At 60.2% G+C, this 42411-nt stretch carries 50 protein-coding genes, 2 tRNA genes and 1 pseudogene; 40 read left to right on the top strand and 13 right to left on the bottom strand.

All coding sequences use genetic code 11. The annotated features are described in order from the left end of the window. Positions 1–249 (top strand): annotated as a pseudogene (tnpA, locus tag T370_RS24375) (IS200/IS605 family transposase); the annotation flags it as partial. Between the two features lie 106 nt (positions 250–355). Here tnpA and T370_RS0112010 read toward each other — a convergent pair. After that, positions 356–1438 (bottom strand): hemolysin family protein, encoded by a 1083-nt coding sequence (locus T370_RS0112010; protein ID WP_005027827.1) that lies wholly within the window; start codon positions 1436–1438, stop codon positions 356–358. A 791-nt stretch (positions 1439–2229) separates the two neighbouring features. On the opposite strand from T370_RS0112010, the gene rpsJ reads away from it, so the two are divergent. The 30 genes from rpsJ to T370_RS25020 all read left to right on the top strand — a co-directional run bounded on the left by rpsJ (position 2230) and on the right by T370_RS25020 (position 16838). Continuing rightward, positions 2230–2547: a 30S ribosomal protein S10 gene (gene rpsJ, locus T370_RS0112005; protein WP_005027826.1), complete on the top strand. Its 318-nt coding sequence runs from the start codon at positions 2230–2232 to the stop codon at positions 2545–2547. 11 nt (positions 2548–2558) lie between these two features. Continuing rightward, entirely contained in the window at positions 2559–3188 is a 630-nt protein-coding gene (gene rplC, locus T370_RS0112000; RefSeq protein ID WP_005027825.1) for a 50S ribosomal protein L3, read from the top strand. Positions 3189–3203: 15 nt separating this feature from the next. Continuing rightward, positions 3204–3824, top strand: coding sequence for a 50S ribosomal protein L4 (gene rplD / locus T370_RS0111995; protein ID WP_005027824.1), 621 nt, complete (start codon positions 3204–3206; stop codon positions 3822–3824). Positions 3825–3834: 10 nt separating this feature from the next. Next, positions 3835–4122 (top strand): 50S ribosomal protein L23, encoded by a 288-nt coding sequence (rplW, locus tag T370_RS0111990; RefSeq protein WP_005027822.1) that lies wholly within the window; start codon positions 3835–3837, stop codon positions 4120–4122. Between the two features lie 2 nt (positions 4123–4124). Continuing rightward, positions 4125–4955: a 50S ribosomal protein L2 gene (rplB, locus tag T370_RS0111985; protein WP_005027821.1), complete on the top strand. Its 831-nt coding sequence runs from the start codon at positions 4125–4127 to the stop codon at positions 4953–4955. Between the two features lie 8 nt (positions 4956–4963). Then, complete coding sequence (rpsS, locus tag T370_RS0111980; protein WP_005027819.1) at positions 4964–5245, top strand: 30S ribosomal protein S19; 282 nt, start codon at positions 4964–4966, stop codon at positions 5243–5245. Positions 5246–5257: 12 nt separating this feature from the next. Continuing rightward, complete coding sequence (rplV, locus tag T370_RS0111975; RefSeq protein ID WP_005027818.1) at positions 5258–5596, top strand: 50S ribosomal protein L22; 339 nt, start codon at positions 5258–5260, stop codon at positions 5594–5596. 3 nt (positions 5597–5599) lie between these two features. Continuing rightward, positions 5600–6241 (top strand): 30S ribosomal protein S3, encoded by a 642-nt coding sequence (gene rpsC, locus T370_RS0111970; protein WP_005027817.1) that lies wholly within the window; start codon positions 5600–5602, stop codon positions 6239–6241. Next, positions 6241–6654, top strand: a complete 414-nt coding sequence (rplP, locus tag T370_RS0111965) for a 50S ribosomal protein L16 (protein WP_005027816.1) — start codon at positions 6241–6243, stop codon at positions 6652–6654. The genes rpsC and rplP overlap by 1 nt, the downstream gene beginning before the upstream one ends. 1 nt (position 6655) lies before the next feature. Beyond that, positions 6656–6841 (top strand): 50S ribosomal protein L29, encoded by a 186-nt coding sequence (gene rpmC / locus T370_RS0111960; protein ID WP_005027815.1) that lies wholly within the window; start codon positions 6656–6658, stop codon positions 6839–6841. A 4-nt stretch (positions 6842–6845) separates the two neighbouring features. Beyond that, positions 6846–7112: a 30S ribosomal protein S17 gene (gene rpsQ / locus T370_RS0111955; RefSeq protein ID WP_005027813.1), complete on the top strand. Its 267-nt coding sequence runs from the start codon at positions 6846–6848 to the stop codon at positions 7110–7112. Positions 7113–7122: 10 nt separating this feature from the next. After that, positions 7123–7491 carry a 50S ribosomal protein L14 gene (gene rplN / locus T370_RS0111950; RefSeq protein ID WP_005027812.1) on the top strand — a complete coding sequence of 123 codons (369 nt, stop codon included), beginning with the start codon at positions 7123–7125 and terminating at the stop codon, positions 7489–7491. Between the two features lie 11 nt (positions 7492–7502). Next, positions 7503–7823 carry a 50S ribosomal protein L24 gene (gene rplX / locus T370_RS0111945; protein ID WP_005027811.1) on the top strand — a complete coding sequence of 107 codons (321 nt, stop codon included), beginning with the start codon at positions 7503–7505 and terminating at the stop codon, positions 7821–7823. A gap of 10 nt (positions 7824–7833) precedes the next feature. After that, on the top strand, positions 7834–8373 hold the full coding sequence (rplE, locus tag T370_RS0111940; RefSeq protein WP_005027810.1) for a 50S ribosomal protein L5: 540 nt from the start codon (positions 7834–7836) through the stop codon (positions 8371–8373). 12 nt (positions 8374–8385) lie between these two features. Then, on the top strand, positions 8386–8571 hold the full coding sequence (locus T370_RS0111935; protein WP_005027809.1) for a type Z 30S ribosomal protein S14: 186 nt from the start codon (positions 8386–8388) through the stop codon (positions 8569–8571). Positions 8572–8599: 28 nt separating this feature from the next. Further along, on the top strand, positions 8600–8980 hold the full coding sequence (gene rpsH / locus T370_RS0111930) for a 30S ribosomal protein S8 (RefSeq protein ID WP_005027808.1): 381 nt from the start codon (positions 8600–8602) through the stop codon (positions 8978–8980). Between the two features lie 11 nt (positions 8981–8991). Next, positions 8992–9534 carry a 50S ribosomal protein L6 gene (rplF, locus tag T370_RS0111925; protein ID WP_005027807.1) on the top strand — a complete coding sequence of 181 codons (543 nt, stop codon included), beginning with the start codon at positions 8992–8994 and terminating at the stop codon, positions 9532–9534. Between the two features lie 12 nt (positions 9535–9546). Then, on the top strand, positions 9547–9909 hold the full coding sequence (gene rplR, locus T370_RS0111920) for a 50S ribosomal protein L18 (protein WP_029435863.1): 363 nt from the start codon (positions 9547–9549) through the stop codon (positions 9907–9909). A gap of 21 nt (positions 9910–9930) precedes the next feature. After that, positions 9931–10422 carry a 30S ribosomal protein S5 gene (rpsE, locus tag T370_RS0111915; protein ID WP_005027805.1) on the top strand — a complete coding sequence of 164 codons (492 nt, stop codon included), beginning with the start codon at positions 9931–9933 and terminating at the stop codon, positions 10420–10422. Positions 10423–10427: 5 nt separating this feature from the next. Then, positions 10428–10610 carry a 50S ribosomal protein L30 gene (rpmD, locus tag T370_RS0111910; protein ID WP_005027804.1) on the top strand — a complete coding sequence of 61 codons (183 nt, stop codon included), beginning with the start codon at positions 10428–10430 and terminating at the stop codon, positions 10608–10610. Further along, positions 10607–11062 (top strand): 50S ribosomal protein L15, encoded by a 456-nt coding sequence (gene rplO / locus T370_RS0111905; RefSeq protein WP_029435862.1) that lies wholly within the window; start codon positions 10607–10609, stop codon positions 11060–11062. Before rpmD ends, rplO begins: the two co-directional genes overlap by 4 nt. A gap of 7 nt (positions 11063–11069) precedes the next feature. After that, positions 11070–12383 (top strand): preprotein translocase subunit SecY, encoded by a 1314-nt coding sequence (secY, locus tag T370_RS0111900; protein ID WP_005027802.1) that lies wholly within the window; start codon positions 11070–11072, stop codon positions 12381–12383. A gap of 2 nt (positions 12384–12385) precedes the next feature. Continuing rightward, positions 12386–13153, top strand: coding sequence for a type I methionyl aminopeptidase (gene map / locus T370_RS0111895; RefSeq protein ID WP_005027800.1), 768 nt, complete (start codon positions 12386–12388; stop codon positions 13151–13153). Between the two features lie 102 nt (positions 13154–13255). Then, complete coding sequence (gene rpmJ, locus T370_RS24370; protein WP_005027799.1) at positions 13256–13369, top strand: 50S ribosomal protein L36; 114 nt, start codon at positions 13256–13258, stop codon at positions 13367–13369. Between the two features lie 17 nt (positions 13370–13386). Beyond that, on the top strand, positions 13387–13755 hold the full coding sequence (rpsM, locus tag T370_RS0111890; RefSeq protein ID WP_005027796.1) for a 30S ribosomal protein S13: 369 nt from the start codon (positions 13387–13389) through the stop codon (positions 13753–13755). Between the two features lie 96 nt (positions 13756–13851). Then, on the top strand, positions 13852–14241 hold the full coding sequence (gene rpsK, locus T370_RS0111885) for a 30S ribosomal protein S11 (protein WP_005027795.1): 390 nt from the start codon (positions 13852–13854) through the stop codon (positions 14239–14241). A gap of 24 nt (positions 14242–14265) precedes the next feature. Further along, positions 14266–14892: a 30S ribosomal protein S4 gene (gene rpsD / locus T370_RS0111880; protein WP_005027794.1), complete on the top strand. Its 627-nt coding sequence runs from the start codon at positions 14266–14268 to the stop codon at positions 14890–14892. A 12-nt stretch (positions 14893–14904) separates the two neighbouring features. Further along, positions 14905–15948 carry a DNA-directed RNA polymerase subunit alpha gene (locus tag T370_RS0111875; RefSeq protein WP_005027793.1) on the top strand — a complete coding sequence of 348 codons (1044 nt, stop codon included), beginning with the start codon at positions 14905–14907 and terminating at the stop codon, positions 15946–15948. Beyond that, positions 15938–16321 carry a 50S ribosomal protein L17 gene (gene rplQ / locus T370_RS0111870; RefSeq protein ID WP_005027792.1) on the top strand — a complete coding sequence of 128 codons (384 nt, stop codon included), beginning with the start codon at positions 15938–15940 and terminating at the stop codon, positions 16319–16321. Before T370_RS0111875 ends, rplQ begins: the two co-directional genes overlap by 11 nt. Before the next feature lie 67 nt (positions 16322–16388). Next, the gene (locus T370_RS25020) at positions 16389–16838 is read left to right on the top strand and encodes a hypothetical protein (RefSeq protein ID WP_156034413.1); all 450 of its coding nucleotides are present in this window, start codon (positions 16389–16391) and stop codon (positions 16836–16838) included. Here T370_RS25020 and gap read toward each other — a convergent pair. The 5 genes from gap to T370_RS0111845 form a co-directional block, all read right to left on the bottom strand. After that, entirely contained in the window at positions 16810–17826 is a 1017-nt protein-coding gene (gap, locus tag T370_RS0111865) for a type I glyceraldehyde-3-phosphate dehydrogenase (RefSeq protein WP_029435861.1), read from the bottom strand. The genes T370_RS25020 and gap overlap by 29 nt on opposite strands. A 10-nt stretch (positions 17827–17836) precedes the next feature. Next, positions 17837–18394 carry a GAF domain-containing protein gene (locus tag T370_RS0111860; protein WP_005027790.1) on the bottom strand — a complete coding sequence of 186 codons (558 nt, stop codon included), beginning with the start codon at positions 18392–18394 and terminating at the stop codon, positions 17837–17839. A gap of 182 nt (positions 18395–18576) precedes the next feature. Further along, on the bottom strand, positions 18577–19377 hold the full coding sequence (gene proC, locus T370_RS0111855; protein WP_029435860.1) for a pyrroline-5-carboxylate reductase: 801 nt from the start codon (positions 19375–19377) through the stop codon (positions 18577–18579). A 140-nt stretch (positions 19378–19517) separates the two neighbouring features. After that, positions 19518–21068 carry a divergent polysaccharide deacetylase family protein gene (locus T370_RS0111850; RefSeq protein ID WP_029435859.1) on the bottom strand — a complete coding sequence of 517 codons (1551 nt, stop codon included), beginning with the start codon at positions 21066–21068 and terminating at the stop codon, positions 19518–19520. 95 nt (positions 21069–21163) lie between these two features. Continuing rightward, positions 21164–22495: a S41 family peptidase gene (locus T370_RS0111845; protein ID WP_005027787.1), complete on the bottom strand. Its 1332-nt coding sequence runs from the start codon at positions 22493–22495 to the stop codon at positions 21164–21166. Between the two features lie 330 nt (positions 22496–22825). On the opposite strand from T370_RS0111845, the gene T370_RS0111835 reads away from it, so the two are divergent. The 3 genes from T370_RS0111835 to T370_RS0111825 all read left to right on the top strand — a co-directional run bounded on the left by T370_RS0111835 (position 22826) and on the right by T370_RS0111825 (position 23877). Continuing rightward, positions 22826–22901 (top strand) — tRNA-Val (locus T370_RS0111835). 5 nt (positions 22902–22906) lie between these two features. Then, positions 22907–22983, top strand: a tRNA-Asp gene (locus T370_RS0111830). A gap of 330 nt (positions 22984–23313) precedes the next feature. After that, on the top strand, positions 23314–23877 hold the full coding sequence (locus T370_RS0111825) for an AAA family ATPase (protein WP_005027786.1): 564 nt from the start codon (positions 23314–23316) through the stop codon (positions 23875–23877). Positions 23878–23987: 110 nt separating this feature from the next. Here T370_RS0111825 and T370_RS0111820 read toward each other — a convergent pair whose 3' ends face one another. Beyond that, positions 23988–25298, bottom strand: coding sequence for a malic enzyme-like NAD(P)-binding protein (locus T370_RS0111820; RefSeq protein ID WP_029435858.1), 1311 nt, complete (start codon positions 25296–25298; stop codon positions 23988–23990). 193 nt (positions 25299–25491) lie between these two features. Here T370_RS0111820 and T370_RS0111810 point away from each other — a divergent pair, with 193 nt between their 5' ends. Genes T370_RS0111810 through T370_RS0111800 form a run of 3 tightly spaced genes read left to right on the top strand, consistent with a single transcriptional unit; the run spans position 25492 to position 27722 of the window. Beyond that, complete coding sequence (locus T370_RS0111810; RefSeq protein ID WP_005027783.1) at positions 25492–26220, top strand: amino acid ABC transporter ATP-binding protein; 729 nt, start codon at positions 25492–25494, stop codon at positions 26218–26220. 9 nt (positions 26221–26229) lie between these two features. Next, positions 26230–27081, top strand: coding sequence for a 50S ribosomal protein L11 methyltransferase (locus tag T370_RS0111805; RefSeq protein ID WP_029435857.1), 852 nt, complete (start codon positions 26230–26232; stop codon positions 27079–27081). A 29-nt stretch (positions 27082–27110) separates the two neighbouring features. Next, positions 27111–27722 carry an NAD(P)H-dependent oxidoreductase gene (locus T370_RS0111800; protein ID WP_009368079.1) on the top strand — a complete coding sequence of 204 codons (612 nt, stop codon included), beginning with the start codon at positions 27111–27113 and terminating at the stop codon, positions 27720–27722. 143 nt (positions 27723–27865) lie between these two features. Here the strand turns inward: T370_RS0111800 and T370_RS0111795 are convergent, their stop codons facing one another. The 4 genes from T370_RS0111795 to T370_RS0111780 form a co-directional block, all read right to left on the bottom strand. Next, a complete protein-coding gene (locus T370_RS0111795) occupies positions 27866–28756 on the bottom strand; it encodes a DUF2156 domain-containing protein (RefSeq protein ID WP_029435856.1) in 891 nt (296 codons plus the stop codon). A 12-nt stretch (positions 28757–28768) separates the two neighbouring features. Then, positions 28769–30142, bottom strand: coding sequence for an MATE family efflux transporter (locus T370_RS0111790; protein WP_029435855.1), 1374 nt, complete (start codon positions 30140–30142; stop codon positions 28769–28771). A gap of 556 nt (positions 30143–30698) precedes the next feature. Beyond that, positions 30699–31154 (bottom strand): tRNA (cytidine(34)-2'-O)-methyltransferase, encoded by a 456-nt coding sequence (locus T370_RS0111785; protein WP_029435854.1) that lies wholly within the window; start codon positions 31152–31154, stop codon positions 30699–30701. Between the two features lie 71 nt (positions 31155–31225). Beyond that, positions 31226–31420, bottom strand: a complete 195-nt coding sequence (locus tag T370_RS0111780) for a heavy-metal-associated domain-containing protein (protein ID WP_029435853.1) — start codon at positions 31418–31420, stop codon at positions 31226–31228. A gap of 107 nt (positions 31421–31527) precedes the next feature. On the opposite strand from T370_RS0111780, the gene T370_RS0111775 reads away from it, so the two are divergent. Further along, positions 31528–33867, top strand: a complete 2340-nt coding sequence (locus tag T370_RS0111775) for a heavy metal translocating P-type ATPase (RefSeq protein WP_029435852.1) — start codon at positions 31528–31530, stop codon at positions 33865–33867. A 357-nt stretch (positions 33868–34224) separates the two neighbouring features. Here the strand turns inward: T370_RS0111775 and lysA are convergent, their stop codons facing one another. Further along, complete coding sequence (gene lysA, locus T370_RS0111770) at positions 34225–35499, bottom strand: diaminopimelate decarboxylase (protein ID WP_029435851.1); 1275 nt, start codon at positions 35497–35499, stop codon at positions 34225–34227. Positions 35500–35723: 224 nt separating this feature from the next. Between lysA and T370_RS0111765 the strand changes: the two genes are divergently transcribed. Then, positions 35724–36146, top strand: coding sequence for an FKBP-type peptidyl-prolyl cis-trans isomerase (locus tag T370_RS0111765; RefSeq protein WP_005027775.1), 423 nt, complete (start codon positions 35724–35726; stop codon positions 36144–36146). 134 nt (positions 36147–36280) lie between these two features. After that, complete coding sequence (locus T370_RS0111760) at positions 36281–36862, top strand: hypothetical protein (RefSeq protein ID WP_005027774.1); 582 nt, start codon at positions 36281–36283, stop codon at positions 36860–36862. A gap of 467 nt (positions 36863–37329) precedes the next feature. On the opposite strand, the gene T370_RS0111755 is transcribed toward T370_RS0111760, so the two are convergent. Continuing rightward, entirely contained in the window at positions 37330–41715 is a 4386-nt protein-coding gene (locus T370_RS0111755; protein WP_248604256.1) for a molecular chaperone Hsp90, read from the bottom strand. Positions 41716–42411: the final 696 nt, after the last annotated feature.

The following is a 42411-nucleotide window of genomic DNA, read 5'->3' as shown; positions in this document are numbered from 1 at the left end:
GGATCATGTGCACATGTTACTGTCGATTCCACCTAAATATGGGGTGGCAGAAGTAGTGGGCTATTTAAAAGGAAAAAGGCTATTGAGATAGCGAAACATTTTGAAAAAGTTTGTAAAATAACAGGAGCGAGTTTCTGGGCGAGAGGATATTTTGTAAGCACGGTAGGAGTAGGAGAACGGGAAATTCGGCTCTACATAGGGAACCAGGAAAAAGAAGACAGGAAGGTGGAGCAGCTTAAGCTGCTGTAATTCGCCGTAGGCGAATAGCAAAAACCGCTTTGAGCGGTTACCGCGTTTCAAGCCCCCGGCTTTGCCGGGGGTTTTGACAAAAATTTCTGAAAAAAGTTCTTTTCCCCTATTCCTTCGCGGCGTCGGCGCGTGCGGCCTTGAGGGCTGCGTTCTGCTGGTTGCGGGCCTGCGTCAGGGCGCTGCGGCGCTGGCGGGCGGCTTCGCGCAGATCGGCAACGGCATCGGTCTCGTCGACGATTTCCCGGCCGAGCATCTCTTCAAGCACGTCTTCGAGGGATACGACGCCAGCCAGCCCGCCGTATTCGTCCAGCACGATGAAAAGATGGAGCCGCGATTCCAGAAATTCCAAAAGCAGCTTGTCCACCGTCTGGTTCTCAAGGACGAAACGGACGGGCTGCATGATATCGAACAGCGTCTTTTCCCCCTGCCCCTGAGAGACATAGCGCCCGATGTCCTTGCGGAGCACGATGCCGACGATGTCCTCGTTGTCGTCGCCGTAGACGGGGATGCGGCTGTAGTGCCAGATCTGGGGGTGGTTGTAGGCGTCCTTGACCGAAATGTCCTCCTGGAGGGAGAAAACCATCGTGCGCGGGGTCATGATCTCGCGCACATGCTTTACGTCCAGCGAGAGGATGTTCCTGATGGCGTTCTCTTCATACTGTTGGATGCGCCCGGTCTGGCGGGAGAGGCTGGTGATCGCCCGGATGTCGTCTTCGGTGGCGGAAGGGCCGCTCTGGGGCGAGGCCACGAGGCGCGTCAACATGCTTGAGAACCAGATGAACGGCTTGAAGATGAGGACCATAAGCCGGAGAGGGCGGGCCATGCCGCTGGCGACGCCGCAGGCGTGGGCCACGCCGAGCGTTTTGGGGAGGATTTCCCCGAGCGCGAGGATGAGGATGGTCAGCCCCGCCGCGAACAGCGCGGTATTGTCCGCACCGAGCACATTGGCGGCGACGGCGCCCGCTATGGCGGCCCCGGCGGTGTTCGCCACCGTATTGAGGGTGAGGACGGCGGCGATGGGCTGATCGATGCGGGAACGGAGCTGGTACAGCAGCTCGCCTGTGGCGGACCCTTGCTTGCGCAGGTTTTCGATATAGGTCCAGGGGACGGAATAGAGGGCCGCTTCGGTCATGGAGCAGATCGCGGAAATCAGCACCACAAGAAAGACGGTGAGCAGCAGAGTGATCATGATCGGGACCTTGCCGGGCCGTCGGCCCCGGCTGTTGAAAGGGATATGGAGTATGGGAGTGTAGCCTTGACGGTGGCGGAAGGCAATGCCCCTATTCGGCGGAAGGGCAGGGCTGCTGCCGGATACGGGGCGCGATGCCCTTTCTCCATTTTTTCCGGAAAGAGAAAAAACGGGGAAGTAGCCGAAAAGGACAAGAAAACCCTTGACGTCCTAGGCTTCTTTGTATAGATATGCGTTTCCCCACTTGATGTGGGTCATCCCTGTGCGGCAGGGAAGGGTGGATGCACTGTCCATCCTGCTATGTCGGCCATCAGGCCGACTTTGACATTTGCAGGCGTCACTGATTGCCGAAAGGATGTCAAGAGCCGTTAGAGCTGTGGGAATCCCTCACGAATCTCCAGCTGTAAAGGTCTTGTTAAGGGGCGAGAGCCCTTAGGTGACCCCTGCGGGACTACCTGTCTTATTGGATGTTCATCCAATACAGGCCAGGCTGGCGAAACATGGGTTGACTTCATTATGGAAATGGAGAGCAGTCGGAGTGACGCCGGAATGGCCATCCCTCCTCGTCCCAATCTCCCGCGTACATAATTGAAGTCTGCACGTAACCAAAAGGTTCGTGGCGACCCACGTAGCTGCCGTCTGGTCTTTGCCAGGGTTGGCCGAAGCGTTCACGTACATACGCTTTGGAACCGGCCTTTTCGAAGGTCGGCTGCTGTGTGGAGGTTCGGTTCGTTTCGTTGCTCTTTATGAACGATACCGGACAATTGTTGCCAGATAACGGAGTAGACGCAATGACGACAGTGAGCAGTGATCGTATCCGCATCAAGCTCAAGGCTTACGATTACCGCATCCTTGACAAGGCTGTGGCGGAAATCGTCGATACGGCTCGGAATACGGGCGCGGGCGTGGCAGGGCCAATTCCTCTGCCCACCAATATCAATAAATTCACCGTGAACCGCTCTGTGCACGTGGACAAGAAGTCCCGTGAACAGTTTGAAATGCGGATCCACAAGCGGCTTATGGACATCCTGGAACCCACGCAGCAGACCGTGGACGCCCTCGGCAAGCTCAGCCTGCCTGCGGGTGTGGATGTGGAAATCAAGCTTTAGCGAGGAATGTCATGGCTGAGAAAATGGGAATTCTGGGTCGCAAGCTTGGCATGACCCGCATCTTCGCTGGAGACGGTTCTGCCGTGGCTGTGACGGTTGTTCAGGCTGGTCCTTGCCCTGTTACCCAGGTCAAGACCGCTGAAACGGACGGCTACAACGCTCTGCAGATCGCCTTCGAAGAAGCCAAGGAAAAGCATGTGACCAAGCCTATGAAGGGTCACTTTGCCAAAGCCGGAACGGCTCTTTACCGCAAGGTTCGCGAAATCCGCCTCGACGGTCCGGCCGCTTACGAAGTGGGCGCCGTGCTGACCGCGGACGTGTTCGCCGCCGGCGACAAGATTAAAGTAACTGGTACGAGCCTCGGTAAGGGGTACCAGGGCGTCATGCGCCGCTGGAACTTCAAGGGCTCCAAGGACACGCACGGTTGTGAAAAGGTGCATCGTTCCGGTGGTTCCATCGGTAACAACACCTTCCCCGGTCACGTGTTCAAGGGCAGGAAGATGGCGGGCCACTGGGGTGCCGAACAGGTAACCGTGCAGGGCCTTGAAATTGTGGACGTGCGGACGGAAGACAACGTCATCCTTATCCGCGGTTCCGTGCCCGGGCCCAAGAACGGTCTCGTTCTGGTGCGCAAGCAGTAGGTAGGGAGAGAAACAATGGCTGTCGTGAAAGTATACGATCAGGACAAGACGGAACAGGGCGAACTGACCCTGACTCCCGAAGTGTTCGAGGTCGCTGTGAGGCCGGAGATTCTCCACCTCGTGGTGCGGGCTCAGCTCGCTGCCAAACGGGCGGGCACTCACTCGACCAAGACCCGGGCGATGGTTTCCGGCGGCGGCGTGAAGCCGTGGCGCCAGAAGGGCACCGGCCGCGCTCGCGCCGGTTCCAACCGTTCCCCCGTGTGGCGTGGCGGCGCGATCCTTTTCGGACCCCAGCCCCGCAAATACGATTTTAAGGTGAACAAGAAGATCCGCAAGCTGGCCCTGCGCATGGCGCTCTCTTCGCGCCTCGCCGGTGACAACCTGCTCGTGGTCAAGGGCTTTGACCTGCCCGAAGCGAAGACCAAGGTGTTCGCCAAGATCGCAGGCAATCTGGGCCTTTCCAAGGCTCTCATCATCGCTCCCGAAGAATCGCGCAATCTTGTGCTTTCTTCCCGGAACCTGCCCGGCATCACCCTGACCACCCCGGATCAGCTCAGTGTGTATGAGATCCTGAAGCACAAGCAGCTCGTGCTTCTGGAAGGCGCCGTGGAACCCGTTGAAACGCGGCTGAAATAAGAGGTTGGCCATGGATCATACGCAGATTCTCTTGCGGCCCGTGGTGACCGAAAAAGCGACCTTCCTGCGCGATGGCGCGAATCAGGTTGCTTTCTTCGTCCACCCCGACGCCAACAAGATTGAGATCAAGAAGGCCGTGGAAACCGCCTTCAATGTGAAAGTGACTGACGTGAACGTGGTTACCCGTAAGCCCACGGAACGCGTGCGGAACCGCAAGGTGAGCCGCGTCCCCGGATGGCGCAAGGCCTATGTGACCCTCGCGTCCGGTGAAAAGATCGAGTTCTTTGAGGGAGTGTAAACATGGCTGTGCGCAAGCTGAAACCCACCTCGGCGGGCCGTCGCTTCCAGACGGTTTCCGACTTTGAGGAAATCACCAGAACCACGCCTGAGAAATCCCTTACGGAAGGTCTCACCAAAAAGGCTGGTCGTAACAACCATGGTCGTGTCACCAGCCGCCGTCGCGGCGGTGGCGTGAAGCGCCTGTATCGTATCATCGACTTCAAGCGCAACAAGCTCGATATCCCGGCCACTGTCGCCCATATCGAGTACGACCCGAACCGTACCGCCCGCATCGCGCTGCTGCACTATGCCGACGGTGAAAAACGCTATATCCTTGCACCTTTGGGCGTGAAGCAGGGCGACGTGATCGTGTCCGGCGAAAAGGCCGACATCAAGCCCGGCAACGCGCTTCCCATGGCCCGCATTCCTGTGGGTACGGTGCTGCACAATATCGAACTGAACCCCGGTCGCGGCGGTCAGTTCTGCCGCGCCGCTGGCACCTATGCCCAGCTCGTGGCCAAGGAAGGCAAGTACGCCCTGTTGCGTATGCCCTCCGGTGAAGTCCGCAAGGTGCTGGCTACCTGCCTCGCCACCATCGGCCAGGTCGGCAACATCCAGCACGAGAACATCTCCCTGGGCAAGGCTGGCCGTAATCGCTGGCTCGGTCGTCGTCCCAAGGTTCGCGGCGTGGCCATGAACCCGGTCGACCATCCGCTCGGCGGTGGTGAAGGCAGAAGCTCCGGCGGCCGTCACCCCGTTTCCCCGTGGGGTATGCCCACCAAGGGCTACAAGACCCGCGATAAGAAGAAGCCCTCGTCGCGTCTCATCGTTAAGCGCCGCGGCCAGAAGTAGGAGCTGTTATGCCCAGATCACTGAAAAAAGGTCCCTTCGTGGACGACCATCTGATGAAAAAGGTGGAAACGGCCGTCGAAACCAACGACCGCCGTGTGGTGAAGACCTGGTCGCGCCGGTCCACCGTCCTGCCCGAAATGGTGGGAATCACCTTTGCCGTGCACAACGGCAAGAAGTTCCTGCCCGTTTTCGTCACCGAAAACATGGTGGGACACAAGCTTGGGGAATTCGCGCCGACGCGCACCTTCCACGGCCATGCCGCCGACAAGAAGACCAAGGCCAAGAAATAACGGGTGCCAATCATGGAATCGAAAGCTACTGCCAAATTCGTGCGCGTTTCTCCGCGCAAGACCAGGCTGGTCGCCCGCAACGTGAAGGGTATGCCTGTTGAGGCTGCCATGAACCTGCTGCGCTTCACGCCTAATAAGCCCGCCGGCGTCATTCTCGGTGTGGTCCGTTCGGCTCTCGCCAACGCGGAACACAACGCCAGCATGGACGTGGATGCTCTGGTCGTTAAGGAAATTTTGGTGAACGAAGGTCCTACCTGGAAGCGGTTCATGCCGCGCGCCCAGGGCCGCGCCACCAACATCCACAAGCGTACCAGTCACATTACCGTGATACTCGCAGAAGGGCAGGAATAAGTCATGGGTCAGAAAGTTCATCCGTACGGATTCCGGCTTGGGTATAACAAGAACTGGCAGTCCCGCTGGTTCAGCAAGAAAGACTACCCTGCCTTTGTGTATGAAGACCACGAAGTCCGCAAGTATGTGAAGAAGCTCCTCTACAGCGCCGGTATCTCCAAGATCGAGATCGAACGCGCCGGGGGCAAGATCCGCCTCATCCTTTCCACCGCCCGCCCCGGTATCGTCATTGGCCGCAAGGGCGTGGAAATTGAAAAGCTTCGCAACGACTTGCGTGCTAAGTTCGGACGCGAGTTCTCTCTTGAAGTGAACGAAATCCGCCGTCCTGAAGTGGATTCCCAGCTGGTGGCCGAAAACATCGCTCAGCAGCTTGAACGCCGCGTCGCGTTCCGTCGCGCCATGAAGCGCACGGTGACGATGGCCCGCAAGTTCGGTGCCGAAGGCATCAAGGTGACCTGCTCCGGTCGTCTCGCCGGTGCGGAAATCGCCCGCACCGAATGGTACCGCGACGGTCGCGTGCCGTTGCAGACCCTGCGTGCCGACATCGATTACGGCTTCGCCGAAGCGCGTACCACGTACGGCATCATCGGCGTCAAGGCGTGGATCTACAAAGGTGAAATCCTTGACAAAGAGGTTGAAAGGTAATGCTCGCTCCCAAAAGAGTTAAATTCCGCAAGTGGCAGAAAGGCCGCCTGCGTGGTCCCGCTCTCCGCGGTGCCACCATCGCCTTCGGCGATATCGGTTTGAAGACTGTGGAGCACGGAAAGCTGACCAACCAGCAGATTGAAGCCGCCCGTATCGCCATGATGCGCCACATCAAGCGCGGCGGGAAAGTGTGGATCCGCGTGTTCCCCGACCATCCGGTCACCGCGAAGCCTCTCGAAACCCGTCAGGGTTCCGGTAAGGGCGCCCCGGTGGGTTGGTGCGCTCCGGTCAAGCCCGGCCGCATCCTGTACGAAATCAAGGGCGTCAGCCTCGAGCTGGCCAAGGAAGCCCTCACCCGCGCCGCGCACAAGCTGCCGGTCAAGACAGTGATTGTGGTGAGAGAGGGTCTGTAGTATGAAAGCAAAAGAACTGAAAGAACTCGGCGTGGAAGAGCTCAAGGCCAAACTCGCCGAACAGCGGCAGGAACTTTTTAATCTGCGCTTCCAACATACGACCGCTCAGCTGGAAAAGACTTCGTCCATTCCCGCCGCCCGGAAGAACATCGCGCGGATTCTGACCGTCCTGAAGGAAAAGGAATAGCACCATGTCTCAAGCCATGGAAAACCGCAAGGGCCGCATGCTTATCGGTACCGTGGTCAGCGACAAGAACGACAAGACCATCGTCGTTCGCGTTGAGACCCTGGTGAAGCATCCGCTCCTGAAGAAGTTCGTGCGTCGCCGCAAGAAGTTTACCGCTCATGATCCCATGAACGAATGCGGCATCGGTGATAAAGTGAAAATCGTGGAATTCCGTCCCATGAGCCGCAACAAGCGCTGGCACCTGGTGACTATCCTCGAAAAGGCCGTGTAGGAGTTACGTCATGATCCAGGTTGAATCCACGCTTCAGGTTGCCGATAACTCCGGCGCCAAGAAAGTGGCCTGCATCAAGGTGCTGGGCGGCTCTCATCGGCGTTACGCCACCGTGGGCGATATCATCATGGTTGCCGTCAAGGAAGCCATCCCCCACAGCAAGGTGAAGAAGGGCGACGTGATGCAGGCCGTAATCGTGCGCACCGCGAAAGAAGTGCGCCGCGTTGACGGTTCCTACATCAAGTTTGACTCCAATGCCGCCGTGCTGCTTTCCAAGCAGGGCGAACCCGTGGGTACCCGTATCTTCGGACCCGTGGCCCGTGAACTGCGTGCCAAGAACTTCATGAAGATCGTGTCCCTCGCGCCTGAGGTTCTGTAGGAGTCATTGTCATGAAACAGTTTCGTATCCGCAAGGATGACAAAGTAATGGTCATCGCTGGCAAGGATCAGGGCAAGATCGGCAAGGTCTTGAAGGTCCTTCACAAGCATGACTCTGTTGTGGTGGAAAAGGTCAATGTGGCCAAGCGCCACGTGAAGCCCAACCCCTATCGGCGCGAGCCCGGCGGGATCGTGGATAAGGAAATGCCCATCCACGTCTCCAACCTCATGGTCGTGTGCCCCGCCTGCGCCGCTCCCACCCGCGTGGGCTACCGCTACGCGGAGGACGGCAAGAAAATCCGCTTCTGCAAGAAGTGCAACGAAACGCTGTAGGTGAACCACCATGACCCGTCTTGAAAACGTTTACCGCGAGAAAGTGGTCCCGGTATTGCAGAAGGAGTTTGCGTACAGCTCTCCCATGCAGATTCCCGGGATTGTCAAAATTTCGCTGAACATCGGCCTCGGTTCTGCCAGCCAGAACAACAAGCTGATGGAAGAGGCCATGAACGAACTGTCCGTCATTGCCGGACAGAAGGCCGTGATGACCCGCGCCAAGAAGTCCATCGCCGCGTTCAAGCTGCGTGAAGGCATGCCCATCGGTTGCCGCGTGACGCTCCGCAAGGAACGCATGTGGGACTTCCTGGACAAGCTCATGAACTTCGCTCTGCCCCGCGTGCGCGACTTCCGCGGCATCCCGGATCGTGGCTTCGACGGCCGTGGCAACTTCACCCTCGGGATCAAGGAACATGCGATCTTCCCTGAAATGGAAGCCGACCGCATCGAAAACCCGAAGGGCATGAATATTACCATCGTGACCACCGCCACCACGGACAAGGAAGGCAAGTTCCTGCTCGAGCAGCTGGGCATGCCTTTCAGAAAGTAAGGAGTTAGGATAGTGTCGCGTACTTCTCTTGAAGTAAAGGCCGCCCGGAAACCCAAGTTTTCCAGCCGCGCCTACAACCGCTGCCCCATCTGCGGCAGACCCCACGCTTACATGCGTAAGTTTGGACTGTGCCGTATCTGCTTCCGCAATATGGCCCTCCGCGGGGATCTTCCCGGCGTTCGCAAGTCCAGCTGGTAACCGTGAAAGGGTATAAGGAGACCATTCGATGATGACTGATCCTATTGCAGATATGCTGACGCGTATCCGCAACGCGCACTTGGCCCTGCACAAGGAAGTGAGTGTGCCGAGCTCGAAGATGAAGGAAGCCATTGCTGCCATCCTCAAGCAGGAAGGGTACGTCGATGACGTAACCGTGGAAGACCGCAACATCAACATCCAGTTGAAGTACTTCAAGGGCAAACCCGCCATTGAAGGTCTGAAGCGGATGAGCAAGCCCGGTCGCCGGGTGTATGTGGGCGCCCACGAAATCCCCCGCGTGCAGAACGGCCTCGGCATCTGCATCCTGTCCACTTCGCACGGGGTGCTCGCTGGCGACAAGGCTCACCAGATGAAGGTGGGCGGCGAACTTTTGTGTGAAATCTGGTAGGCGGGTGTAGCATGTCGAGAATCGGAAAACTGCCCATCGCCATTCCCTCCGGTGTCGAGGTGAAGGTTGGGGCTGATGTCGTTGAAGTGAAGGGAGCGAAGGCTGCGCTTACCACCCCGGTGTGCGACCTTCTTTCCTATGAAGTGGCCGACGGCCACATCACGCTGACCCGCAAGGCCGAGACGCGCGAATCCCGCGCTCAGCACGGCCTGCGCCGCACCCTCCTTGCCAACTGCATCGAGGGCGTGACCAAAGGGTTCTCCAAGACCCTCGAAGTCATCGGCGTCGGTTACCGTGTTGCTGTGAAAGGTAATGTGATAGAACTTCAGGTGGGCTTCTCCCACCCTGTTCTCGTGGAACTGCCTGCTGGACTGTCCGCGAAGGTCGAAGGTCAGAAGCTCACCATCATGGGCGCTGACAAGGTCCTCGTGGGCGAAATGGCCGCTCGCATTCGCCGCATCCGCAAGCCTGAACCCTATAAGGGCAAGGGCATCAAGTACGAAACCGAAACCATCCTGCGCAAGGCCGGTAAGTCCGGCGGCAAGGGTAAATAATCGGGGCGCGCTATGAGCACTATGACCAAGAATGAAGCCAGACAGCGCAGAAAGATCCGCATCCGCAAAAAGATTTCCGGTACGGCCGAACGGCCTCGCCTGGTGATCTTCCGCTCCAACCTGCACATGTATGCGCAGGTCGTGGACGACCTCACCGGCGCCACGCTTGCCGCCACCTCCACCCTGGTTCTCTCCAAGGGCGGGGAAAAGGTCAGCTGCAACAAGGCTGGCGCTGAAGCGGTAGGTAAGGAAATTGCCCGTCTGGCCAAGGAGAAGAGCATCGAAAAGGTGGTCTTCGACCGTAACGGATATCTCTACCACGGCAAGATCAAGGCCGTGGCCGATGGCGCCCGCGAAGGCGGCCTCGAGTTCTAACCCGGAGAGGATAGCACTGTCATGGAACAGAATGAACTGGGTTTCATCGAGAAGATCGTCTCCCTGAACCGGGTTGCCAAAGTCGTGAAAGGCGGTCGTCGCTTCAGCTTCAGCGCCCTGATGGTCGTTGGCGATGGTAACGGGAACGTAGGATTCGGCCTCGGCAAGGCTCAGGAAGTCCCTGAAGCCCTGCGCAAGGCCACTGAACACGCTCGCAAGAACATGGTGAAGGTGCCCCTGATCGAAGGGACCCTTCCCTATGAAATCCTTGGCGAGTTCGGCGCTGGTCGCGTCATGCTCAAGCCCGCCTCCCGCGGTACCGGCATCATCGCCGGTGGCGCCGTGCGTGCTGTCATGGAAGCGGCCGGGGTGAACGATGTGCTTGCGAAGGCCATCGGGACCAACAACCCCCACAACGTGCTGCGGGCCACCATGGCCGGCCTCGCTGCCCTGCGCAGCGCGGACGCCGTGAGCGAAATCCGCGGCATGAAACTGGAAGCCCCCAGGAAGTAAGCGCCATGTCTGAAATTACGATCAAACTCGCTAAGAGCCGTATCGGCTGCACGCCCAACCAGAAGAAGACTCTGGACGCGCTCGGGCTGCGCCGCCGCGAAATGGTTAAGACCTTCCCGGATAACCCTGCCGTCCGCGGCATGATCGCCAAGGTGTCCCACCTGGTTGTTGAGGTTACCAAAGCATGAATCTGAACGAACTCTATCCCTTCGCGGAAGATCGCAAGTCCCGCAAGCGCGTGGGCCGTGGTTCCGGTTCCGGCTTGGGATGTACGTCCGGCAAGGGTAACAAGGGTCAGAACGCCCGCTCTGGCGGCGGTGTCCGCCCCGGCTTTGAAGGCGGCCAGATGCCCCTTCAGCGTCGTCTGCCCAAGCGTGGTTTCAAGAACTATCTCTTCAAGGTCGAATACGAAGTGATCAATATCGCTCGCCTCGTGGCCGCCTTTGAAGGCAAGAGCGAAATCTCCCTTGATGACATCTACGATCGCGGCCTCTGCCCCTTCGGCGCTCCGGTGAAAATCCTGGGCGAAGGGGAACTCTCCGCCGCCATCAAGGTGGAAGCGCATAAGTTCAGCCAGTCCGCTGCGGATAAGATCCGCGCCGCTGGCGGTGAAGTCAAAGAACTGGAAGTGGAAGGGTAGGTGACTCGTGGCTCTTGGTGGTGCGGATAACCTTGCCCGTTCGCCTGAACTGCGTACAAAGCTGCTCTGGACGCTGGGCCTTCTCTGCGCGTACCGGATCGGGGTGCATATCCCGGTTCCGGGCGTCGACGGGGGGGCCCTCGCCCACTTCTTTGAAAGCGTGGCAGGCACCCTGTTTGGTCTGTTCGACATGTTTTCCGGCGGCGGCCTGCGGAACGTTTCCGTGTTCGCCCTCGGTATCATGCCGTACATTTCGGCCTCAATCATCCTTCAACTCCTGCAGGTGGTCAGCCCCGAGCTGAAGCGCATGGCCAAGGAAGAGGGTGCGGCAGGTCGCCGTAAAATCACCCAGTACACGCGCTACAGCACGGTTCTTATCACCATCATTCAAGGCTTCGGCATCGCCGTGGGCCTTGAAACCATGTACAGCCCCGGCGGCGTTCCCGTCGTCCTCGAACCGGGCTGGACCTTCCGCATCATGACCATGCTGACCCTGACCGCTGGTACCGTGCTCATCATGTGGCTCGGCGAACAGATTACGGAAAAGGGTATTGGCAACGGTATTTCCCTGATTATCTTTTCAGGTATCGTTGTGGGCATTCCCGGTGCTCTGGTGAAGTCCTTCCAGCTCATCAAGCTGGGCGACATGAGCCTGTTCATCGCTCTTGCCCTCGTGATTTTGATGGTTGCGGTGCTCATTGGCGTCGTCTTCATGGAACGTGCCCAGCGGCGCATTCCCATCCAGTACGCCAAGCGCCAGGTTGGGCGGAAGATGTATGGCGGCCAGTCCACGCACTTGCCGCTGCGCGTGAATACGGCCGGGGTTATCCCGCCCATTTTCGCGTCGAGCTTGTTGCTGTTCCCGGCCACGATGGCGAACTTCGACATCGCGGATTGGCTGAAAACGGCGGCTTCGTGGTTTACGCCTTCTTCCATTCTGTATAATGTGATCTTCATCGCCCTGATTTTCTTCTTCTGCTTCTTCTATACGGCCATCATCTTCGATCCGAAGGATGTGGCCGAGAACCTGAAGAAGGCTGGCGGCTTCATCCCCGGCATTCGCCCCGGTGAAAAGACGCAGGAATATCTGGACGCTGTCCTTTCTCGCCTGACCCTTTGGGGTGGCGTGTATATCTCGGTTATTTCAGTGCTTCCCATGCTCCTCATTGCGGAGTTCAACGTGCCGTTCTATTTCGGCGGTACGAGTATCCTCATCCTTGTGGGTGTCGCAATGGACTTCATGTCGCAGATCGAGTCTCATCTCATCTCGCGCCAGTATGAAGGGCTGATGGGCAAGACCCGGATTAAGGGGCGGAGCTGATCGTGAAGAAGTACCGCGGCGTTTTCCTCAAAAATGAGAGGGAAATAGGCCTTCTGCGCGAAGCGAATAGAATGGTCGCGATGATTTTGGACGAGTTGGGCAGGCAGGTTCGCCCCGGCCTCCCGACCATGCACTTCGAAGAGATCGTCCAGAACATGTGTCGCGAATTCAAGGTGAAGCCCGCGTTTCAGGGCATGTACGGTTTTCCGTACGGCCTGTGCTGCTCGGTGAATGAAGTCATCGTGCACGGGTTCCCTTCCGAAGACGTCATCCTCAAAGAAGGCGACATTGTCAGCTTTGACGTGGGGACCGTATATGAAGGGTTCTATGGGGACGCGGCCCGTACCTTCGCCGTGGGGGATGTTTCCCCCGAGGCGGCCCGCTTGCTGCGGGTGACGGAAGAAAGTCTCGCCCTGGCTGTGGCCGAAGCGAGATCCGGTAATGAACTCAACGACATCGCTGGCGCTGTGCAAAAACACGCCGAAGGTGCCGGGTTCCATGTGGTAAGACGGTTTGTTGGGCACGGCATCGGTTCGACGTTGCACGAAAAACCCGAAGTTCCCAACTACGTTGTGACCACGAAACCGGCGTTGCCGCTCAAGACCGGCATGGTGCTGTGTATTGAGCCCATGATCACGGTGGGAACACCGGAAGTGGAGATTCTGGACGACAAGTGGTCGGCGGTGACCCGAGACAGGAGTCTCGCCGCCCATTTTGAGCATTGTGTGGCTATCCTTCCGGGTGGACCCCAGATACTGGACCTTCCTTGAAGAAAACCATGTCGTGCATTGACAGCATGTAAAAAAAGAGCTAAGGCTTCCTGTTCCGGCAGTATTTTTGTGCTGCCGAGGAAACCTGTGGAGAGACTTGTCATGAAAGTCAGGCCATCCGTAAAAAAGATTTGCCCGAAGTGCAAAGTCATCCGGCGTAAGGGCGTACTCAGGGTTATCTGCGAAAATCCCCGGCACAAGCAGCGCCAGGGCTAGCCTTCAGGAGAAAGACTGTGGCCAGAATAGCTGGTGTTGACCTGCCCAGAGGCAAGCGCGCGGACATCGCGTTGACTTACATCTACGGCATCGGCCGTGTAACGGCCTTGAAAATTCTTGACGCTTCGGGCGTCAACTGGACTCGCGGCATCGATGATCTCACCGCTGAAGAACTGAACGAAGTCCGTAAGGAACTCGAACAGAGCTACAAGGTGGAAGGCGACCTGCGCCGCGAAATTTCTATGAACATCAAGCGTCTCATGGACATCGGTTGCTACCGTGGCCTGCGTCACCGCAAGGGCCTGCCCGTTCATGGACAGCGTACCCACACCAACGCCCGTACCCGTAAGGGTCCCCGCCGTGGTGCTGTAGGTAAGAAGAAGTAAAGGAACCTTCCGGCATGACCAGCTTCCGTTTCGGCGGGCTGATTGTGCGAAACGTTCACTGATACGACCGGATACGCCCGGTTACGGAAGCAAATCATGGCTAGACCAAAACGCGTTGCCAAGAAAAGAGAAAAGAAGAACGTGCCCCTTGGTGTGGCTCACATCCAGGCCTCGTTCAATAATACTATCATCACTTTTACCGATACTCGCGGAAACACCGTGAGCTGGGCGAGTGCCGGACAGAGCGGGTTCAAGGGTTCCCGTAAGTCCACGCCCTTTGCCGCGCAGGTTGCTGCCGAACAGGCCGCCCGCAAGGCTCAGGACAACGGCATGCGCACTGTGGGTATCTACGTGAAGGGACCGGGTTCCGGTCGTGAAGCCGCCATGCGCGCGATCAACGCCGCCGGTTTCAAGGTTGCCTTCATTCGTGACGTTACCCCCATTCCCCACAACGGCTGCCGCCCGCCGAAACGGCGTCGCGTCTAGTCGCGCTCACAGGAGGACACCGCCTTGGCCAAATATAATGATGCCAAATGTCGTTTGTGCCGTCGTGAAGGCACGAAGCTCTTGTTGAAGGGCGACCGTTGCTTCACCGACAAGTGCGCCTTTGACCGCCGCCCCTACGCGCCCGGTCAGCATGGCCGCGCCCGTAAAAAACTGAGCGACTACGCCGTCCAGCTGCGTGAAAAGCAGAAGGTGCGTCGCGTTTATGGCGTTCTGGAAAAGCAGTTCCACGGTTACTTCGTCCACGCCGATATGGCGAAGGGCGTGACCGGCGCGAATCTGCTCGCTTTCCTCGAACGCCGTCTGGACAACGTCGTGTACCGCCTCGGCTTCGCCAACTCCCGGACTCAGGCCCGTCAGTTGGTCCGCCACGGCGTCTTTACGCTGAACGGTCATAAGGTCACCATCCCTTCCCTTCAGGTGAAGGTTGGCGACAGCGTTGAAGTTCCCGAAAAGAGCAGAACCATCCCTGTTCTCGCCGAAGCTCAGGAAGCCGTGGCCCGTCGTGGCTGCCCCTCCTGGCTGGAAGTGGACGCTCCCAACTTCAAGGGTATTGTGAAAGCACTGCCGCAGCGCGACGACATTCAGTTCCCCATCAACGAGCACCTCATCGTCGAGCTCTACTCCAAATAAGCGGGGGCTTACATGCTCTTCAGACAAGGCAACAGGCTTATCAATTCACGCAACTGGGCCAAACTCGTTCGGCCGGAACAGATTGTGTGCGACAGCGATCCCAACGATACCATGTACGGGAAGTTCACCTACGAACCTCTCGAACGCGGGTATGGGGTCACCATCGGCAATGCCTTGCGTCGGGTACTGCTTTCGTCCCTTCAGGGCGCAGCCTTCGTGGCTGTGAAGATCTCCGGCGTGCAGCATGAGTTTACCACCATCCCCGGAGTGCTGGAAGATATTACGGATGTTATCCTGAATATCAAACAGGTTCGCTTGGGTATGACGACTGACGAGCCCCAGCATCTGACGCTTTCCGTGTCGAAGAAAGGCCCGGTGACAGCCGCGGATATCATGACCAACGCCAATGTGGAAGTCTTGAACCCGGAACTGCACATCGCGACCCTCACCGAAGACATGGAGCTCAGCATGGAGTTCGAGGTGCGCATGGGCAAGGGCTATGTGCCCGCTGATATGCACGAAGGTCTTCCGGACACGATCGGGCTTATCAAGCTGGACGCAAGCTTCTCTCCCGTGCGTAAGGTGGCGTATACCGTGGAACAGGCCCGCGTGGGCCAGATGACCAACTACGACAAGCTGATTCTTGAAGTGTGGACCGACGGTTCCGTTCTTCCCGAAGACGCTATTGCGTATAGCGCCAAGATTATTAAGGATCAGATTTCGGTCTTCATCAGCTTTGATGAACGCATCTCCGGCGAAAGCGGAGGGGAAGGCGGCGGCAGCGCCGACATCAACGATAACCTCTTCAAGGGGATCGATGAGCTGGAGCTGTCCGTGCGGGCGACCAACTGTCTGCGCAGCGCCAATATCGCCACTGTCGGCGAGCTGGTGCAGCGGCCCGAAGCCGAAATGCTGAAGACGAAGAACTTTGGGAAGAAGTCCCTTGACGAAATCAAGGCCGTGCTCGAAAGCATGGGACTCGATTTCGGCATGAAGATCGACAACTTCGAGAAGAAATATCAGGAATGGAAGAGGAAACAACACCATGAGGCATAGCAATTCCGGCAAAAAGCTCGGCAGAACGCCTTCGCATCGCAAGGCTCTGTTCCGCAACATGGCTTCCGCGATGATCACTTACGGCAAGATCCGCACGACGGAAGTGAAGGCCAAAGAACTGCGCCGGGTGGTGGAACCTCTGATCACCTTGGCCCTTCGCAACGATCTGCACTCCCGCCGTCTGGCCTATGAAACCTTGAACGACCACAAGCTCGTGCAGCGTCTTTTCGACGTGGTCGCTCCCCTGTTCGCCGGCGTCCCCGGCGGCTACACCCGGATCACCAAGATGGCGCTTCCCCGTAAGGGCGACTGCGCTCCCATGGCGATCCTTGAATTCACCCGCCAGCCTGAAGCTGCGGCTGAAAAGAACTAAGTCCGGCTCACACCCGGCCCGCTTCGGCGGAATGATTGACTGATTCCTCCTGTACGCAGGTGAGGATATGAAAGGTCGTCTGAAATTCAGGCGGCCTTTCGTGGTGTTGGACAAAAAGAAAACTGGGGGAGAAAACTTTCTGAAGAAAGTTTTCTCCCCCAGACCCCCTCTTTCAAAGACTTTCGACGTTATCGAATCCCTCTTCATAGCTTTTCTTATTTTGACAACATCCGGCTCTCCGCCGGATTTTTTTGTGGGCAAAGAAATGCTGATTCTATTCGCCCGGTTTTTGAGGATAGAGGCTTTTACGCCGCTTCAATCCCAGACAAAAAGGCAAGACCCATCATTCAGCTGGGGCTGCCATTTCGAGAAAACTGCAAACAGGGATTCGATAAGGGGGAAAGTCTTGGAAGGGAGGGGGCGTGGGGGAGGGGAGAGGGAAACTTTCTCCAGAAAGTTTCCCTCTCCCCTCCCCCACATTTATTGCTCTAGAATCCCTTTTCCTTCATCCACATGATGAGGTCGGCGACGCGGTTGGAGTAGCCCCATTCGTTGTCGTACCACGAGACAATCTTGGCGAGCTTGCCGTCCTGTACGGTCGTGTATTCGGCTTCGACGATGGAGGAGTGCGGGTTGCCCTTGAAATCCATCGAGACGAGCTGGGCGTCGCTGTAGGCGAGGATGCCCTTCAGTTCGCCCTCGGCGGCTTCCTTGAGTGCGGCGCGCATCGTGTCGGTGTCGGTGTCCTTGTTCAGGATGGCGGTGAAGTCCACCACGGAGACGGTTGGGGTGGGCACGCGCAGGGACCAGCCGGTGAACTTCCCCTTGAGCGAGGGGATAACCTTGGCCACGGCCTGCGCCGCACCGGTGGAGGTGGGGATGATGTTGCAGGCGGCGGCACGCGCCCGGCGCAGGTCCTTGTGAGGCAGATCGAGGATGCGCTGGTCGTTGGTGTAGGCGTGCACGGTGGTCATCGCACCGGAAACGATCCCGAAGAGGCGTTCCACGACGAGGGCTACCGGAGCGAGGCAATTCGTGGTGCACGAGGCGTTGGAAACGACATGGTGCTTGGCCGGATCGTAGTCGTTGTGGTTTACGCCCATGACGATGGTGAGATCCTCTTCCTTCGCCGGGGCGGTGATGATGACTTTCTTGGCGCCGTTCTCGATGTGGACATGGGCTTGTTTGGCGGAGCGGAAAATACCCGTGGATTCGACCACCACGTCGACGCCATAGGCTCCCCAGGTAAGGAGCTTTGGATCGCGTTCCGCGAAGCAATGGATCTTCCAGTCGCCTACGGTGGCATTGTCGCCTTCCACCACGGCGTCAAGATTGGCACGGCCGTAGTTCGTATCGTATTCGAGCAGATGGAAGTTGGTTTCCGCATCGAAGAGGTCGTTAATGGCGACGACTTCCACTTTATCCTGATATTTGGCATGCAGAGCGCGGAAGACCTGCCTGCCGATACGGCCGAAACCGTTGATGCCGACTCTTACTTTTTGCATGTGGAATCCTTTAGTCTTCAAAGACCTGATAGTTGTAGGACGTCAGCAACTCGTAGTTGAGGCGGGTCGCTTCGTGCATACGGGCGTTTTCAATGGCTATGGCGGAAATGTTCGCTACGCCGAGCATGAAATCGCATTCGTCCGGGGTGAAATCGCGCTCTTCGCTGGAATAGACGCGCAGGATGCCGATGGCTTTGCCGTTCACCATCAGCGGGGCGGACAGGACGGAAACGAGCCCTTCGGCCTTGGCGCTCTCGGGGTACTGGAACCGGCCGTCGCTACACGCATCGCGCAGGTGGATGAGTTTGCCCTTGAGGACTTCGCCGTCCAGCCCGCTCTTGGCCACTTCGACGGGGCCTTTGCGCATGTAACCGGAAGAGAGGCCCCACGCCGCGCTGGCGAGCAGAAGCTTTCCCGTACGGTCAAGCAGGCGAAGCGTGCTTGCCTTGCAGTTCATGGCTTTGGCAGTCTGTTCCGTGATCTTGTGCAGCACCACGGTGGGTTCCAAGCTGGAATTAATCACCGTCGCCACTTCCAGCAGAGCACGAAAATAATCATGACCTGTCATTGCGTTTCTCCTTTGCCGCCGCCCGCCATGCCGGGCATGGCCGCGGCGCGTTACGGAATTACGGGGAGACGCGCTCCGCAGGCGTTTGCGGAACGGCGGTCCGCCGTGTAAATGTCTCGAAAAACGTTCCGCCGGGCCGTTTTCCAGGCCACCGGGGGATGGGAAATCTCTTCCGCTCTGGGCTAACTCTTTGCGTAGGCGGCGAGTACCGCGTCAATGAGGTGGCCGCGCACGGCGGTGCGATCGAGGTGGTTGACCGCCGCGATGGTCACGCCCGCCGGTGAGCACACCTGTTCGCGCAGGATGGCGGGATGGCTCCCCGGCAGTGCCGCCAGCTTGGCGGAGCCGAGGACCAGCTGCGTCACCAGCTCAAGCGCCTCCTGACGGGTAAAGCCCATGGTGACGCCCGCCTCGGCGAGGGCGTCCATGAAATGGAAGACATAGGCCGGGCCGCAGCCCACCAGCGCCATGAACGCGTTGAACTTCTTTTCCGGCAGCACGATGGTGGAGCCGAGCAACCCGAACAGGTCCAGAATCATGGCGAACACGTCTTTGGGCAGCGCCGGATCCTCCTGGATGCCGAACACGCCTGCGCCCACGAGGGCGGGGGTATTCGGCATGACGCGCACCACATGGCAGCGGCCCTGTACTGCGTCGCGCAGATCGTGCAGCGTAACCCCGGCGGCGATGGAAATGACGACGGTTTCCGGCTTCAGGGAGGGCAGGGCTTCGGCGAGCACGCCGCCGACGAGGTAGGGCTTCACTCCGATGACGAGGATGTCGCAGCGGGCGGCGATGCCGGGGATATCCGGTACGGCGGTTATACCCTTGGCACAGAGTGGCTCAAGACGCTGAGGCGTGCGGTTGTAGCCGTAGAGTTCCAGACCGGGAACCTCGGCGAGCCCGCCGAGGATGGCCCCGCCCATGTTGCCGCAGCCGATGCAGCCGATACGCTTGCTGCTGAGAGATGCCGGTGTGTCCATGATCTTCCTTTTCTGAAAATGTCGCGTGCGGAACAGGTCCGGCACAGGGAAATGAAGAGGCCGCTTTCCTCCGCCGTCGTGCGGGAAAGCTTTGCAGCCGCACCCAAAGAGGATCGAGATCCTCAGGAGGCTTGCTACGGCTAATGCTCGATAGGCGACGTGGGATCGTCCTGCCGTTCGGAGGGGATGTCTTCCGAGGCAAACGCCTCTTCTTCGACGGGCTGGAGGCGCAGGGGAACCAGGCGGATGTCCTTGTCCCGTTCCTGCGACCACCGCTTGAGCGCCGCGAGAACGTGCGGGGCAGGGGTGGCTATGACCACGGCGTGCCCTTTGGCCCGCGCCGTTTCTTCCGCCTTTTTCAGGTCGGCGAGCACGGCGCCTTCGGTTTTTGGGCCATCATTCAGCGTGAGTGCCCTGCGCCACGCCGGAAGGCCGCGCCTTCGCGCCTCCGCGTATAAAATTGACTCCTGATGGGTCACGTCGTCAAGCACATATAGCCCGGAACGTGCGAGAATTTCACAGAAACGTTGTGTCGCCTCCGTATCCGTGGTCAGCCGGGAGCCCATAAAGTTGCTCGCGCCCGTGGCGTAGGGCACATGGCCGAGGGCGTCGTCCATCAGGATCCGCATGTCTTCCTCGGACATCTTCGTGGTGATTTCGCCGGGGCCCGCCTTGACGAAGGGCGATTGCATCGTCTCCATCGGCATGTCCACAAGGACCTCCTGCCCGGCCTCGTGCGCGGCCGTCGCCGTCGCCGCCGCGTCCTTGGCAAAGGGCAATACGGAAAACGTGATCGGCAGCTTCAGGGCCAGCAGCGAGGCCGTTACGGCCTTGTCGCCGCCCAATTCGTTCATGACGATGGTCAGGCGCGGGGCTTTGTCCGTGGGCGGCAGGATGGGGAAGGCCTCGGTCGTGGCTTCAAACCAGATTTCGTGCGTCAGTACGCCCTTGGTCGCCAGCGTGAGCTTGCCCGGCGATTCGGTGAGCACGGCGCGGTCGGCCCATGTGTCGAGGCTTTCGGCCAGCGCGTTGAGGAAGCGGAATACCGGTTCGGGGGGGCCTTTCACATCGCCCGTTTCGGCGGACGGCGCATTCCCGTTTTCGTTCCGAGGCGCTTGCTGGGCCGGATCCTGGACAACGGGAGGCAGATAGATGCGCATCCGCTGGAGGTGGTAGATATCCTTGCCTTGCGTGCGGTAGTCGGACGTCAGGAGGAGGATGCGCCCCTTGTCGAGCTTGAGCCGCAATACGGTCTGGAGCAGGGCGAAGTCGATCTGGCGGGCAGCGTCGGTCAGGGTTCCCGAACCCTCCTGATAGGGCAGGGTATTCTGCCGGATGGCGTCCTTCATCTGATTGCCCAGATGGCTGCCCGGCGGGAGGATGGATTCGAGGGAGGCTTCGGTAACCGGAGCCGGTTTGGGGAACAGGGCCTCCACGGCCTGCCCCGCTTTCTCGGTGACCAGACGGGACGTCGCCGCCGTCGTCTCAATGGTTATGAACGCGGTCCGCTGTACGCTGCGCGCCGTGTAACTGGCGGCTTCCCACACCGCATACGCGATGAGGAACAGGATGGCCGCCAGCAAGGTGGCCAGAACCGATCCCTTGAACGTCCTGGCTGTGTATGGATACGGATCAGGCAGGTGCACGCCACGCGCGGCCAGCCGTTTCCGCAGTGCGGGAAACCACTCCATGAAACTCCAATGGCATCGGCAGGGAACTGCCGTTGTACATACGGACAGGAGGGATCGCGGGAAAACCGGCGATGCCCTCCTGCCGAGGATTGCTGTTAGTGGATGGTACGGATCTTGGGAAGGCTCTTCACGAACTGGAGGCTCATGCGGAGCTGGTTGTCACGCTCAAGGAACTCCTTCGCGTCGGGCAGCGGTTCGTTCGCCGCCGGAGCGGGCGTTTCCACCTTCTTGCCGGACGCCTTGCCCTTGTCGCCGTCGGTCTTTTCAAGATGCTTGTTCAGATCCTTCTCACGGATCATGCGCAGGGAGCTGAGCGGCGCGGGCTTTTCCTTCGGCGCTTCGAAAGGCACTTCCAGATCGGGCATGATGCCTTCGGCCTGGATGGAGCGGCCGGACGGCGTGTAATAGAGCGCCACGGTCAGCTTGAGGCCCGAGCCGTCGGACAACGGGATGATGTTCTGCACCGACCCCTTGCCGAAGGTGCGTTCGCCAACGAGCAGGGCGCGCTTCTGGTCGCCGAGCGCTCCGGCCACGATTTCCGAGGCCGAGGCCGAACCGCCGTTTACGAGCACGACGAGGGGGGTGTCGATGATGTCGGTATCTTGCGGCTTGGCGACGAATTCGCGGGCGGTTTCTTCCTGGCGGCCGCGCATGGAGACGATGACGCCCTTGTTCAGGAACGCGTCGGAGACGCTGACGGCCTGATCCAGCAGCCCGCCGGGGTTGTTGCGCAGGTCGAGGATGATGCCCTTGATGGGGCCCTTGCGCTTGGCGTCGGACAGGGCGTCGAGCAGCTCCTGCGTGGTGCGTTCGCTGAAGCGGGTGAGGCGGACCCAGTAGTAGCCGGGCTCAAGTTCGCGGGACTTCACGCTGATGAGCGGGATGGCGTCGCGCTTGATGCGCAGGTCCACGGGCTCCTTGGAGTCGCGGTGCAGGATGGTCAGCACCACTTCGGAGCCCTTGGGGCCGCGGATATGCGAGACGGCTTCCTGAAGCGTCATTTCCAGCGTGGGCTTGCCGCCCACGGCGAGGATGATGTCGCCGGACTTCATGCCGCCCTTGTCGGCGGGCGTATCTTCGATGGGGGTCACGACGGTCAGCTGGTTGTTCTCCATCGTGATTTCGATGCCGATGCCGAAGAATTCGCCGGACGTGCTTTCCTGCATATCCTTGAATTCTTCCTTCGACAGCATGGTTGAGTGGGGATCGAGGGATTCGAGCATCCCTTTAAGCGCGCCGTTCACCAGATCGGGGCGCGGGGTTTCCTTCACGTAATACCGCTCGACGATGTCGAGGACCTGGCTGAACCGTTTGAGCGCATCGAAGCGGCTGTCTTCTCCGGCGGCAAAGGCCTGTCCGAATGTCAACGAACCGACGGTCAGGAGTGAGAGCAAAAAGAGCGCGACGGCCCGTGACTTCCTATACATACAACAGCCTCCGAAGCTGAAAACAGTAGCTGAAAACAATGGGGTTGAAGATACCGGGGTTCTTTTGAAAACGCAAATGTTCTGAAAGGGCGTATTTCCTGGTTTCTTTCCCTCCAGCCGGGATGGGCCGGCTGGAGGGCGCGGACATGCCGCCGGGAAAGCCTTGAAGATTCATTTCCAGCCCTTACCATAAGAGTGGGCGGGGCAATGTAAAGAGGCCGGGATAGCGGAAAAGGTATGGCGGGCATGAAACCGCGGATCTTTTTTTCTCAGGAGAGCATTTTTTCTGTTGACAGATCAGGGCAGGCCGGGTAAATACCTCTCCTGCATGGGCAGTTAGCTCAGTTGGTAGAGCATCGCCTTCACACGGCGGGGGTCACAGGTTCAAGTCCTGTACTGCCCACCATGCACGGAGCGGTAGTTAAGTCGGTTATAACGCCGGCCTGTCACGCCGGAGGCCGAGGGTTCAAGTCCCTTCCGCTCCGCCATTTTTTAAGGACATCCTTTGTTGAGGGTGTCCTTTTTTTGTGCCGTTGACGCCAGACGGGTGCCCCTGTATACACGGTACCTTTTCAGGCTCTACCGTCCCTTCCGGCCTGTCCCATTCATGATAAAGATCGCCTTTCAGGCAGGTTCTCCTCCATAAGGTTTTTCCCGAAAAGGGAACCGCGGGCATGAACGCCTTCGGGAGATGCCGCCTTGCTCTTTTCCCTTCCCTGATGGCCGCCTTTCCTGCCGTTAGGGTTTTGTTGCTTCCCGTTTCTCGGGGCATCCGGGCTGTTCCATGCAAAAAAAGCATAATTTTTTAGGGGGGAGACATGAAGAAACAGCTCATCCTCGTAGGCGGGGCAATGGGCGTGGGGAAAAGCGCCGTCTGCCGAGAGCTGTTGCGGCAGCTCACGCCGGGCGTCTGGCTGGACGGCGACTGGTGCTGGAACATGAACCCTTTTGTCGTTTCGGAAGAAAACAAACGGATGGTGCTGTCCAATATCACGCATCTGCTCAGAGCCTATCTGAACAATTCGAGTTACCGCTACGTGCTGTTCTGCTGGGTCATGGATCAGCCCCTCCTTTTCGAGGCCGTGCTCGGCCCGCTTCGGGATATCCCCTTTACGTTGCACAGTTTTTCACTCGTCTGCACGGAGCAGGCTCTGCGGGAACGGCTGGAACGCGACGTACGGGACGGCATCCGGGAGGCCGACGTCATCCCGCGAAGCCTCCGGCGGCTGCCTGCCTACGCCGCACTGCCGACATGCAAACTGGATGTGACGTCCCTGACGCCCTACGAAGCCGCCTGCGCAATCGCTGCATCCGTAGGAAGGGCGTCTTCCCGAAGAGTGCCGGGTCTCTCCGGGGCCGGCGAAAGCTGGCACGGGGCCTGACGGCACCGGACGTCTTGGAAGAAAAAGGAGGGGCGTTCCGGCAACAGAGAAGGGGAAGGAACCCTCTCTCCAGAAAGGCTTCCTTCCCCCGTTTTCTTTTCCAGCAACCCTTACTTGTAGCTTTCGATCAGCGCGTTGGCGCGGCCCTGCGCCTTCTGGATGCGGACGCGGAGGCTGGCCTTGTAGACGTCCATGTCCTCAATGGGCTTGCGGGCGACGCCGGTGTCCATCGCGGCCTGCGCGACAGCCGGGGGCAGCCATTCGATGAGGCGGGGATCAAAGGGCTTCGGGATGACGTACCCCTGCCCGAAGCTGAAGGTCTGGCCCTGATAGGCGGCGGAAACTTCGGCGGGCACCGGCTCCTTGGCCAGCGCGGCGAGGGCGCGGGCGGCGGCAAGCTTCATGGCCTCGTTGATTTCCGTGGCGTACACGTCCAGTGCCCCGCGGAAAATGTAGGGGAAGCCGGAGAGGTTGTTGATCTGGTTCGGGAAGTCGGTGCGGCCCGTACCCATGATGCAGTCGGGGTGGGTTTCCATCGCCAGCGGATAGGCGATTTCGGGATCGGGGTTCGCGCAGGCGAAAATGACCGGATGGTCGGCCATGCCCTTGATCATGTCGGGCGTGAGGAGATCCTTCTTGGACAGGCCGAGGAAGAGGTCCGCGCCCTTGAGGGCTTCGGTCATGGTCATGTCTTCGGACAGGGCGAACTGCGCCTTGTACTTGTTCAGATCCGTGCGTCCCTTGTGCAGGATGCCCTTGGAGTCGAACATGCGGATATTGGCGGGATCGATGCCGAGTTCGGTGTAGAACTTGGCGCAGGCGATGGCCGCCGCTCCGGCCCCGGACACGACCACGATGAAGTCTTCGGCCTTCTTGCCGGTGATTTCCAGCGCGTTGATGAGGCCCGCGCCGGAAATGATGGCCGTGCCGTGCTGGTCGTCGTGGAACACCGGGATGTTCATTTCCTTCTTGAGCACCTCTTCGATGTAGAAGCACTCGGGGGCCTTGATGTCCTCAAGGTTGATGCCGCCGAAGGTGGGCTCAAGGGCCTTCACCACTTCGATGATCTTGTCGGGATCGGTGAGGGCGAGGTTGATGTCATAGGCGTTCACGTCCGCGAACGCCTTGAAGAGCACGCTTTTGCCTTCCATGACCGGCTTGCCCGCGAGGGGGCCGATGTTGCCGAGCCCGAGGACGGCGGTGCCGTTGGAAACGACAGCCACGAGGTTGCCGCGCCCGGTGTAGGCATTGGCGAGGGAAGGATCGTCGGCGATGGCGAGGCAGGCGTTGGCGACGCCGGGGGAATAGGCCATCGACAGGTCTTTCTGGGTGAAGCAGGGTTTGACGGGAAGGACTTCAAGCTTTCCCGGGCGGGGTTCCTCATGGTAGGCGAGGGACTCTTCCTTGGTGAACAACGCCATGACGATCTCCTGTGGTTTGGGTTCAAATGAGGTGCAAAAGCGATAGCATAAGGAGGAATAGGGGGCAATGGCGGCTTCCCTGTTCATGGAATTCCTGTTATGCTGAAACGGTATGCCGGGAAAAGAGCCGTCGGCGGTCCGCGTTGCGGCCCCGGGGCGTCCCGGATGGAAGTCAACGAGAAAGGATGAATCTATGTCGCTGATCGAAATCAGGGATGTCCATAAATGGTACGGCGAGTTCCATGTGCTCAAAGGTATTTCCGAGCGGGTCGAGAAGGGCGAGGTGCTGGTCATCTGCGGGCCTTCCGGGTCCGGCAAGAGCTCGCTCATCCGTTGCCTGAACCGTCTGGAGCCGATCCAGAAGGGGGACATCCTCTTTGAAGGGACGAGCATCTACGCCCCGGAAGTGGACGTGAACGCTCTGCGCGCCGAGGTGGGCATGGTCTTCCAGCAGTTCAACCTGTACCCGCACCTGACCGTGCTCGAAAACGTGACCCTCGCGCCGATCAAGGTCCGGGGCATGGGCAAGAAGGAGGCCACGGATCTGGCCATGGAACTGCTCGGCCGCGTGGGCATCGCGCGTCAGGCCGCCAAGCGCCCGAGCGAGATTTCCGGCGGGCAGCAGCAGCGTGTCGCCATCGCCCGCTCGCTCGCCATGCAGCCCCGCGCCATGCTGTTCGACGAACCCACCTCCGCCCTCGACCCGGAAATGATCAACGAAGTGTTGAGCTGCATGAAGGATCTGGCCAAGGACGGCATGACCATGGTGTGCGTCACGCATGAAATGGGCTTTGCCCGCGAAGTGTCCGACCGCGTCATCTTTATGGACCACGGCGTGATCCTCGAAGAGGGGACCCCGGAACAGTTCTTCACCAACCCGCAGCACGAGCGCACCAAGGCGTTCCTCCGCGAAATTCTCTAAGGATACGGCATGGCCACACCCGATCTCATCCGTCTCGACATCGTGGTCGACGAGGAGCAGTACGATACCGCCGCCGGGCTTCTGGTCCGGAACATTTCCTACGGCTGGGAAGAAGACAGCCTCCCCACCGGCGAAACCCGTTTCCGCGTGCATTGCGACAACGCCATCGTGCAGGAGAACCTCCTCAGCGCGCTGCGGGCATGGCTGCCGGGCCTCGACGTCGAACAGACCAGCATCCCGCGTCAGGACTGGACCGTGGCGTGGCGCGAGTTCTTCACGCCCGTCCGCGCCGGACAGTTCATCGTGCTTCCGCCGTGGCTGTTTGAATCCACGCCGCTGGAAGGCCGCAAGCCCATCATCATCGAGCCGAAATCCGCGTTCGGGACCGGGCACCACAACACGACGGTGCTGTGCCTCGAAGCGATTACCGAACTCTTGGCCTCGGGGCGCCTCAAGGCCGGGCAGCGTTTCTTCGACGTGGGCACGGGATCGGGCATCCTCGGCATCGCCTGTTGCCTGAACGGGCTTGCCGGGCTCGGCTCGGACATCGATCCGGTGGCTGTAGACAACGCCCTCGAGAACGTGGTCATCAACAAGGTGGCCGACGATTTCCGCATCGTCCCCGGCAGTGCCGAGGCGGGCGAAGGCGAGCGGTTCGATCTGGTGGTCGCCAACATCCTTGCCGGCCCGCTCCGCGAACTGGCCCCGGCGCTCATGGCCCGGATGAAGCCGGGCGCGTGCCTTGTGCTCTCCGGCCTGCTGGACGTGCAGGCCGATGCGGTCGAGGCGGCGTATGCCGAACTCGGCAAGGCGCGGCGCGTGCAGTCCGGCGACTGGGTGGCACTGGTCTGGGGCGAATAGTGTCGGCATCGGGTACGAAGGAAACCACAATGAATGTATCCGTCCTCCTAGGGCATCCGTACGAGCAGAGCTTTAACGCCGCCATCGCTGTAGCCGTGGTACGCACACTGGAAGAGAACGGCCACACGGTGCGTTTTCACGATCTGTATGGTGAGGGATTCGATCCGGTCATTTCTGGCAAGGAACTGATCAGCGATATGACCGGAGACGAACTGCTTGCGGCGCATCAGCGGGAAATTCGGGAAGCCGACGGGATCATCGTCATCCACCCGAACTGGTGGGGGCAGCCGCCCGCGATCATGAAGGGATGGGTGGACCGCGTACTGCGGGAAGGGGGCGCCTATGGCTTTCCGGAAGGCGACAACGGCGGAGGTTTGCCCATCGGCCTCCTGAAAGCCAAAGCCGCGCTGGTCTTCAATACATCCAATACGCCACAGGAGCGGGAAGAAAACGTCTTCGGCGATCCTCTGGAACGTATCTGGAAGGATTGTATATTTGATTTTTGCGGAGTGCGCGTTTTTGACCGAATCATGTTTCGCGTGATCGCGGACAGTACGCCGGAAGACAGGGAGCAATGGCTTGATGAAGCGCGGGCGATGGTCAATGACTATTTCCCGAAGCCCTTGCCCTCCGACGCATGATGGATTCGTCATAAACCGTCCTTCATTCGCTTGAACGCGAAAACGGGCCGTCGGCAATATACCGGCGGCCCGTTTTCCTTTGGATTCCTCTTTCGTGTTGTCCTGCCCGGCTGGTACGGCGAAGGAGGAGATACCAAGGAGCCTTAGGCAATGATCCTGATGGTGTTCTTTTTCAGATAACCGGACGGCATGTAGCTTTCCTTGGCTTGGCGGAGCCCTTCCTCGTCGGCGTCCTGCTCGCGGTTGATGAACACGAAGTTCTTGGCCGCGTACTTGGCGAAACAGAAATTGATGGCCTGATAGACGCCGCGGTACTCGGGGCGGCCCTTTTCAAAGTGGACTACGATGGTCTGATCGTCGAGCGGTTCGCCTACGGCGAAGGCGGCCATTTCCTCGCCCGCATAGAGCGCGCCGCCGATAAGCCCAGGCAAGGCGTCCCAGTTGCGGAGCACGGAACAGACCACATCGCTTTCGGCCAGCAGCGAAGCGGATTTTTCGCATTCCCGCCACTTGCACCAGTCATCTTGGAGCGCCAGCACCTGCGGCATGATTTCGCCGTTCAGGGCGCGGTAGTCCTCCCCATAGGCCTTCATGTACCCGTTGACGTGGTTCTTTTTCTTGTGGAGCTTGTTGCCCGCGAGGGTCGAAAGCGCTTCCTGCGTATACAGGTATTCCCACTGGCCCGGCGTTTCCTCGATGGCCACGCGGCCCGGCAGGCGTTCGAGCAGCAGCTCGCACAGCGGCTCGGGAGCGCGGAGGATGGTCGTGCCCGGCACGAGTTCGGGCATGGCGGCCCAGTCTGCGGCGTACCAGTCGCCCACCGGAGCCCACAGGCGCTCGACGGGCAGGTCGTTGCGCTTCTGGCGGATCCAGCAAAGCCCGTGCGCCGTGCGCCACTCCAGATTGTAATGGGTTCCCCATCCCCAAAGGTTGGTGAAGGTATAGTCGGCGGCGTGCAGGGGCAGCGCGCGGAAGTAGGGGGCATACGCGGCGGCGTCGCCGAGTTCGATGGAAGAGAAGTTTTCCGTAAGCATGTGAACCTCTGGTTAACGGGATGCGCAAGTGTGGGGACGCACGGCCAGGGCGAAACGGGTCCAGTTGCAGCGCAGCGTGACCCATAAGAGCGAAAGCGACATGACCACCTGCGAAACGAAGGTGGAGAGGAAGACCCCTGAGGCGTCCTGCCAAATGATGTGGCCGAACAGCCATGCGATGGGCAGGCGTACCGCCCAGACAGCGAAGCTGAACGAGACCATCGGGTAGACCGTGGCTCCGGCGCCGTTGAGCCCGCCCGCCAGCACGACGCTGGCGACGGTGAACGGCACGGCCATGATGTTGAAGGAAAGGTATTTGACGGTTTCGACCTGCACGGCGGGATCAGGGGCGATCAAGCCCGCGAGCTCCATGCGCCAGGGCCATATGGCGGCCCCCACGCAGCACATCCCCGCGCAGGCGATGCCGAGCGTGGCGAGCAGCGTGCGTTTGGCCTCGCGGTGGTTGCCCTCGCCGAGCGCGTGGCCCACGAGTACCGAAGCGGTCATGCTGAACGCCACGGCGGGCAAAAACAAAATGGATTCCACCCGCAGCCCCGTGGTCAGCCCCGCAAGGGCGTTGACCCTGCCGAAGGGCAGGGAGGCCGTGATGACGTACAGGACCATATAGCCGGTTTGCCATAAGAAGGACGTGCCGAACGCGGGCCCGGCAACCTTGAGGAGATACGGGGCCCCCGCCTTGATCCAGCGCCAGCCGGGGAAGCTGTCGCGTGTGAACAGCTCGTGCCGCATCAGCAGGAACAGCATGAGCGCGGCCCCGACGGTGACCGAGACGAGCGTGGAGTAGGCGATCCCCGTTGCGCCGTAGGCGGGGAAGCCCCACCAGCCGAGCCCGAAGGCCAGATCGCCGAATACGTTGAGCAGGCAGGCCGTGCCGGTTACGTACAGCGGGATGAGCACCATCTTGGCGGAACGGAACACGGCCGCGCCGATGGTGAGGGTGTATTGCCCGGGGATGCCCCAGATCGTCGCCGTCAGGAACATGATCGCCACGGGCATGATGCTCTCGGGCGTCTGGATGAGGCGCAGGAGCGGTTCCCGCCACACCGAGGCCGCCACCGCAATGGCCGATCCGATGGCGATACAGCCGATGGTCACGAGCCCCACATACCTTCTCGCCCGGACGGATTTGCACGCCCCGAGGGACTGGCTGATGGAGGCCACCGCGCCGCTCACGGCGGCCATCGCCAGAGCCATGAACATCATATGGCACTGGGTGATCAGGCCGATGGATGCCTGCACTTCCGAGCCGATGCGCCCGCCCGCCCACACGTCGGTGATGCCGATGACGAATTGACAGAGCAACATGATGCACTGCGGCCAGGTCAGGTGCCAGATGGTGTGGATGCGTTCGGTGTTCAGTTTCATATGGGCATGGGGGTTGGGGGTCTGATGGAAGCATACGCCCCATGCCGTCCGGCACAAGACGATGAGAGAAGGGAGGCTCGCAATCAGGGAAGTGTTTCCATAGGAAGTGAGGAGGCGTTATGCCTCCCATATTCTCAAAAACATCCTCATCCTCCCCTCTGTTTTCGAGCGATGGGGGCGGCGTGGTGTGGGGCCGTGTCGGCTGACGTGTCTTTCCGCAGCGGGGCGGGCCGATCCTCTCGGATACCGGACCTGTTATCCGCTTGTTCGTGAGGTTTCGGGCTGACGTGTCAAAAAACTGTTGAATCGTATGGAACCGTCATGTCCTTTTTCAGGGAGCACGGAGTGGGTTTCTTGAAAAATGCTGGCTGTTTTTCAATAACCGATCCCCCGGGGAGCGAGCCGTCGCCCGGATTTTTCACCAGTGCGTTTTTTCGCGGGCCCATGCGAACCTCTTATAAGGGAGAGGGAGGTGCGGGCCGTGCGGACGGCTGGGGAGGGAGGGGAGCCCTTTTCTCAGAGCGTTTTCCCCTCCCTCCCCAGATATCTCTTACTCCTACTCCCCAACCAGCCCGGCGGAAACAAGCGCCTGAAACAGTACGATGCCCGCGGCGGTGGAAAGGTTGATGCTGCGGACTTCGCCTTTGATGGGGATGCGGACATGATGCGGCGAGAGCCCGATCACTTCGGGCGGCAACCCTGAGGTTTCGCGCCCGAAAACGAGGGAATCGTTTTCCGTGAACTCGAAACGGTGCAGGGCGGCGCCCCGCCGGGCGCTGGTGAGGACGAGCCGCCTGCCCGCCCCGGCGTTCCGGATGTAGGCGTCGAGGTCGGGCCATACCGCCATATCCACATGGGGCCAATAGTCGAGGCCCGCCCGTTTGAGGTAACGGTCCTCAAGCTTGAAGCCCAGAGGCTCGATGAGATGCAGCGAAACCTGCATGGCGGCGCACAGTCGGGCCACATTGCCCGTGTTCGGAGGTATTTCCGGCTGGAAGAGAACGACATGCATACAGGTCGGCATCCGTACAATAGGTGAAATGGTTTTTCAATAAAGGTGGACAGAAGAACGCGGGATGCTTATTAGGCTTCAAAGCCCAGCTTGTTGATGGCCTTCTTCACTTCCGCGATGTCGAGGGGCTGGGATTCCTTCCAGATGGCTTCGCCCTTTTCGAGGTCGACGTTCACATCGGATACGCCGGGAAGCGCTTCCAAAGCCTGGGTTACGGCCTGCTTGCAATGGTTGCAGGACATGCCTTTCACGGTGAGAGTGGGCATAATCGTATCCTTTCTGGGTAAGAAGGTGGATGATGAAGGGGCAGCGGCACCGCCCGCCCTTCATATCATAAGAGCTTAGCCGATATTGGCAAGCAGAGGAGAGGCACATGGATCAGCAGAAAGAAGTTCTTTTCACCGTGGGCGGTATGCACTGCGCCGCCTGCTCATCGCGGCTTGAGCGCGTCCTGAACGGCATGGACGGCGTGCAGTCAGCCACCGTCAGCCTTGCCGCCAACAGCGCCACCGTCGTGCCTGATCCCGCGCTTTCCGAATCAGACACCGAGGCCCTCGTTCATCAGATTGAGGAGCGGGCCGTGGATATGGGCTTCACCGCGACGCCGGTAGCCCCGGAAGCCGATATGGTGGACACGTGGGAAGCGCAGCAGAAGGAAACGGTCGGGCAGCTTGCGACCCTGAAGGCCCGTCTGTGGCCTGAGTTCGGGTTCACCATCCTGCTGCTCCTGGTGTCGATGGGGCACATGTGGGGGCTTCCGCTGCCCGCGATCATCGATCCCATGCATTCGCCCGAGTCGGCCCTCAACCATGCGCTGCTGCAACTTGTGCTGACCTTGCCGGTCTTGTGGTCGGGGCGGCATTTTTATTTGACCGGCCTGCCCAACCTGTGGCGGCTCACCCCGAACATGGACAGCCTTGTGGCGATGGGCACGGGAGCGGCGTTCCTGTACAGCCTGTGGAATACGGTCGAGGTCGCGCTTGGGCATACGGGCAAGGTGATGGACCTGTATTATGAGTCCGCCGCCGTGCTGATTTCGCTGATTTCGCTCGGCAAGTACCTTGAGGCCGTTTCGCGGTTCCGCATGTCCGATGCCATCGGAGCGCTCATGAACCTGACCCCGGAAACCGCCCTGCGCCTGCCCGCTCCCGACAAGGCGGATCAGGCCGAAGAGGTTCCGGTCAAGGTTGTGCGCGTGGGGGACTATCTGCAGGTGAAACCCGGCGGGCGGATCCCTGTTGACGGAGTGGTAACAAACGGCGCGTCCAGCGTGGACGCCTCCATGCTGACTGGCGAGTCCATGCCCGTTCCTGTAGGCGTGGGCAGTTCGGTGGCGGGCGGCACGATGAACACGACCGGTTCTTTTATTATGCGGGCCGAGCGTGTTGGTGCGGATACGGCCTTGTCGCGGATCATCAAGCTGGTGCGCGAAGCGCAGAGCTCCAAGGCGCCCATTGCCCGGCTGGCCGACGACGTGAGCCTCATTTTCGTGCCGACCGTCATGGCGCTGGCGGTCATTGCCGGTGCCGGATGGCTGTACTGGGGGCACGTGCCGGTTTCGGAAGCCTTCCGTATTTTCGTGGCCGTGCTGGTGGTGGCCTGCCCGTGCGCGCTCGGCCTTGCCACGCCCATTTCCATTATGGTGGCCACGGGCCGGGGCGCGCAGATGGGCGTGCTCGTCAAGAACGGTACGGCCCTCGAACTCGCGGGCCGTCTGGATGTGCTCGTGTTCGACAAGACCGGGACGTTGACCGAAGGCAAGCCCCGCCTGCTTGCCGCCGAATCCTTCGATCCGCTGTTCGATGAGGAGCGCATCTTAGGGTACGCCGCCTCGCTTGAGGGCGTGTCCGAGCATCCTCTCGCGCTGGCCGTGACGTCCGCCGCCGAGGAGCGGAATCTCCACCTGTATCTCGTCAGCGACTTTGCCAGCATTTCCGGCCTCGGCGTATCCGGCAACGTAGATCTGGAAAACGAGTCCATACCGTTGTTGCTCGGTAACAAGCGACTGATGGAAGAGCGGCAGGTCTCTTTTGACGCGGTAAAGGATCTGGATGCCCGTTTGGCGGAACTGTCGGATTCCGGCGCGACGCCCCTCTTGCTTGCCGTGAACGGGCGCCTCGTGGGGATGCTTGCGGTAGCGGACACCATCCGTCCGGAAACGGCGGGCGTGGTGAAGGAGCTCCGCCAGCTTGGTTTGCGGGTGATCATGCTCAGCGGCGACAACCGCCGCACGGCTGAGGCCATTGCCAAGAGCGCGGGCATCGATGAGGTGATCGCCGATGTGTTGCCGGACGGTAAGGAAAAGGTGATCAGCGAATTGCAGGCCGCCGGTCTGCGGGTCGGGATGATCGGCGACGGCATCAACGATGCCCCCGCGCTGGCCCGTGCCGATGTCGGCATGGCTATGGGCAACGGCATCGACGTTGCCGTGGAAGCCGGGGACATCGTCCTTCTCGGCAGCGACACCCGTTCGGGCAAGGGCTTGCGCGGCGTGGTGACGGCGCTGGAGCTGAGCCGGGCCGCCTTGCGGAACATCCGGGAGAATCTCGGCTGGGCGTTCGGCTACAACATCCTTTGCCTGCCCATTGCCGCCGGGGTGCTCAAGATTTTCGGCGGCCCCTCGCTTTCGCCCATGATCGCGGGTGCGGCGATGGCCTTCTCGTCCGTTTCCGTCGTGCTCAACGCGCTGCGCTTGCGGCGGTTTGGGAAGTAGGGATGGGATAAGAACCGGGGAGGGGAGGAAGAACCTTTCTAAAGAAAGGCTTCTTCCTCCCCTCCCCGGACCCCGCCCCTCCATCTCCAAAGACTTTCGACTGGTGGGGAGGCGGTGCGGCGGGAGTCCCGCTGCATGATGATCTATAAAAATACAAACAAGCCCGGAAACCGACGTTTCCGGGCTTGTCTTATTTCTTTTGTCTTTTTGATGCATCGCCGGGAGACGCGCGGCGGAGGTTCAGCCGCCTTGCTTCCCGTCTCGGCATCGACCTTTACGAAAGTCTTGGGAGGGAGAGGGGAGGTTTGGAGGGGGGAGGGAACCTTTCTTCAGAAAGGTTCCCTCCCCCCTCCAATCTTACTCTTCCACAAAACACCGCGTCAGATCGTCCAGCGTCTCGCGGCGGCGGATAAGCTTGGGCGTGCCGTCGCTGGTGATGAGCACTTCGGCGGCGCGGGGGCGTTGGTTGTAGCTGGAAGACATCACGAAGCCGTAGGCCCCTGCGTCGAGCGCGGCGACGATGTCGCCTTCCTTGATGAGCGGCAACATGCGCTTCTTGGCGAGGATGTCGCCGCTTTCGCAAATGTTGCCGACGATGCTCTGTTCGACGAGGTCGGTATCAGGCTCGCCGCCGTCGCGGAAAATCTCGATGTCGTGGAACGAGTCGTACATGGCGGGCCGCACAAGCACGTTGAAACCGAGGTCGGTACCCACGTAACGGTTTTCGCCGTTGAACTTGGTCGCGTGCACGGTGCCGAGCAGCACACCGCACTCCGCGACGACGTAACGGCCGGGTTCGATGAAGAACTTGCCTTTATAGCCGGTTTCCTCGACCCATGCGGACAGCAGTGCGTGAAGCCGGCGGCCGAGTTCGGCCATATCAAGTCGGGGCTCTTCCTCATACTTGCGGTAGGGGATGCCGAGGCCGCCTCCGAAGTCGATGATCTCGATGCCGGGGAGCAGATCGGCGAGATCCGACTGGACGAAGTGCAACAGGAATTCGATGGCGTTGAGATAATTGTCCGGCTCCATGAACAGCGAACCGATGTGCTGGTTCACCCCGGCGAGCGTCAGGCTGTGCTTTTTGAGCAGGGCGCGGACCTCATCCAGTGAGGTGGGATCGATGCCGAACTTGGTTTCCTTTCCGGCTGTGATGACCTTTTTGTGATGCCCGGCCCCGATGCCGGGGTTGATGCGGATCATCACCTTGCCGCCGGGGTTGACCTTGCCGTACTGGTCGAGCTGCGACAGGGAATCCACGCTGACGATGAGGCCGTTGTCCGCGGCGTTCTTCATTTCTTCGGCGGAAACGTTGTTGCAGACGTACAGGAGGCGGTCGGGCGTGAACCCGGCCAGCTTGTTGATATGCAGTTCGCCGGGCGACATGGCGTCGGCGTGGCAGCCTTCTTCACGGACGATGCGCAGGAGGGCGAGGTTCGTATTGGCTTTGGCGGAGTAGTTCACATGGAATCCCGGAAGGCTGGAAAGGCCGAGCAGTTCCCGGCAACGCCGGCGCAGCACGTCTTCATTGTAGACGTAGAGAGGGGTGCCGTATTGGGCGGCGAGTTCCTGCGGCGTCGTGTTTCCAAAAAAGCGGACCTTGTCGGTCTGGGCGGAGCGAACGTTTGACATGGATTGTCCTCTGAATGGCAAAAGATTACGGGGCAAAAGTAACAGGCTGCACGGTGCTGTCAATAGAAGAAGGGATGCACGATAAAATACAATGTATTTTCGTAGGTTAAGGATGTACAAGATTGTCATGCCCGCTGGGGCGGCAGGGAGCCCCCGAAAGGATATTTGACTTTCCGCCTTTCTGGGGACATGGTGGAACATCAAACTACATTAAGGAGCCTTTCATGGCAGTCAAAGACGGCAATACCGTTCGCGTGCACTATACAGGGACTTTTTCCGACGGAGAGGTATTCGATTCTTCCAGAGAGCGTGAGCCCCTGGAATTTACCATTGGCGACGGAAGCCTGATCCCCGGTTTTGAGGATGCGCTGCTCGGACACAACGCGGGCGACCGTTTCACGGTTACCATTCCCGCCGATGAGGCGTATGGGGAGCATCTGGAAGAACTCCTCATGGAAGTGCCCGTGAGCGAAGTCCCCGAAGACATCAAGCCCGAAGTGGGCATGATGCTTCAGATCGCCACCGATGACGGCGACATGGAAGTGCAGATCGTCGAAGTGAACGACAAGGTCGTGGTGCTTGACGCCAACCATCCGTTGGCCGGAGAAGACCTGACCTTCGACATTGAAGTTATCGACGTCAAATAGGCTTTGCGCATAAGCTCCGATTCGGTTATTCTGAATCGGAGCTTTTTTTATGAAGGCGTTTTTCACAGAGAAAGGGCAGAGGGAACGACTGAGCGGGTCGCCTTTTGCTTCGGACATCAGGCCCTGGAGGAGACATGAAAGTTGTTTTCGAGATCACCGGGTTGAGTTGTGACCTTGCGCTTCATCCCATCTCGCCCCAGACGGCGGAGAGTATGCGTGAGGGCGGGCGCGACATCTACAGCCAGAAGTACATGAACTGGTGGCGCAGGGGCAACACGCGCACGTTCGGGATGCGTCTCAACGAGTCTTCCGAGATCCGTTTGCAGGTGGATGGAGAGGACGTTTCGTTCAACGCCAACCTCCTGTACCGCAACGTGTACACGCTGCGCCAGCGTATGTACCTTTCCAGCAAGGCTCAGTTCCTGGCCGTTCTGGGCTATGACAACGAGACCTGCACGTTCCGCTGGATTTGGGAAAACATCGACCATTTCGATGCGTCCAAGTTCAACTTTGTCGTGACGGACTGGGACAACGTCCTCGGCACCAAGGGCTACCGCGTGCTCGACAACGTGTTTTACAACGACAAGCACGCCGACGATGAGGAATGGCTGAACCCGAGCGGTTTCACCTTGATGGACCCCATCGTCATCGACCTTGAGGACGTCCGCCGCGAGATCGAAGAAGAACTTAAGGGAACCGCCGACTACGGCCGGTAAGATGTGCGCCGGGAAAACCTTTTCCCGGTATCTTGAGCTGGGAAGCCTCCGTTTTGCGGGGGCTTTTTTTATGGCTGGCGGGAAGGAAGGGGCTATCCGGCGACACGCCGAGCGCTCTGCGGACTGATGCGCAGCTCCTCTGGCGAGGACGGACTCCTTGCGGGATGGCTTTCCGATGTTGTGGTGATTCCTACCCCCAAAACCATCCACGGGAACGCCGCAGGTGGGGACTGGAATGGAGTGTGGCGAGAGCCAACTCCGGAAAAGGGGAAGGGTGTCCTTTCAATGGCAGTCTGTGTTGGAAAAGCCTGCGGGCAGAGATCCGGTAAGCACGGACGCCTTTGGAAATGGAGGGATGGATCTCGCGTTGGCGGGTTTGGGGAAGGGGACCTTTTTTCAGAAAAGGCCCCCTTCCCCTATGCTTCTTACGCCTTCAAAGACTCTCTGCTCTGGAATGTGCCGTTACGCTATCCGTCCCGCTCCGCTTCTTCAAAAGAGGCGCGGTTCCGGTTGATGGCGGAAACCAGATCCGGCATGAGCTGCACGATTTCGTCCATATTGCCGGAGCAGGCGACCTCTTCAAGGCAGCGGGCCGGATCGTCCAGCACGCGCAGATCGTAGGTTTCGGCCAGACGTCCGATATGGGCGGCGGCTTGGCAGACCATCTGCGCGTCGCCCGATTGTTCGCCCTGGATGGCGCGCTCCAAAGCTTCATCCAATTCCGTAAGCAAGGCACGGATGGCTTCGTCAGATGCCTCGCTCTCCTGCTCAGCATCCTGGAGAGGCCCTTTCTGTCCGTCCTTTGTGGGAAGGGCAGGTTCCTGTTCCGGTGTTTCGGGAATGCCTGGACCGGGTTGCTCCTGCGCAGCCGCTTCGCCGTCTCCTGCGGGAAGGACGGGAGGGAGGGGGGCCTCCTGAGGTTCGGGGAGGGCGGTATCTTTTTCGGTGGCCGGCTGGATAACCGGAGCCACCGGTACGCCGAGCTCCACAATGTCATCAATGGCCAGCTCGTTCGTGCTTGCCGTCGGGCGCGAACCTTGTCCGCAGGGCGCGAGACAGGCCGCTTCATCCAGCAATGAACGCGGGCCGGGCTGCGGGGCTGGTCGGGCATCCCCAAACAGATCGGGAATGGGAGCGTCCTTCTCCGCAGGCTGCGCCGGGGTGGGTTTGCGGACGGGTTCGGTCAGGTTGATGACCTCCGCTTGCGGCTCAAGCCCAAGTCCGGCCAACGAAAGTTCCGGCTGATTGCCCAGCGGTTCGTCCAGCATCAGAACGTCGTTGGAGAGGCTGCTTTTTTTGTCCGGCAGCGGCGTACCGAGCATGAGCGGTTCATCCGCCTTGTCGGTTTGGTCCGTCAGGGTCAGCGGCGCATCGTCAGTGGGAGCAAGCGTCAAGGGGGCGTTGTCCCGCTTTTTTGGGGAAACCTTTTGTTCCGGTTCCAGCGTCAACGGAGTTTCCTCGGGAGCCGGCAGCGGAGCCGACACGGGCAGTGGCTTGATGATGGGCGTGGGTTCGCCTACCCATTCATCAAGGTTGAGATCGGGCACGGTATTTAAGGGAGTGGCCGCTTCGGAACGCTGCGGCGCTGAAGCGTGTTCGGGAGCAGGCCGCTTTTCCGCTTCCTTTTCCTGCGTGGGCATTTCGAGCGGAGCCTCAACCTGCTTGGCCAGTCCCTGATCGCCGTCCTGCTTCTTGGTGATGGGCATAGGTTCCCCGACCCATTCCGCGGCATTTGTCGGGGCGCTTGACTGGGCGGGCATATGCTTGGCGCGCTCTTCCAGCGGGTTCGGGCGCTCAGGGCGCGGCCTGGGGGCAGGAACTTCCTCGGGGGATGCTTTGCTGATGGGCATGGGTTCGCCCACGCTGGACAGCTTGATCGGCTTTTCGGGAGCTTTTTCCGTGAGCGTCATGACGGGTTCGTCAACCTGATCGACCACGGTGGGCGCTTCGGGTGCGGCTGGCTTGGCCTGCTTTCGGAACCGTGCGAACAGGGAGGCGAAGATGCCTCTCTTAACAGGCGCCGGTTCGGCGGCGTGGCTGTCCCGGGGCGCGGAAAGGGCCGGGGCGAGCGGCTTTGCCGGTTCCGGGAGTTCCGGAAGGTTGGGGATATCCGGCGAGACGCGCGGCGAGCCCTTGGCTGAAGGTGCTTGCGGTTTGGGTGCGGTTTTTTGGGGTGCGCCGTCCGTATCCTTGAAGCGGCGCGAAACAGGCGCGAGGCGCAGGGTCAGGACGCGCAGATCCTTGCGCGTGATCGGCTTCTTGAGGAAATGGGTGCATCCGGCCCGGCGCAGGGCGTCGATCTGCTCGTTGCTGTTGACCAGCGCGAGGATGGAGGCCAGCGGGAAATTGTGCTCGCCTTCGAAGATGCGGATATCGGCCACGGCGTCGGCGATGCTTTCCTCCGGCATGTCGTCGTCGAAAATGATCAGAGCCCCGGGGGTGCGGCGGTAAAGCGCCTTCGCTTCCTCGGCGCTCCGGGCTTCGATGATTTCATGGGGCAGTTCATCCAGATAATAGGACAACATCTGTCGGTTCGCCGGGACATTGCTCGCCACGATGATGCGCAGGGAGCTCGCGGGCAGGCGGGACAGCGTTTCCTTGTCCGGTTCGGGCGCGGCGGGGATGGGCTGCTGTTCGATGCGGGCGGTGAGCCTCATGCTGAACGAAATGGTGGTTCCCTTGGGGCCGCTTTCGAGAGAGACGAGTTCCCCGTCGGGCCCCACGAGTTCCCATGTGCGCACGAGCGCCAGGGTGCTGCGTTCAAGGGGCGGCATACCGGAACCCGTATCCGAAACGGTGAACAGCAGATGGCCGGGATCGGTGCTTTCGGGCAGGCGCTGGGCACGGATCTGCACCATGCCGCGATCGGTGGCGAGTACCGCGCTCTCGACCAGCAGGGCCAGCACGTTGGCGAGCTGGGCGCGTCGTCCTTCGTAGCAGCGGGGCAGGTAGGGGGCGGTAAACCATGACAGGCCGAGGTTCTTGGATTCGGCGAGGCTGGAGACCGCTTCATGGGTTTCCAGCAGAAGCTGGTTCAGATCGAACCGTTCCTTGCGGTCGAAGTCCTGAGAGAGGGATACGCCCCTGCCCATATTGCCGATGGCCGTGGCGAGGTTGCGCCCGGCGACGCCGAGGGCGTCGGTCCGGCGTCGGGCTTCGGCGGAGAGCTGCGACTGGTCCACGGCGCTGATGGCCCGGAGCAGGGCATCCAGCGGAGCGCGGAGCGATTCCTCCACCATCCCGGCGGAGAGAGGCGCTTGCAGGGCTTGCGGATACGGACGTTTTTCCGGGGTGCGGGATGTGGGCCGGGAGGCTTCGGCAGCCCGCGCGGGCTCAGAATGTACGTTGGCGGAGGAAGGTTTTTTATTCGGGAAGTTGGCGAGTTCAAGGCCTTCCGGCTCGGCGGAAAGCGAAGGGAGGCGCTCGAACGACGTTTCGGAAGCCTTGGAAGCTCCGCCCAGTTCCAACGCGGCGACGCCCGCCCTGCCGGTCTTGGTGTCCCGTGTGCTGCGGTTCGGAGCGGGGAGAGGCTTCGGGCTTGGGCTGAGCGCGGCGAACAGGGCGCTCAGGGTCAGTCCGGTCAGGGGGATCAGGCTGACCACGCCCGGCGTCATGAAGCCGTCCAGCGCGTGGGGCAACAGGCCGATGAGCGATTCGGGGAGCAGGCGGGAAAGCGGAAACAGCGCCAGCATACCCAGAGGCGGCAGGATACAGATAAGAAGGAAGCGTTTCGCGCCGGGAAGCCTGCGGGCACAGGCCGCGAGGGTGCCGGGCAGGAGCAGAAGCATGAACAGGGGCCACAGCGGCAGGAATTGCAGCGTCCACGTATAGCCGGGGATCAGCGGCGCGACGGAAAGGGCTATGCCGAAGAGGGCCAGCAGAACGAACTGCATATCAATAAAAGGGGCGTGGTGGCGCGTCCGCAGCATGTGCCTGCCGACATGCGGCAGGATGAGCAGGGCGACGCCGGGCGCGAGCAGCCCGGGCATATCCCAGCGGCTGACTTCCCCCGCCGGCGTTGTGGGCAAGCCCCAAAACGCCTGGACCCAGACGGCGGCGATGTAGAGCGCGGCCCACATCCGCCATTCGCGGCGCTCGGTGACCCCGCGCAGGAGGCACAGGAACAGCAGCACGGCCAGCAGTACAAGCTGCGGCTGCGTCCCGAGTTCGTCCACGAGGGTCAGGCTCGCCGCGTTGCGGAGCATGGGGGCGAAGCCGGGAGCCGGGATGCCGTTGACCCGGATATAGATGCCGGTCTGATCCGGCAGGGGGCTCGGCAAGGAATAAAGCCCGTCGCTGGAGGGGCGCACCGGGGTTCCGTTGCTTTCCCCGGGACGGACCAGCCAAACCTGCGGGATGCCGGGGAGCTGCCCGGCTATGCGGGTATTCAGATCCAGAACGAGCGGAAAGGCCGGGGCCTTGCCCTCAACCTCCAAGCGCATCCAGATGGTCCCCGCCTGATGGGGGAGGGATTCCGGCTCGTAGGGCTTGAATTCTTTTTGGGCGTTCGGGGACAGGACATCCGTCAGCGTGTGGGTGCCTTTGGGGTCCAGCAGCCACTCCGCCTGGAGAGGCACGGAAGCCCCCTCTTTGGCCAAAGCGGAACCTGGCTCTCCGGAAACCGCGGGAAGGGCCGAAGCCGTCTGCACCACCGGAGCGGCGGGCGTTTCCGGTGCCGTCTGTTCGACCACGGCCTGAAGCGCCTCTTGGACGACGGAAGGCGTCGCTGTGGACACCTCCGGGACGGGAGACGCGGGCGCGGGGTCGGCCGCACCCATGCCGGGGGTCAGAACGAGCAGCAGCGCGGCGAAAAGCGGCATGTACACACGGAGGCGGGAATGTTTGAACGGCAAGAAAGAGTGCATAGGCGATGTGGGGTTCGGGTGACGGGAAGACAAACGATAAGGAATCAAGTCTGCTCCGGGACGCGCCGTTGCCGTGCTGAACGGGGGCGCGGTCGCTTCCACAGGGCGATAACTGTAAATACGCCGCTCGGAAGCTGTCGGCAAGTTATTAAAGAAAGCATATGATATCCCCGGATTAAACACCAGACGTCAAAGGGGCGTTGCCGGGGGTGAAGAAAAAAATCAGAAAAAAAATAAAAAGTCGTTGACAGAGGCGGCGTGGAGGTGCATAAACCGTTTTCGCCGCTGCGGGACGGAATGTCTCGCTGAGCCGGGCAGGCCGAGAGGCCGGGCACGGCGGGGCGAAGAAGTTTTTTGAAAAAAGCAGAAGAAAGCGGTTGACAGCGAGAAGGGGTCGGGATAAGTTCCCGCTTCTGCGCCGGGGAGAAACCCTCGCGGCGCGCTCCGAAAAAAAACTTCGGGGTTCGAAAAAAAGTTGTTGACAAGCTGGACCGGGCGGGATAAGTTCCCGCTTCGCCGCTGACGGAAACGCAGCGGCTGAGGCAACGGCCTCTGGTTCTTTGACAAGTGAAGAGCGAGTTGGGAATAAGAAACTTTGAGTTTTAGCCCATAGAGATATGGGCAAGCTAGTTGTTTTCAATCAACTGGAGAGTTTGATTCTGGCTCAGATTGAACGCTGGCGGC

It is taken from the genome of Bilophila wadsworthia ATCC 49260 (assembly GCF_000701705.1).
Classification (GTDB): Bacteria; Desulfobacterota; Desulfovibrionia; order Desulfovibrionales; family Desulfovibrionaceae; genus Bilophila; species Bilophila wadsworthia.
This window is presented reverse-complemented; position numbering and strand designations above follow the sequence as displayed.

What these genes read in the sequence shown, in the direction of transcription:
- T370_RS0112010 (WP_005027827.1), bottom strand. Translation starts at nt 1,438, where the DNA reads ATGATCACTCTGCTGCTCACCGTCTTTCTTGTGGTGCTGATTTCCGCG.
- rpsJ (WP_005027826.1), top strand. Translation starts at nt 2,230, where the DNA reads ATGACGACAGTGAGCAGTGATCGTATCCGCATCAAGCTCAAGGCTTAC.
- rplC (WP_005027825.1), top strand. Translation starts at nt 2,559, where the DNA reads ATGGCTGAGAAAATGGGAATTCTGGGTCGCAAGCTTGGCATGACCCGC.
- rplD (WP_005027824.1), top strand. Translation starts at nt 3,204, where the DNA reads ATGGCTGTCGTGAAAGTATACGATCAGGACAAGACGGAACAGGGCGAA.
- rplW (WP_005027822.1), top strand. Translation starts at nt 3,835, where the DNA reads ATGGATCATACGCAGATTCTCTTGCGGCCCGTGGTGACCGAAAAAGCG.
- rplB (WP_005027821.1), top strand. Translation starts at nt 4,125, where the DNA reads ATGGCTGTGCGCAAGCTGAAACCCACCTCGGCGGGCCGTCGCTTCCAG.
- rpsS (WP_005027819.1), top strand. Translation starts at nt 4,964, where the DNA reads ATGCCCAGATCACTGAAAAAAGGTCCCTTCGTGGACGACCATCTGATG.
- rplV (WP_005027818.1), top strand. Translation starts at nt 5,258, where the DNA reads ATGGAATCGAAAGCTACTGCCAAATTCGTGCGCGTTTCTCCGCGCAAG.
- rpsC (WP_005027817.1), top strand. Translation starts at nt 5,600, where the DNA reads ATGGGTCAGAAAGTTCATCCGTACGGATTCCGGCTTGGGTATAACAAG.
- rplP (WP_005027816.1), top strand. Translation starts at nt 6,241, where the DNA reads ATGCTCGCTCCCAAAAGAGTTAAATTCCGCAAGTGGCAGAAAGGCCGC.
- rpmC (WP_005027815.1), top strand. Translation starts at nt 6,656, where the DNA reads ATGAAAGCAAAAGAACTGAAAGAACTCGGCGTGGAAGAGCTCAAGGCC.
- rpsQ (WP_005027813.1), top strand. Translation starts at nt 6,846, where the DNA reads ATGTCTCAAGCCATGGAAAACCGCAAGGGCCGCATGCTTATCGGTACC.
- rplN (WP_005027812.1), top strand. Translation starts at nt 7,123, where the DNA reads ATGATCCAGGTTGAATCCACGCTTCAGGTTGCCGATAACTCCGGCGCC.
- rplX (WP_005027811.1), top strand. Translation starts at nt 7,503, where the DNA reads ATGAAACAGTTTCGTATCCGCAAGGATGACAAAGTAATGGTCATCGCT.
- rplE (WP_005027810.1), top strand. Translation starts at nt 7,834, where the DNA reads ATGACCCGTCTTGAAAACGTTTACCGCGAGAAAGTGGTCCCGGTATTG.
- rpsH (WP_005027808.1), top strand. Translation starts at nt 8,600, where the DNA reads ATGATGACTGATCCTATTGCAGATATGCTGACGCGTATCCGCAACGCG.
- rplF (WP_005027807.1), top strand. Translation starts at nt 8,992, where the DNA reads ATGTCGAGAATCGGAAAACTGCCCATCGCCATTCCCTCCGGTGTCGAG.
- rplR (WP_029435863.1), top strand. Translation starts at nt 9,547, where the DNA reads ATGAGCACTATGACCAAGAATGAAGCCAGACAGCGCAGAAAGATCCGC.
- rpsE (WP_005027805.1), top strand. Translation starts at nt 9,931, where the DNA reads ATGGAACAGAATGAACTGGGTTTCATCGAGAAGATCGTCTCCCTGAAC.
- rpmD (WP_005027804.1), top strand. Translation starts at nt 10,428, where the DNA reads ATGTCTGAAATTACGATCAAACTCGCTAAGAGCCGTATCGGCTGCACG.
- rplO (WP_029435862.1), top strand. Translation starts at nt 10,607, where the DNA reads ATGAATCTGAACGAACTCTATCCCTTCGCGGAAGATCGCAAGTCCCGC.
- rpmJ (WP_005027799.1), top strand. Translation starts at nt 13,256, where the DNA reads ATGAAAGTCAGGCCATCCGTAAAAAAGATTTGCCCGAAGTGCAAAGTC.
- rpsK (WP_005027795.1), top strand. Translation starts at nt 13,852, where the DNA reads ATGGCTAGACCAAAACGCGTTGCCAAGAAAAGAGAAAAGAAGAACGTG.
- T370_RS0111875 (WP_005027793.1), top strand. Translation starts at nt 14,905, where the DNA reads ATGCTCTTCAGACAAGGCAACAGGCTTATCAATTCACGCAACTGGGCC.
- rplQ (WP_005027792.1), top strand. Translation starts at nt 15,938, where the DNA reads ATGAGGCATAGCAATTCCGGCAAAAAGCTCGGCAGAACGCCTTCGCAT.
- T370_RS25020 (WP_156034413.1), top strand. Translation starts at nt 16,389, where the DNA reads ATGAAAGGTCGTCTGAAATTCAGGCGGCCTTTCGTGGTGTTGGACAAA.
- gap (WP_029435861.1), bottom strand. Translation starts at nt 17,826, where the DNA reads ATGCAAAAAGTAAGAGTCGGCATCAACGGTTTCGGCCGTATCGGCAGG.
- T370_RS0111860 (WP_005027790.1), bottom strand. Translation starts at nt 18,394, where the DNA reads ATGACAGGTCATGATTATTTTCGTGCTCTGCTGGAAGTGGCGACGGTG.
- proC (WP_029435860.1), bottom strand. Translation starts at nt 19,377, where the DNA reads ATGGACACACCGGCATCTCTCAGCAGCAAGCGTATCGGCTGCATCGGC.
- T370_RS0111850 (WP_029435859.1), bottom strand. Translation starts at nt 21,068, where the DNA reads ATGGAGTGGTTTCCCGCACTGCGGAAACGGCTGGCCGCGCGTGGCGTG.
- T370_RS0111845 (WP_005027787.1), bottom strand. Translation starts at nt 22,495, where the DNA reads ATGTATAGGAAGTCACGGGCCGTCGCGCTCTTTTTGCTCTCACTCCTG.
- T370_RS0111825 (WP_005027786.1), top strand. Translation starts at nt 23,314, where the DNA reads ATGAAGAAACAGCTCATCCTCGTAGGCGGGGCAATGGGCGTGGGGAAA.
- T370_RS0111820 (WP_029435858.1), bottom strand. Translation starts at nt 25,298, where the DNA reads ATGGCGTTGTTCACCAAGGAAGAGTCCCTCGCCTACCATGAGGAACCC.
- T370_RS0111810 (WP_005027783.1), top strand. Translation starts at nt 25,492, where the DNA reads ATGTCGCTGATCGAAATCAGGGATGTCCATAAATGGTACGGCGAGTTC.
- T370_RS0111805 (WP_029435857.1), top strand. Translation starts at nt 26,230, where the DNA reads ATGGCCACACCCGATCTCATCCGTCTCGACATCGTGGTCGACGAGGAG.
- T370_RS0111800 (WP_009368079.1), top strand. Translation starts at nt 27,111, where the DNA reads ATGAATGTATCCGTCCTCCTAGGGCATCCGTACGAGCAGAGCTTTAAC.
- T370_RS0111795 (WP_029435856.1), bottom strand. Translation starts at nt 28,756, where the DNA reads ATGCTTACGGAAAACTTCTCTTCCATCGAACTCGGCGACGCCGCCGCG.
- T370_RS0111790 (WP_029435855.1), bottom strand. Translation starts at nt 30,142, where the DNA reads ATGAAACTGAACACCGAACGCATCCACACCATCTGGCACCTGACCTGG.
- T370_RS0111785 (WP_029435854.1), bottom strand. Translation starts at nt 31,154, where the DNA reads ATGCATGTCGTTCTCTTCCAGCCGGAAATACCTCCGAACACGGGCAAT.
- T370_RS0111780 (WP_029435853.1), bottom strand. Translation starts at nt 31,420, where the DNA reads ATGCCCACTCTCACCGTGAAAGGCATGTCCTGCAACCATTGCAAGCAG.
- T370_RS0111775 (WP_029435852.1), top strand. Translation starts at nt 31,528, where the DNA reads ATGGATCAGCAGAAAGAAGTTCTTTTCACCGTGGGCGGTATGCACTGC.
- lysA (WP_029435851.1), bottom strand. Translation starts at nt 35,499, where the DNA reads ATGTCAAACGTTCGCTCCGCCCAGACCGACAAGGTCCGCTTTTTTGGA.
- T370_RS0111765 (WP_005027775.1), top strand. Translation starts at nt 35,724, where the DNA reads ATGGCAGTCAAAGACGGCAATACCGTTCGCGTGCACTATACAGGGACT.
- T370_RS0111760 (WP_005027774.1), top strand. Translation starts at nt 36,281, where the DNA reads ATGAAAGTTGTTTTCGAGATCACCGGGTTGAGTTGTGACCTTGCGCTT.